Consider the following 56445-nt stretch of genomic DNA (forward strand, 5'->3'; position numbering starts at 1 on the left):
ACCTCCTCTGCTGAAAGCGTCTCAGCGGCTTCGCAATCGAGCGCCGATTTGGCCTCGTCTGCAAACGCCGACGTGCAGCAGTAGGGCGGTAAACGGATAGGTCCTTAGCCCAGGTAGCGACTGCGTTGCCTGGGCTTTTTTAACCACTAATTTCAAAGCGTCGGATATCAGGCGCTCTTGCTGCCAAAGAGCAGCAGTAGGGGGAGTTATGGCTATTGATATGCCACCGGAAATGCCTCCGGTCTTATTGACGCCAGTCATGGCAGAAAAGTTAATCAGTGCAGCGTCACCGCTATTCTTTCGGATACGTATCGGCAATCAGCCGGTTGTAGTGGCGGAGTTGCCGCATCTTTCACGTGAAGAGGTCGTGCGACTGGCAGAAGCTGCAAGCTCGCCGAGCCAGTTTATAGTCAATCTAGCCAAGGTTTATCGACTGAAGGGCAATCTTCTGGTGCAGGTGCTCTACACGAAACACCGCGGTGAGGTCCATGTTTACGCCGTACAAACAACGCTGGGCGGTATTAAAGGTCACGAGCAGGTAAGTAAACATTTTAAAAAACTGATTGGTGATCAAGACCTGACGCTATCGGAGTTTGACCAGGCGTGGGTCATGGCCGATCTCGCGGCGCGCCGGCGCGGCGTAAGCTACCGGGTCACCTATACCACCACCCCGGACGCTACTGAAACCATCCTGAATTTTGAGCGACACAATATTGAGCGGGACGCGCACCAGTTTACGGTGGACCTGGGCAATCAGGGCAATCGCTTTGCAGGTCGGGAATTTGCGGGGCTGGGTTGGCGCTACTGGTCTAAATGGAGCGATGAATTCACGCTGGATTATATTCAGGCCTTATCCGATAAAGCCTATGAAGAAGTGGACACAAGCTATCACGGTGTCGTGGCTGGCTGGAACAGGCCAATTGGTTCAGGCCTTTATGGACTTGAAGTGATCCGCACTGAATATGAAAGCAGCCTGATGCAAGAGATTTTTACGTCTGCGCTGCCCGGTGAGCTCTGTGTGCTTCTCCCGGACACGCCAGCGTGTGCCGTGGGTGACACTGAACAGGAGACAGCGGGGCTCGATGCTGATACGACGGTGCTGTCGCTTAGCGGTGAGCACGTATTGGCGAGCGGCCCGGATCGGCGTTGGATTCTCAGTGAGAAGCTCAGTGCAGTTTCCGACCGCGTAGAGGACGTTGTGAGAGGGGAGGCCATTGTCGAGGAGCGCTACAACAAAGCTGCTCTCAACCTGAAGTATATGTACGGCGGATCTGGAAGGGAAGGTCATGTGGCGCTGGGGCTAACAGGAGGCTTTGGCGATGAAGCTAGTGGCAGCTTTCAGCAAAACAATAGTCAGCTGTCGCCGGAGCAACAAGCGGTATCACCGCAAAAGCGAACTCCGAAATTCTTTCAGACCGCCGTATCTCTACGTTTTAAATTCAACTTGGCGCCCTGGATAGGTCTCGATTTAAAGACTGATGGGCAAATGTCTAACGATCAACAAGTGCCGCAGTTGGAGCATTTTGTGCTCGGAGGCATGGAGCGAATGAGTGCGTATCTCCCCGGTGTGTTGGTGGGCGATACGGGCTACCACGCGATTCTGTCTCTGGGTGGTAATGGCCGGCCGGACTCATTGTTTGATATCACTCCATCAGTCTTTATCGAGCATGGCAGCGTGCGGTACGAGGACGCGGGTGGCGACGCCGGGAAGCCCCGATCTATTTCAGATGCGGGTGTGAGAATCACCGCGCGTATTGGTAAGGCGTCTAATCTCGAACTGATCGCGGCAAGGCCAATCGGCGATGGAGATATTCCCGAGGTCGATCTTGAGGCGGCAGAAGTGAACTTTTATGCGCGTCTAAAGTTTCGTTTTTGACAAGCTGGTGCAGTGCCTGAGCGCAATGAGCAGTTGGAATGTTTTGCAGCTGTATGAACTTTCAGCGACGCACGTTGAGCGATCAGGTCGGTCATCTGAGCTATACCAAACAGGAGGGTCGCTGTAAGCGACATGGAAAATGCAGACTACTAGCGGATTAAGATTTAATGTTGAAGTTAAGCCCCCGTTGGAAAGCAGAAAAACGGATTGTTCTTCCTGTGCCCATGTGCAGAGTTGCCTGCCACGTTCGCTGGTTGGCAGCGACCTGTTGTCGGTATTTGAAGACGTTGTTGAATCCAGTCAGATTATTGAGCGGGGCCAGCCACTATTTGAAATGGGCGACACCTTTTCTCAGTTGCATATTATCAAGTCGGGGACATTCAAGGCTGTCTCGGTTGGCACGACGTCCGTTATTATGGGCTTTCACTTCCCCACGAATGTTGTCGGTATTGATTCGATTTCCACTGGATATCATACCCACAGCCTAATTGCTCTTGAGCGGGCAGTAGTCTGTAATCTCAACTATCTTAAATTGCTGGAACAATTTCGACGGTTTCCACAAGTCGAAGTAAGCTTCATTAACGCAATGAGCGCCCAGTTCGATGAGAGCATGTCGCTCTTTATGGTTATCCGGTGTGGCACCGTATTGCAGCGGGTGGCAACGTTTCTACTTTATGTTACCGAGCAGTACGGCCGCCTCAATCTGGCGTCAACCGATATTGTGCTGCCCATGGGCAGGACAGATATCAGCAATTTTATTGGCGTATCCGCCGAGTCTCTGAGCCGAAACCTCACCCACCTGTCTGGGGCTGGGATTCTGCGGGTCTTTAACCGACGGATTACCCTGATTGATCGCGAGGCGCTGGCCGGAATTGCGCTCGGCTATAGTTCGTGATGGCAATGTTGTGAGCAACTCGCTCATTAACTGAGCGCTAGGGTATGTAAGCGAAGGTATGTTGTCCACCAGGAGGGCAGCCTTCGATGCGATCCAACGTGCGGCCGTCAAGCAGCAAGCGTAAAGCTGCGAGTGTAACAATTTGCAAGACGATTGATTACAATCGCCGCTCATTTCCCGTAGCCTTGTTAGTATGAGTCAGACACCTAAAGATATTGAATCGAGCGCCGATTCAAAAGCCGCTGCAGGATCAGAAAAACCTCTTAAACGCCTGAAAACCGGCACCCTGGCGAGGCGTTGGCAGTTGTCGCGCGCGAGTATGCAGTACGGGCGCCGCGCGATGGGCAGCGCACTGCGCTCTCGCCTGGGCGGTAGTGATAAGCGTCAGCAGGAAGATCGGCAGGCGAACATAGACGCCTTTGTTCACGAGCTGGGCAAGCTCAAGGGCAGTATCGTCAAGATCGGTCAGATCATGGCGACCTACGGCGACTACCTGATGCCGCCGGAGGTAGTCACTGCTCTGCATCGACTGGAAGACAATACGCCGCCCATGCACTGGTCCGCCATTCACAAACAGTTGCAGAAGGAATTGGGCGACGAGCGGCTGGCCGAGCTTGAGATTGAACCTGCCGCCGTGGCCGCGGCATCGCTGGGCCAGGTGCATCGTGCGCGTATCGCCAGCACCGGTGAATCGGTTTGCCTGAAAATTCAGTACCCCGGTGTCGATAAAACCATCGATGCGGATTTCAACGATCTGATTCGCCTGTTCAAGGTGTCGCGTATTCTGGAATCCACCCGAAGTGTGGATGACTGGTTCAGCGATATCCGCAATTTGTTGCATCGCGAAGTGGATTACACAAACGAGAGGGCTGAGCTTGAGTTTGCCCGCGACCATTTGCAGGACGATGCGCGCTTTGTTGTGCCCCAGGTTTACCCGGCGTTTTGTACCCAGCGCGTGCTGTGCATGTCCTGGGAAGAGGGGGTGTCAATCAATCATCCGGAGGTTGCGGCCCTGCCACAGGCCACCCGCAATGAGTTGGGAGAGGGCATTCTCGATCTGTTTCTGACCGAACTGTATGACTGGCAACGGATGCAGACCGACCCGAATTTTGGTAATTACCGGGTGCGGGTGGCCGGTGATCGGGCGCGCCTGGTGCTGCTCGACTTTGGCGCCATTCGCCCTTTGCCTGATGAGTTTTCAGCCGATTTTCAACGCATGATTCGGGCCGCTTACTTCAGCGATAAAGCGGATTTTCTCGATGCCTCAATCAAGCTGGGCTTTATGAAGTCGCACTACCCCGAGGAGGTGTTAGAGAATTTTGCCGAGATCGGCATGGATATCCTTGAGCCCCTCAGGCCCAAGTCTGCCGATATTCCCGATAGCGCTTTGAGCGACGGTCGCTACGACTGGTATCAGAGTCAGCTGCCAAAGCGTATTGCCAAACGGGCGCTGGCCGCTTCTATCAGCAAATACTTTGCACTGCCGCCAAAAGAGTTTCTGTATGTGATGCGAAAACTCATGGGTGTGTACGCGCTGGTTTCTGCCCTGCGCGGACAGTTTTTTGCGGACCACCTCCTCGCCCCTCGACTGTCCGGTGACAGCCAGGCGGAGCGTTCATAAGCCAGGGCTCAAAGACGGTCGTAGTCGTGCTAGAGTGTGTTCAAATAACACATAAGCTAGCGCGAGGTAGGCAGTGGCAGTCAAGGAAATGCAGAACTGGTGGGATCAGCTGCAGGCTGAGGCAGACCGGCAGTCAGATCAAACGGAAATCAACGGCCAGCGCCTGATGAGTATTGCCGCAACGGCGGCGTTGGATCGGGTAGCGCGCACCGGCCTGGGGGCAATGGTCTGCTCCGCGCTGGCGCCGATGCTGCTGGGCCGGGGTAAACTGGAGCGAGAAGCAGAAAAGCTGCGTTTTTACGCCCGCTTTGCCGATGACGCCAATCTCGATGAAACCTTTATAGCGCCCCCTCCGGTGTCGGTGGTTGAGGAGGCGCCGTCTCCGCTTTCCCTGCACCGCCGCTTTGCGCCGAAAGGCGTCAACTGTCGTTACCTCAGTTTCAGCTCGCCGTTTACTCCGCTTAATCCCGCGCTGACTGATGACTATCTGGCCAATGAGCGCAATCGAACGGCGCGGGCCCTGCATTTCTATCACGACAAACCGCGCGCAACGCTGCTCTATATACACGGTCAGTCGCTCGACAACTACCGTATCAACAGCGCCTGGTTTTCACTGGCCGAGATCTACGACCAGGGCTACGACGTGTTGATGATGACGCTGCCGCACCACGGTCAGCGCGCGGAGTCCTCGCACCCGATCAGTGGAATTGGCTTTTACACCAATGGGCTGGCGGGCACCAACGAAGCCATGCTGCAGTCCATCTCAGACGCGCGGGTGTGGTTGAACTACCTGTTTGATCGAGGCGCGCCGCAAGTGGGTGTGTCTGGGGTTTCACTGGGTGGCTACCTGTCGGCCTTGCTTGCCTGTGTCGACGATCGCCTATCCTTTGCCATCCCCAACTCGCCGGTGGTGGCGCCGGTGGATATGGCGCTGCAATGGCAGCCGGTAGCGCCGGTTTCCAAGCTGATGTTTGCGATGAGTGATTTGACCATGGCGGAATTGCGTCATTGTATGGCCCTGCACAGTCCGCTCACCTATCAGCCGCGCATTGCCAACGACCGACTGTTTATCATCAGCGGCGCCGGTGACCGCTTTACCTCGCCGCGTTTTGTGCGACTACTCCACGAGCACTGGCAAGGCAGCCGGATTCACTGGTTTCCGGGGAATCATCTGCTGCATCTGGAGCAGGGGCATTACCTGCAGGATATGCACAATTTTATTGACCGCAGTTTCGGGATGGAACCATGAGTCAGGGCGGCGTATCTGCAATCGTAAACACTCTGCTGTCGCTGGAGACAGACGACACGCCGATGCATATCGGTATGCTTTTTCGGTTTGTACTGCCTGAGGGCAAAGACCGGCATTATGTGGCGGAGCTGGCGGCAGCTTTTCGTCAGCAGACTAACCTGATTGCCCCGTGGCATTGGCGCCTGAAAGGGCGCTCTGGCCTTAAACCTCAGTGGCAGGAATGTCAGCAGGTGGATCTCGACCATCACTTTCGCCAGCTGGGCTTGCCAGCGCCGGGCGGCGAGCGCGAATTGGGTGTGCTGGTGTCGCGCCTGCACAGTCAATTGCTCGATCCGCGCCGCCCGCCTTGGGAGTGCTATGTGATTGAAGGCCTGGAAGAGGGTCGGTTTGCCCTGTATTTCAAGGTGCACCGTGCATTGGTGGATGTGGCCGGTGGCGCCGAAGTGCTCTATGCCTTTCTGGCGACTAAGGCTTCAGATGACAAAATCACCGCGCCCTGGTGCTGTGCCATCGACAGCGATTTAAGCCCAAAAACCGGACAGGCCTGGCCCCGCACCCTGACAGCTGCCGGCAATCTCGGCCGGGCCGTCAGCCGCCTGGTCGGGGCAGGCCTGCGTCGCCAGAGCGAACTGGCGGTGCCCTATAAGGCCCCCCGTACCGCCTTGAACGGGCCAGTCAATCGCCAGCGTCGTTTTGCCACCCAGCACTATACGGCGAGTCGCTTAAAAGCTGTTGGTGAGGCGTTGGGTGAAGCCGATACCACGGTGATTCTGCTCTACCTCTGTGGCAGTGCCCTGCGTCGTTTTCTGAAGGAATACAACGCCCTGCCCGAAGAGCCCTTGATTGCGGCGGTGCCACAGAGCCGGATGCATCTCGCGGATTTCAGCCTGGCTTTTGTGGCTATTGGCAGTGACGAGGCCAATCCGCTGGCCCGTTTTGAGGCGGTGCAGCGCTCCTATGCAGCGGCGATGAAGCATTTGGAGGCGGTCGCGCCGGAGTTGCGAATGGCCTACAGTCTTGCCGCCAGCGCGCCCTTTATTGCCGGCCAAGTCAGCGGCGCCCAACCCTGGATGCCGGCCATGTTCAACTTGAGTTTCGTTAATTTGCCGGGCCCCGGTAGCGAGCGTTATCTGGGCGGTGCGAGGCTGGAGTCACTGCACAATCTGTCGCTGTTGATGCCCGGCTCGGCGCTGGCAATCAGTTGTGTGCCCTGCGGCAAGGGCGTGAATATCGGCCTCACCGGTGCCCGCGATACGCTGCCCCATCTGCAGCGCATTGCGGTGTATATGGGGCAGGCACTGGAATCGCTGGAATCTCAGTTGGAAAGCAGCAGTAAGGAGGCGTCGTGAACCCGCTGGCAAAACGTTTGCTCGATCAGGGGCTGGCCGCCAATCAGCGTCTGGCTCAGGCCGCCGGGAATGGTTTTGACTGGATGTTTCGGCGCAACAACCTGGTAAAGTCCGGGCATACCTGGTTTGAGCTGGTCTATGACGGCGACCCGATGGCGGTGCGTTACTACGAGCTGCCGGGCGAGGATGAAATCGAGCTCAACAACGGTGACAGCCTGCCCATCGAGCGAGAGCAGCACCGGCGCCCGCTGGTACTGGTGCCGCCGCTGGGCGTGACCACCGAAACCTTTGATCTTCTGCCTCAGCGCAGTCTGGTCAAATATATGGCCGCCCGTGGTTTCAAAACCTATCTCATTGATTGGGGCAAGCCGAAGAAGCAGCACGCGCATCTGGGTATGCAGGACTATGCGGACGTGATGATGAGTCAGGCTCTGGCCGAAGTGCGGCGCCATTCCGGCAGTGAAGAGGTCTCGCTGATGGGCTGGTGCATGGGTGGTCTGATCAGCCTGCTGTATATGGGCATCACCGAAGACCCAAAGGTCAAAAACCTGATCACCGTTGCCAGCCCCATTGATCTGCGCGGCGGCGGACTGGCTACCGGTGTGGCGCAGGCTTTAAATGTGCCCGCGCAACTGATTCGCCGCTACACCGATTTTCGCCTGCACCTGCTCGATCCCTCTGCCCTGTCGGCGCCGCCCTGGCTGACGACGCTGGCCTTCAAGCTGACCGACCCGCTCAGCAGTGTGACCACCTATTGGGATCTGGTCACCCGCCTGTGGGACCGTGAATTTGTCGAGTCCTATTCCACCACCTCCGACTATTTGAACAATATGCTGCTCTATCCGGGCGGGGTAGTGCAGGACATGGCGGTCAAAGTGGCGGTGGATAACAAATTGGCCAGCGGTGAAATTGATATCGGCGACAAGCTGGCGCGGCTCAATCGCATCCAGTGCTCCATGCTGGTATTTGCCGGCGAAACCGACTCGCTGGTGCCGCCGTCAATTGCCGAACGCATTATGGATATTGTCACCAGCAACGATAAAGCTTTTTACGTGGTGCCCGGTGGTCATATGGGGGTGATACTCGGCAGTCGCGCCCAGGAGGCGGTGTGGTCTGAGGCGGCTGATTGGCTGATTCAGCGCGATAAATCGCGGCCCCGGAAAAAAACCGCTGCCCAGCGTAGCGACAAGGGCAAAAAGGTCGCTCCGCCCAAAAAACAGCGGGCCCGCAAGGTCAAAAACATTCAGAAAAGCGAATAAGCATGTCTCAAACAGAAATTTCGACCGGATCAGTCAGTCTGGGCGGCCTGCAATTCAGCTACCGGGAGGCCGGCACGGGCCCCCTGGTGCTGTGCCTGCACGGCTTTCCCGACACCGCCCACAGTTTTGATGAGTTGCTGCCGGTGCTGGCACAGGCGGGTTACCGGGCCGTGGCGCCTTTTATGCGCGGTTACCACCCCAGCGGCGTGCCCGCAGACGGTGACTATGCGATAACCACTCTCGCCGGGGATGCCTTGGCCTTGATTGATGCCCTTGGTGAGAAAGACGCGGTATTGATCGGTCACGACTGGGGCGGCTTCGCTGCCTATACAGCGGCCAATCTGGCGCCGGAGAAGGTGCGCAAGCTGGTGGTGATTGCGGTGCCGCACATGGGGGCTACCCGGCAATCCTTCGCGCAGCTGCGTCGATCCTGGTACGTGTGGCTGTTCCAGTTGCCCTGGTTGCCCGAGCGTCTGGTCAAGCGGGGGGATTACGCCTTTATTGACCGCCTGTATCGAAGCTGGTCGCCGAACTGGGATGAGGCCGAGTTCAGGCTGGACCCGGTGAAAGCGGCGCTGGCGGCGCCGGGCGGACTTCGTGCGGCCCTCGGCTACTACAGACGGATGATTCGGGGTGCCAGCCGTGACGTATATGATGCTCTGTCAAAAACCACCTCTGTGCCCGCGCTTTGGTTTGTGGGCGAAGCCGATGGCAGCATTGGCCCGGAGGTTTTTGTCGATACGGCACAGGCCTGCAGCGGCTCCTTTGAGCTGGTGAGCTTGCCCGGTGTGGGGCATTTTGTGCACCGTGAGGCCCCGCAGGTTTTTCAGCAAAAGGTAATGGCCTTCCTGTCGGAAGCTGAACCTGCACAGTAAGTGCTGCATAAAAGCCGACATACATACAAAAAGGTAAACGCATGACTACGGAACAGAACTGGGATCACAGCGTCGACGTACTGGTTGTCGGCAGCGGCAATGGCGCGCTGACGGCCGCATTGAGCTGCTATGAAATGGGTACCCGCGATGTTCTGGTGATCGAAAAGTCAGATCTGGTCGGCGGTACCAGCGCCAGTTCCGGCGGTGGGGTGTGGATTCCCTGCAACCGATACGCCAAAGAAGCCGGTGCCCAGGATTCCTTCGAAGACGCCAAAAAATACCTGCTCAACACCACCCCCGAGGGTGATGTGCCCGAAGAGATGGTCGATGCCTACCTGAACAACGGCCCGAAAATGGTCGACTTCATGCACGAGCGCACCCATATGCGCTACGAGTCGCTGGAGCACTACCCAGATTATTACACCAATGTGGAAGGCTCTCGCACCGGTCACCGCAGTATGGAGCCGGCGCGCTTTGATTCCTCACTGCTGGGTGGGGATGTGAAAAAGCTGCGTCCCACCCACCATATGATGCGTCTGTTCAATCGCATCTATTTCACTCAGGTGGAAGCGGCCCTACTGACCGTGCAGGGGCCGGGCTGGATCAAGCTGACCATGAAGCTGCTTGCCAGCTATTTTCTGGATCTTCCCTGGCTTCTCAAGGGTCAGGGGCGCAGCCGTAAGATCTGTACCGGCGCGGCCGGTGTCGCCCGGCTGTGGTACTCGCTGAAAGAGCGCGATATTCCGCTGTGGACTGAAACGGCCATGGAGTCGCTGATCGACGAGGACGGCAAGGTCATCGGCGCCATCATCACTAAAAATGGCCAGAAGATGCGGGTACAGGCGCGCAAGGGTGTAGTGCTGGCCGCGGGTGGATTTGAAAAAAATCAGGCCATGCGCGAGCAGTATCTGCCGGCGCCCACCGATACCGACTGGAGCGGCGGGGTAGCGACCAATACTGGCGATGCGATCAACGAGGGTTTGCGTCTGGGCGCGGCGACCCGACTGATGGACGGGGCCTGGTGGTGTACCACCATTTCTGTGCCCGGTGAGCCAGCACCCCGGCTCAGCGTGATGGAAAAATCCTATCCCGGTTCCTGCATCGTCAATATGCGCGGCCAGCGCTTTGCCAATGAGTCCCAGAACTATATGGCTTTCCAGAAAGACCTGTACAAGGTGCATACCGAGGAAGCGCCCTGTTCGCCCATGTATCAGGTCTTCGATGCCCGCTTCCGCCGCGACTACATCGTAGGACCGCTGATGACCGCCTCGCTCAAGCCCGATTGGACCATTCCCAAAGAGTGGTTTGAGACCAAGCTGGTGGGCAAGGCCAACACAATTCGCGAGCTGGCCGAGCAGCTGGATATTGATCCGGATAATCTGGAGCAGACCGTGGCGAATATGAACCGCTATGCCAAAGACGGCAAGGACCCGGAATTCCAGCGCGGTGACTCGGCCTACGACCGCTACTACGGCGACCCCCGTTTTGAGCCCAACCCCTGCCTGGGCGCCATCGATGAGGCACCGTTTTACGCGATCCGCCTGGACGCCGGTGATTTCGGCACCCAGGGTGGTCTGGCGACGAACCCGGACGCTCAGGTGACCCGGGAAGACGGCAGCGTGATCGAAGGACTGTACGCGGTGGGCAACTGCTCGGCGGCGGTACTGCCCACCTATCCCGGTCCCGGCTCGACGCTTGGCCCGGCCATGACCTTTGCCTACCAGGCGGCCAAGCACATCACCGGCTACCGCGATTGACCCTTGGAGCTTTGCACTCTAAAGGTGCAACGCTCTCTGTCCTCTTGTTTTTCTGCCTCATGCCGATGCGCTCGGCTAAGTACTTGCGTTAGTTGGCTTTAATAATTATTAACTTTTGGTAGTTATCGCCAAAACAAGCCAACGGCGCGCGCCAAATCAGCTAAACTACTCATTTCCAATAGTCTGTAACGTTTCGGCCGTAGCCTTGAGGGGCCGGCAGTGAGTTGTACCGGTTACAGTCGATGTAAGGGATAACAGAACAGGACGGTACCACCCCCGATGAAACAGCTTGGCATTATTGATTCAGCCTTTGTAAACTTGGAACACCCGCTGACCCCCCAGCATATTGGCGGTCTCGGGATCTATGATCAGTCGACGTCGCCCGAGGGCAAAGTGCGCTTCAAGGGCGTGATTGCCAACTTTGAGCAGCGCCTGATGAAACAGCCCATCTTTCGTTCGCGGCTGGTGCGCACCCCCGGCAACCTGGACCGACCCTATTGGGTTCAGGACGCCAACTTTGATGTGGAATTCCATATCCGTCATATCGCCCTGCCCAAGCCGGGCGACTGGCGCCAGCTCTGCATTCTGGTCTCGCGCCTCCATGCCCGGCCGCTGGATATGACGCGCCCGCTGTGGGAGGCCTATATCATTGAAGGCCTAGACAATATTGTCGATGTGCCCAAGGGCGCCTTTGCCATCTACACCAAGATGCATCACTCGCTGGTAGACGGTGCCGGCGGCGCCTCTTTCATGTCTGCGATTCACGATCTGGAGCCCGACCCCAAGCCCGACACCAGCCGCACCACCATCATGGTGGATACGCCGCCGAGCGCGGGTTATCTGGCCGCCGCGACCACCGTGAATCAGGTGAAGAACTCCTTCAAGATGGCCAAGGGGGCCGTCGGTCTGGCAAAGGATCTGGGTAAATTTGCCCTCGGTGTGGCGCGCAAGGAGATCCCCCTGCCGTCAATCAATTCGCCAAAGACCCGCTTCAATAATCCGGTCGGCCCTTACCGGGCCTTTGATGCCGCCGAGTTCCCGCTGGAGGACATCAAGGCCATCAAGAACGCGGTGGGCTGCAAGATCAACGACGTGGTGCTGGCGATTGTGGCCGGTGGCATGCGCGGTTATCTGGAAAGTATGGGTGAGCTGCCGGAAGAGAGCCTGGCGGTATCGGTGCCGCTGAATATGCGCACCCGCCGTGGCGTGACTGAGGACAACAACCAGATTGGTTCGGTCTTCCTCGATGTGCACACCAATATCAAGGATCCGATTGAGCGCATCAAGGCGATCATGAAGAGTGCAGACGAAGCGAAAACCTACGGCGAAGCCTCGCCGCTGGTCGACGTACTGAAAGTGACCGGCATGTTCTCGCCGGCCCTGACCAAGCCGCTGATCAATATGTACATCGATAATCAGCTGTGCAAGCACGTGCCGGCCAATATTTCGGGCGTGGTGTCCAATGTGGCTGGGCCTCCCTTCCCGCTCTATTCCGCCGGTGCGAAGATGGTGCGCTATTACGGCATGGGTCTGTTGACGCCGGGCATGGGCATGTTCAACCTCGCCTTCAGTTCCAACGGTCTGTTGACCGTGTCGGTGCTGGCGGACCGGGATACCATGAATGATCCGTCGGTCTATGTGGATTTTCTCTACGAGACCTTCGAAGAGATGAAGGAGGCAGCCACGAAACTGGCGGCGGGCGAAAAAGCCAAGCCCGACAACGTGAAGCCTCTGGTGCAAGCCAAGCCGGCCCCGAAGAAGCGTGCTGCCGCCAGCGGCAAGAAAAAAGTTGCCAGCGCCAAGGTGACCAAGCCGGCTCCGAAGGCGCCGCCGCGTAAGGCTAAGGCCGTAAAAAGTTCGGCCAGCAAGCGCAAGCAGGCCAGCCCCTCAGAGCTGGACACGGCTCGCTCGGTGGCCAGTGAGGTGAAATCGTCCAGCGAAAAACCGGCAGCTAAGGCAAAAACCAAGCCGGCGCCCAAAGCCCCGGTGCAAAAGGCCAAATCAAACGGCCAGTCAGTCAGCTCGATCTTCGCCACCGATGAAGAGACCCGCAAGGATAACGCGCTGCACTGAGTTGCCCGCCGACCATTGCTGAAAACTGAAAAGCCCGGTTGTGGAAACGCAGCCGGGCTTTTTTGTGGCTGTAAAAAGCGGGCTCAGCTAATCCGTATATACCCCATCAACCCCGTCTTCATATGCTCGATCACATGGCAGTGATACATCCAGCTACCGGGGTTGTCGGCGACAAAGGCGATTCTGGCGCGCTCGTTTTTCTCCAGCAAAATCGTGTCTGTGAAAAACGGCGTGATGGTTTTCCGGTCCGAGCTGAGCACTTTGAAGATCAGGCCGTGCAAATGAATCGGGTGGCCGTGGGGAGTGGCGTTGTGCAACTCGAATATATAGCTCTTGCCCAGTGACAGTTGGGCCAGCGGTTCCGGCAGGTTGGCGCTGTGCATGCCGGCCCAGGCGCGCCGGTTGATGGTCCAGAATTCATGATGGGCGTGACCGTCCTTGGAGACGGGCGTCATTGCTCCTGCCCATTCAAAGACAAAACGGTGGGTTTCGGCTTGTGAGAGATCGGGTTCAGATACCGGGTTAGCCGGCAGTGTCGGAATCGGGGGTGGGCTGCCACTGCGCAGTGGCGCGGTGGTGCGCAGGCTGCAGACCTTTTGCAGAAAGCGGCCTTTCCTATCGTAGATGGGAATTTCCACGCCGGCCTCAGTGGGAGTGTGCAAGCCCAGGTCGAGGCGCATGCCGACGCCGAGGTCGTGGACGTCCAGTGCCTGCAGCGGCACAGGCATGGCATCAATGGCTATGACGCTGGCGGGGGTGTCGCCCAGGCTGATGGCGAACTGACGGCTGTTATCCATATTCAACAGGCGAAGACGCACCGTGGCATTGGCGGGCACCGCAATCTCGGGTAGCTGCAAGCCATTGACGGTGGCGACATTGCCCAGCGTGCCGGCGCGGGCGGCGTGGCGCGGTTCGGACAACGGCATAAAGCTGCCGTCGCTGTTCAATCGCCAGTCTTTGAAGCCCACAATCACATCGGCATCGAAGGCGGGCTTGTTCCTTTCTTCGACAATCAGGGCGCCGACCATCCCCCGGCCCAGTTGTTCGATGCTGTGCATGTGAGGGTGGTACCAGAAGGTACCGGCGTCGGGACAGGTGAATTCATAGTCAAAGGTTGCGCCGGGTTTGACTGGTGGCTGGGTGAGGTAGGGTACCCCGTCCATGGCATTGTCGAGTCGGATGCCGTGCCAGTGAATCGTGGTTTCCTGGGGCAGTTTGTTGATGAAGTGAATGCGCAGTCGTTCGCCCTGGCGGGTGCGGATTACCGGCGCCGGAAACTGGCCGTTAAAGGTCAACAGCGGACTGGTGGTATCCGGCAGTACCGGCAGCGACTGTTCTTCAGCGGTGAGAATATAGTCGTACTGCGGTTGCCGCGACAGACTCAGGCTGAGCTGGGGGCTGGCGGTCAGCACGGCAGCCTGCAGGGAGTGTTGCAGAAATCGACGTCGTTTCATGAACTCACTTTCAGATGGTTGTCCCAGCGCAGCTCGGCGACCCGGCCGGTCAGGCTGAGGCCCTGTTGATTAAACTGTACCAGCTGACCGCGGCCGTTGCTGGTGATGAAGGTGCCGGCTTTTGCGTCAAAGGCGGCGCCGGCGACGTCACTGAGCTGTTCCAGTTGTTGAAACTCGCCGTTGCGCCAGAGGCTGATGCAGCCGCCGCGGGGTGAGGTGGCGATCACCGCGTCACCGGCGCAGGCCACGCTGGCAATGTAGTTGTGATGCTGGCGCCAGACCGGGTCGGTCGCGGTCAGGGCCTGCAGGCGGTCTTCACCGCGATGACGAAACAGCAGGGGCAAGGCCAGCGTCGGGTCGCCTTCAAACTGGGCCCCGACCACCACCTCGCCATCGCGGCTGACATCAAGATGGCGCAGGCTCAACTGATGGTGGGGCGGCTGCCACTGCCCGAGGAGTGTTCCATCACGGCTGTCGATGTAGCTGAGGTTGGGCTGCATGGTCTCAAGGTTGAGCTTGTCGCGGTTGGAGCCGGGCAGGGTGAGGATACCGCCGTTGGCGACCACCACCGTTGTGTCGTCGGGCAGCGTGGCGAGCTGGTGTGGGCCAATCCCGCCGCTGTCGAGTTCGCCGACCCTGCGGTAGCCGTCGCGGCAATCGTAAACCCCGATAAGGCCCCTGCCGCCGCTGGCGTAATCATTTTCGGTGGTCAACAGCAGGGCGTTGTTATTGACCAAGGTGCCGTGGCCGTAGAAATGCCTCCCTGCCGGGCTGGCTATGCGCGCCTGAAGTGCGCCGGTGTCTGCGTCGAGCACTGTCAGCCAGTTGCCGGGGCGGCGCGCAAAATACAGGGCGCTGCGGGTCAGCGGATTGAGCAGCACATCGTGACCGCGACCGGGGCAGGGCACCTTGAATTGCAATGCGCCGTCGGCCCAGCAGCAGAGAAAGTGTTGGTTCGCGCGGTCGCTGGCGGCGGAATAAATCCGGCGCGCAGTGCCGGGCCAGACTGCGGCTGTCGCGCCGAGGGCAAGCCCCGCCAGTGTTGCCCCCAGCAGCTGTCGGCGGGAAAGCTCAATCGCCGTCATTGGCATTGAACCCCAGCGTAATGCCCAGCGTTGTGGGGATTTCTCGTTTAAAGGCTGCCAGTAATTCCCCGAGTGTCTGATGCAGGGTGTTGATGGCGGTTTGGTTGACAGCCTCATTGTGATTTTCCGACAGGCTGCCTTCGATACTGGCCGTCGCGCTGATGGCCCGGTCAAACAGAGCGGTCACCTGCTGGCTGAGCTCCTCCTTGCCGCGACGACTCAACAGCTCTTCCAGGCCAGCGCCGTCGCCGGCGCTGTAGAGCAGTTGCAGGCTGTGCAGGTTAATGAGAATGGCCTCGCGGGATTGTTTGCTGCGCCACCATTCCAGGAGAAAGGGGTTGGCTTGCCCGGCGCTCGAAAGCCCCAGTGGGCGCTCAAGCTTGTCGCGCTTGATGCGCTCCAAACCGTAAACAAGGGTTTCAATCAGGGCGCCAATCGCGGCATTTCTATCCGGGTAAGCCAGGTTGTCGGGGCCGGGGCTTTGCCACGTTCCGAGATAGTTGCCTCCCTTCGGATGCCAGCGCTGGTAGAGATCGTCAGCCACTTGGTGAAGGTTGGTGGCGGCGGCACGGAGGTGATCGCAATAGGGTTGGCCTTCATCGCGCAAGAGCTTCTCCGCCGGCTTGTCGTAGAGTAGATACTCCATCGCCGACAGGCCCTGAATAACCACGCTGGCCTCCTGCAAGGCGGGCAGAGTGATGGCGTCGTCACCTTTCACAAACTGTTCGGTCTTGCGGGCTATCAGGTTTTTCCGGTCCGGCCAGAACTGCACTTTCCAGGCCCGGTTGCCTTCGGTGACAGGCCCGAACTGGATACTCTGGATGCCTTCCCAGCCGTTCATGGCCCCAACCCAACGATTGCGCAGGGCGGCCAGATCGGTGCTGCTCCGCGTTCGCTGCGAGCAAAAGGCGCTGCTGCTCTGGGCGAGAGTCAGGGATTCGGCGAGAAACTTTTCATGCAGGGGCAGCAGCGCCTGGCTGCCAGTGGCCTGCAATAATTGTTGTTCCGGTGTCTTGCCGCAGGCGCTGAGGAAAATGCAGACCGCGAGCAAGAATGTGAATCGGGTTGGTAGTCGCGTCATGGTTGAGTCGCTTGTCGATTGAGTCACTGGGTGGCTGACGTAAACATGTGTGTGGCTAGAGGGCGTGCAGGAATTCTACCAGCGCAGCGCGCTCGCTGCCGGAGTATCGCTGTACCCTGGAGACACTGCTTGAGGCTTCGCCGCCGTGCCAGAAAATGGCCTCCAGTAAAGTACGAGCCCGGCCGTCGTGCAGGTAGGGGCCGTCGCCCAGGGCCCACAACGGCGCTGTACGCCACTCACCGGCCATGGCGCCGTTTGAATCGGCCAGCGCGGGCCCCAGATCGTGCAACAGAAAATCACTGAAGGGGTAGATGGTCTGCTCAGCAAGCACTGGGGAGTTGTGTTTGCCGGTCTGCCACTGGGCTTGGTGGCAGGCGGCGCAGCCCGCCTTCTGAAACAGGCGCCAGCCCTCTGCGTGAGTTTCGCTCAGTCTGGCTCGGGGCACGCTGAGGTGGGACAGATAATCCACCACCGCCTCTAGACCTGAGTCGCTGAGCTCCGGTGTGCCGCCACTGACAGCCTTGCAGCGCAGGGGGTTTTGTTCGCAGCCGGGTGAAACCGGGAAAAGGGAAGTGCTGATGCCAAGGTCTTCAACAAAGGCCTTGGCGACCTGACCTTTCAAGGATTCCTGTTCGGCCTTCCAGCCAAAACGTCCCGCTACCTGACCGCTGATACCATCGCCATCGCGATCATCCGGGTCGGCGCCGGCGGCGATAGCGCGTTGCGGTATGGCATCAATCAAACCCAGTCCGATCAGCCGCGGTGCGAGCCGCGGAGACAGTCTCTGGTGAGCCTGATAGCGGGGCCTTCGCAGTCGAATGATGTCGCCATCGTTTAGCGACACCGTTTGTTCACTGTACTGCAGGCTCACCTGGCCTTCGGCGCGAAAGCCCGGCAGGGCGCGGGTTTGCAGTTGTGCACCGAAAACCGGGTCGGGCTCAGTCAGGCGAAACAGCAGGCCACTGCTTTCTGTGCTGCTGTGTTCAAAAGGCATTCCGCGCCCGGCGCGGGGGTGGCAGGCGCTGCAACTGTGGGCATTGAACAGGGGGCCGAGGCCATCGCGATCGTGGGTGGTACTGGGGGCGCTTACCCAGGGTTTATTGAGAAACGAAGCGCCGAGGCTGTGTGTTAGGCGCTCGCGGGGGCTAAGAGCCGGGGAAAGCCGGTTGGCCGGTGCGTCTGAGGAAAGCGCGCCGCCGAGACTGTTGGGGGGCAGGGGCGCTATTGCGGAGATCGGCGCATTCTCCGGGGATTGGCAGGCACCCTGCAGAAGGAGAAGGGCGAGCAGTGCAGGCCTAAAAGGGCTGCGCACCGCTGCTGTCCAGATCAAGTGTGCGGGCCAGATCTTCCAGCGCAGTGGTCTGCGCCACCAGTGCATCGATCGCGTCCATCACCAGTGCGCGCCCTTCCTGGTTGCCCTCGGCAATCATCTGGTCGAACTTCATTGCTGGAGTGCGCTGTTCGGCGGCCTCGACCAGCCTATGCGTTTTTTCAACGCTGACCTTCATGGCCTGGTGCAGGCGTTCACTGGCTTCGGGAGCTTTTGTTCGGGCATAGGTTGCCAGTGATCGGCCGCCCACCCGATCGCCGTTAATGCGTTGGTACTGGCCCATAAACAGGTTCTGCATACCCAAAGCGTTGTAGTAGTGAGACCAGTGGGTATTGTCGCTGAAGCAGTCGTGCTCGTCTTCGGTGGAGCTGGCTTCCAGCGGCACCTTCATGCGCTCACCGGCCAGTTCACCCAATGACAGTGAGCCAATGCTGAACACGATGCTGCCTGCGACCTCCTGCTCCGACATGGCGTTGTAGCGGCTGTGCAGGTCGCCGCCTTCCTGCCAGCGGGCCACCATTTCTTCCAGATCGTGTACTAACAGTTGGGTGACTGCCTTCAGATACTGACGGCGGCGTTCGCAGTGGCCGTTGCTGCAGCCTTCCCCGGTCACATAGTCGGTGTAGGGTCGCTCACCGGCACCGGCGTCAGTGCCATTCAGATCCTGACCCCATAACAGAAACTCGATGGCGTGGTAGCCCGAGGCCACGTTGGCTTCGCTGCCGGCAAATTCGTGAAAAGACTGGATTAATTCGGGTGTGATCTCGCGGGCATCGATGGTCTGGCCTGCGAGTTTGATGGTGGGGTTGGCAATGATGTTGAGTTGGGCGCCGAGGTTGCCCATTTCATGAAAATAGTCCTCGCTGACGTAATCGATCAGCCCTTCGTCCAGCGGCCAGGCGTTGAGAGCGCCTTCCCAGTCATCGATTTCGGGATTGGCAAAACGGAAGGTTTCGCTTTGCTGGTAAGGGATTCGCGCAGTACGCCATGCATCCCGGGCGGCCTGCAGGGTGGCGGGCGAGGGTTTTTCGAGGAGTTCGTCAATTCGCGACTGCAGTGTTCTGGCGCTGATCAGGGAGTCTTCGTACACCGCCGATGCCAGCGTGATATAGGTGTTGTTCAGGGTGTCACCGCGCACCAGCCCGGCACTGAAGGCAAGCAGTACGGCAATAATCCGGAAAAGCACTGGCATGGTAAGGCAAACTCCGCTTTGGCTGGAACGCGGCATTGTAGGCTTAATGAGAATTATTCGCAATTATGGGTTCTTGCCCATCAACCGCTGCCAGTAGTGCTCGCGCGCACTTTTATCGACCTGTCGCAGGCGAACAAATTGCACGCCGGTGTTACCAGTCGGTTCAAAGCGGATGCCCCAAAGGGGGCGTGCGCTGGCCGGATCGATGGCGTAGCGAAAATCGCCAATAAATTCGTCGCCATTTTCTGCTGCGGGCGGGTAGCGGAACAGCCAGTCGTCAGAGAAATGGGCAAAGCGCTTGAGATCACTCAGCAGCTGGTCGTCTGCCGCGTTGGCTTCAGGCTTAAAGACGGGAACCCGCTCACCCACGGTGATACTGGGCTGTTGACCTGGAACAATTCGTATCGCCAGAGTCTGGAAATGCGAGCCGGTATCGATCAAGCCGCGCCAGAGCACAATGTTGGCGAAGGAGGGTTTAGCAACCAGGCGCTCCACCTGAATGCCACGCGAGTGGACCCAGTGCCGGGTCGCGTCGAGCGCGCGGGTGTGCTGAAAGCCCGAGGCAGCGAGGTACAGCGTTGCCCACAGCGCGCCGCCCCACAACCAGGCGCGTTGTCGAGTGAAAATCGCTATTCCCAGCAGCAACAGTAGGGGCAGGGTAAAAAGTGGATCAATCACACTGATCCAGTTCAGCGCAACGCGCAGGTCGCTGAAGGGCAGAAACAGGGAGGTGCCGTAAGAGGTAAAGGCATCCAGCAGCCCGTGCGACAGATAGCCGAGAAAACAGCACAGGTAGAGCCCGGCAAAACCCAGTCTTCGCTTCATCAGCGGCCACAGGGCCAGTGCAACCACCAGACCGCCCACCGGGGCAAAGGCAATTGAGTGGGTGAAATGGCGGTGGTAGTCGAGGGCCAGCAGAGGGTCGTTGGAAGAGCGAATCAATACATCCAGATCGGGGGCCATGCCACCGAGCCAGCCGGCAATAAGGGTTTGCTTCAGAGGGGTACGGCGGCTGCCAGCCTGTGCCCACAGGCTGCCAAAAACACCTTGAGAAACGGGGTCCATAGTGTGTCCAGTTGATGAAAATTACCACATTCAGGACATGTCATGTCGTGGCCTGAGTGTTTCAGCGTCGCCAGAATACCTTCAAATTCAGCAAGACACGAGACAGTTATGGCAGCTCCCATTCTCAGCGAACGCGATCTGAACTTCATGATCTATGAACTGTTTGATGCCGAGGGCATGACGGCTCGCGAGCGCTACAGCGATCACAGTCGCGAAACCTTTGATGCCTCAATCAACACCGCGCGCCAGATTGCCGAAAAATACTTTGTGCCCATTCGCCAGAAGGTCGACACCGACCAGCCCACCTTTGACGGCAAAAAGGTGAAGATGATTCCTGAAATCAAGACCGCCGTTGATGCGGCTACGGAAGCCGGCTTTGTCTCAGCTGCTGCCGACTTCGAAGTGGGCGGTATGCAATTGCCGTTAATCGTCTCGGCCGCGGCCCATGCTTATTTGTCAGCCGCTGGCAGCACCACCATGGGCTACTTGGGGTTGACCAATGCCAACTGCAACCTGATTGAAGCGCATGGTTCGCAGGAGCAGATCGACACCTGGGTCCGTCCCATGCGCGAAGGCCGCTTTGCCGGCACCATGGCCATGACCGAACCCGGCGCTGGTTCGGGTCTGGCGGACCTGACCACCTCGGCGGTGAAGGCAGACGATGGTAGCTACCGTCTTACCGGCAGCAAGATTTTTATCTCCGGCGGCGACCATGAACTGAACGAAAATATTGTTCATCTGGTGTTGGCCCGGGTGAAAGGTGCGCCTAAAGGGGTGAAGGGGATTTCCCTGTTCATTGTGCCGAAGTTTCTGGTCAACGACGACGGCTCGCTGGGCGAGCCCAACGACGTGGCACTGGCCGGCCTGTTTCACAAGATGGGCGGTCGCGGCCAGACCTCTACCGCCCTGAGTTTTGGTGAAAAAGGTGGCGCGGTAGCGTATCTGGTGGGTGAGGAAAATCGCGGCCTGTCGTATATGTTCCATATGATGAACGAAGCGCGCATCATGGTAGGCACCGGTGCTGCGGCCACCGCATTGACCGGATACCAGTACTCGCTGCACTACGCCCGCGAGCGACCTCAGGGCCGCCTGCCTTCCAGCAAGGATCCGCATTCGCCACCGGTCAATATTATTGAACACCCGGATGTTCGCCGTATGCTGCTTGCGCAAAAGGCGTATTCAGAAGGGGCCTTTGCCCTGTGCTTACTCGGTGCACAATTGTCGGATGACGAAAAAACCGCGCCGACCGAAGAAGAGCGCAAGGCAGCTCATCAGCTGCTGGATTTTCTTACGCCCATGATCAAGACCTGGCCCTCTGAATACGGTCCAGAGGCGAATGATCTGGCGATACAGGTGCTCGGCGGGCACGGCTATATCAATGAACACCCGGTAGAAATGTTCTACCGTGACAATCGGCTTAACCCGATTCACGAAGGCACCACGGGCATCCAGTCGCTGGATTTGCTGGCCCGCAAAGTGCCGATGAATAATCTGGCGGGGTACAAGGCCTGTATCTCGGAAATTGAGAAAACTATCGCGGAAGCCGCAGCGGGTGAATTGAGCGCTGAAGCGCAACAATTAAGCGATGCGCTGGCGACACTGCAGCGCACTACCGAAAGCCTGCTCGGCGCCATGATGGAAAAGCCTATTGATCTGGCGCTGGCCAATTCGGTGAAATATCTGGATATGTTCGGCCACGTAGTCATTGCCTGGTTGTGGTTAAAGCAGGGTCTGGTGGCGCAGGCAAAACTCGACGCTGAACCTGCGTTTTACCGGGGCAAGTTACAGGCCATGCGCTATTTCTTCCGATATGAACTGCCTTTGATTGAAGTCTGGTCAAAAGTGTTGATAGATCTCGACAGCACCTGTTTCGATATGAAGGATGAGTGGTTCTAAATTTCTGCACGTAGACAAGGAGAAGACACATGCAAGTCGTCAAGAAAGAAGATCTGCAAAGCTGGATAGGCAAGGAAACCGAACCCTCCGATTGGCTGGAGGTTTCCCAAGAGCGCATTAACCAGTTTGCAGACTGTACCCTGGACCATCAGTTTATTCATATCGATCCGGATAAAGCCAAGGAAACACCCTTCGGTGGCACCATTGCCCACGGTTTTCTCAGCCTGTCACTGCTGTCGCATTTTTCCGAGCAGTACAGCTTTGTGATTGACGGCTTTCAGATGGGGATCAATTACGGCTTCGACAAAATCCGATTTCTGGCTCCGGTAAAAGCGGGCAAGCGGGTTCGTGCAAAAGCCAAGGTGCTGGAAATAGATGAGACCAAGCCCGGACAATTTCGAATGAAGTCTGAGGTGACAGTAGAAATCGAAGGTGAAAGCAAACCGGCGCTGATCGCCGAGTGGCTCACCGTACAAATGGTTGCATAAGGGAGAACAAAATAATGTCTGTACGTTTTGATGGCAAAGTAGCAATTGTAACCGGCGCTGGTAATGGCTTGGGTAAATCCCACGCGCTGGAACTGGCCGCTCGCGGTGCAAAAGTCGTGGTTAACGATCTGGGTGGTGCGCGCGACGGTAGCGGTGCTTCATCGGACGCTGCCAAGGCCGTGGTTGCCGAAATCGAGTCCAAAGGTGGTGAAGCGATTGCCCACGGCGCCAATGTCGCGGTGATGAGCGAAGTGGAAGACATGGTCAAGCAGGCCATGGACAAGTGGGGCCGCATCGACATTCTGATCAACAACGCCGGCATCCTGCGTGATAAATCCTTTTCCAAAATGGATCTGGCAGACTTTCAGCTGGTGATGGACGTCCATGTAATGGGCTCCGTGAACTGCACTAAGGCAGTGTGGGAAATCATGAAGCAGCAGGAATACGGCCGTATTGTCATGACCACCTCCTCCAGCGGTCTGTACGGTAACTTCGGGCAAACCAATTACGGCGCTGCCAAAATGGCCGTGGTTGGCTTTATGAATACGCTGGGTCTGGAAGGCGCCAAATACAATGTGCGTACCAACGCACTAGCACCGACTGCGGCCACGCGCATGACCGAAGACCTGCTGCCGCAGGAAGTCCTCGACATGCTCGTGCCGGAAGCGGTCACCGCCGGCGCCTTGACCCTGTGTCACGATGACGCACCCAATCGCATGATCCTGGCTGCTGGCGGTGGTGGCTATGCCAGCGCCCGCGTATTTGAAACCGACGGTGTTTACCTCGCGCCTGCCGACCAGACGCCGGAAGGCGTGCTGGCGAACTGGGAGGCGATCAATGACACCAGCCGCCAGGCAACTATCGAAGCGGGCATGAAGCAGAGTGAGAAATTCCTGCTCAAGGCCCAGGCTTATCTGGAATCGCAGAAGTAATACCGAAATCCCCTCTCCCAAAGGGAGAGGGGGTTTAAAACACAGCACATTACAGGAAGGGAAAATCATGAAAGACGCCGTTATCGTCTCCGCCGCCCGTACCCCTATTGGCAAAGCCTACCGGGGTGCCTTCAATAATCTGGAAGCGCCGTCGCTCTCGTCCTATGCAGTACAGGCTGCTGTGGAGCGCGCAGGCGTTGACCCTAACGAGCTCGACGACTGTATTTTCGGTGCTGCGCTGCAGCAAGGCTCCCAGGGTCAGAACCTGGCGCGTCATGTGGCTATGGCCTCGGGCTTGCCGGTCAGCGTATCGGGCATGACCATTGACCGTCAGTGTTCCTCTGGTCTGATGACCATTGCCACGGGCGCCAAGCAGATTGTCATGGACGGTGCGCCCATGCTGATTGCCGGCGGCTGTGAATCTATTTCGCTGGTGCAGAACGAGCACATGAATATTCACCGTATGGTGGACCCGAAATCCATCGGCAACGCGCCGCACATCTACATGGCGATGCTGGATACGGCCGAAGTGGTAGCCAATCGCTATAACGTTTCCCGTGAGGCGCAGGATGAGTACGCACTGCAATCGCAGCAGCGCACCGCCGCCGCCCAGGAAGCGGGCAAGTTTGACGATGAAATCGTTCCGGTTACGGCTACCAAGCTGGTGATGAACAAGGAAACCGGCGAGACCAGCGAAGAACAGGTCACTCTGAGTAAAGACGAAGGCAATCGTCCGTCTACGACACTGGAAAGCCTGCAGGGCCTGAACCCGGTGCGCGAAGGTGGATCGATCACTGCGGGCAATGCCAGTCAGCTGTCGGATGGCGCGGCAGCGGTTGTGATGATGGATAGCAAGCTGGCCGAGCAGCGCAACGTAGAGCCACTGGGTATTTACCGGGGCATGGCGGTCGCCGGTTGTGAGCCCGACGAAATGGGTATCGGTCCGATCTACGCCATTCCCAAGCTGTTGCAGCGCACTGGTCTGAAAATGGACGACATCGGCCTGTGGGAATTGAACGAAGCTTTTGCGGTGCAGGTAATTTACTGTCGAGACAAACTGGGCATCCCCAATGAAAACCTGAACGTTAACGGCGGCGCGATTTCCATTGGTCACCCCTACGGCATGAGCGGTGCGCGCATGGTCATGCACGCCCTGATCGAAGGCAAGCGTCGCGGCGTGAAGTATGTGGTGGTTACCATGTGTGTCGGTGGTGGCATGGGTGCAGCGGGTCTGTTTGAAGTTGTATAAAGCCCGCTATTGGCAAAATAACACAAGGAAAGGCTATGAGTCGGAAGTCAGAAGAACGCCTGATCGACGCCGGTGGTGTCGAACTGAATGTGCAGGAATTTGGTGACGACTCATCGCCGCCGCTCGTGTTGATTATGGGGTTGGGGATGCAGATGATTTCTTGGCCGGAAATTTTCTGTAAGCGCCTGGCATCTCAAGGCTATCGTGTGATTCGTTTTGATAATCGCGATTCCGGCCTGTCTCAGAAGTTTAATCATCTGCGCGCCCCCGGCCCCCTTAAATTGCTCGCTGCCAGCAAGCTGCGCCTGCCGGTGAAGGTGCCCTATAGCCTGCAGGATATGGCGGGTGATGTGGTTAAGCTGCTCGATGCTCTGGAGATCGACGCGGCGCACCTGGTTGGCGCGTCGATGGGGGGTATGATCGCCCAACTGACCGCCGCGCTTTATCCGGAGCGGGTAATGAGTCTGACTTCCATTATGTCCTCCAGTGGCAATCCCACACTGCCGCAACCGAGCCGCGCCGTATTGATGACCCTGATGCGGCCGGCAGCCGATTCCGAAGAAAGCTACCTCCAGGGTGCATTGCAGACCTGGAAGCTGATCGGCAGCCCCGCCTACCCGCCCGACGAAAAAGAATTGAGTGAGCGCCTGCGACTAACCTATCGCCGCAACTATTGCCCCGGCGGCACAGCGCGGCAACTGGCGGCCATTTCCGCCTGCGGTAGTCGTGTGAATGAACTCAAAACCATCATCGCTCCCACGCTGGTGATTCACGGTAAGGCTGATCCGCTGGTTCCGGTAGAAGCCGGAATCGATACTGCCCATCATATTCCCGGTGCAAAACTGGAGCTGATCGAGGGCATGGGGCACGATTTGCCGCAGACTTTGTGGTCGCAATTTGTAGAGTTGATTAGCGAGCATAGCCGCAACGCCGTTGCTAACTAAAGCTGCAATGGCTTACTGACTCAGTAAGCGAACATAACTGGAGCTACCGGGGTTAGGCTGCAGCAGGACGACGCGATTGGTTTCTGACGATTGCACGATGCATTTGTCAGCATCCCCCTGGGTTGCTTCAACGTACGCTGCTGATTACCCGCTCCGGCTCGTCCCAGGCCTCTTCGGAGCGGGGGCGATAGAAACGGTCGTACCACTTGCGCAGTTTATTGATGGGCCCGTCGCCGTCGCAGAGTATGGGATCGCTGCGGTATTTCTTGGTCTCCCACACCTCAACATCGGAACCGAAGGCGGCGATGGCTGACAGCGGATAGCTGTCGACAAAATCCTGCGGCAGGGGTTCATCGGTCAGGCTGGCGACGATCACTCCGGAGGTTAACTCGACTTCGTCGTCATTCAATGGCGTGTGATAGTTCAGCCACCAGCTGGCATAGGACATTTCCGGGCTTTTTGAGGTGGTGTAGTAATACATCACGCTCGGGCCGTGGTAGGTCGCCACCCCCCAACCCTCGGCATCGAGGCCGCGCTCGCGCCGGGCGGCGTTGATATCAAAATCGATACCCCGTGGCTGAATCATATCGAGTTCAATGTCGGGCTGGATGCGCGACTCCTGACTGACCGAGTAAGGTGTAAAGACATTGTCGAACTGCAATGGATAGCCACCGTGTACCGAAGGAAAGTGGCCGGCATCGACAATGTTTTCGATAATCTCGCGGCCGTGGGAGCGAATCACTGTGCGGTTAAAGCGCCAATCGCCCCAGCCCGGCTGGTTCCACTCGGGAATGTCCGGCAATTGCCAGTTCGGCGCGCCCCCTTCGCTGTCGTACCACAGAGCGATAAAGCCGTTTTTCTCCACTACTGGCCAACTATTCAGCGCGTTTTTGGCGCGCTCCGGAATTTTATTGGCGTAGGGAATCGCGGTGCAGGAACCGCTGCAGTCAAATTGCCAGCCGTGAAAGGGGCAGCGTATGGTATTGCCTATCACGCGGCTGCCGGTGCCAGCCAGGTGAGCGCCGAGATGGGGACAGTAGGCATCGAGTATCACCGCTTCGCCGCTGTCACCGCGAAACAGCACCAGATCTTCGTTGAAATAGTGCAGCGCTTTTACGTCACCTTTGGCCAGTTCCTGGGACAGGGCGACGATATGCCAGCCGCGCGCAAAGCGGCCTTTTTCTTCGAAGGCGTAGCGAGGTTCAGACATCGCGGTTCTCCTTGGTTGCTGCGTCCTGCTGAGCCGCATGGCGTGCGGCGATATAGGCAAAGGTCATGGCCGGGCCGATGGTCGAGCCTGCGCCGGGGTAACTGTTGCCCATCACGGCGCCGGAGCAGTTGCCACTGGCGTACAGTCCGGGAATAGCGTCGCCCCGGGTGTTGAGCACGCGGCCGGTGTCATCGGTTTTCAGGCCGCCCTTGGTACCCAGATCACCCGGGTATACTTTGAGAGCGTAGAAGGGCGCTTCAACTATGGGCGCCAGGCTGGGGTTGGGTTTTACCGACTGATCACCGTAGTAGCGGTCGATAGCACTCTGACCGCGCTGATAATCCGGATCTTCGCCTTTGCGGGCAAAGCTGTTGTGCCGCTCGATGGCCGCCCGAAAACTGTCTGCCGGAACCTGCATCTGACTGGCCAGCTCTTCAAGCGTGTCGGCCTTGCAGAGAAAGCCGCTCTCGAACCAATCGCTGGGCAGACGCGCGTCGCCCTGTACCTTGCCCGGTGGCACCGGCCCCATCATGTAGTTGTGGCGAGCGCGGGCGTCGAACACCATATGGCTGGGCACGGAATCGATGCCATTGGCGTGGTTCTGCCACAGGGTTTTGATCAGGTCTTCATAGGGGGCGGCTTCGTTGCAAAAGCGTTTGCCGCTGCTGTCGATAAACACCGAACCGGGCATGGCCTTGCCGGAAATCAGTGCCAGCACCGAACCGTCCGGAAACTTGACGGAGGGCGTCCACCAGGCGCAGTCCATAAAGGCCAGATCTGCGCCCACCTCCTGCCCAAGGGCAATTGCATCGCCGACATTGCCGGGCGCATCGCTGCTGAAGGTTTCGCCTGTCGGCAGTTGGCCGAAGCGCTGCCTGAGGGCGACGTTCTGGCCCATGCCGCCGCTGGCCATCAGTACGCCGCGGCGGGCCTTTAACCGCTTTGTCCGACCCTGCGGGTCAATAACCTCCAAGCCAGTAATTCGATCGCCCTCGCACACAAGCTGTTTTGCCGAGGTATTCAGCCAGAAAGGCACCTTGTGGCGCAGCAGGGCGCGGCGCAGGCGCACCACCAGCGCCCGGCCAAGGGTTTGGCGGTTGTCGATCGGTCCGCGCAGACGGGCGGGAATATCGAGGTAGTAGCGCAGGATATTGCGCAGCATGTAGAGCTTGCCCTTCAGCGTCAGGTCCATCACCGCGCGGCTTTCCTTGACGGTAATGGCGAAGCGCATAACACCGTCGCGCAGAAAGTCGGGAAAGCGCTGCTCCTCGGCGTGCCGGCCAATACTGCGGCGGCTGATGGGGGCTGGCTCCATAGAGCGACCGCCGGGTTTGGCGCCGGCTACGTCTGGGTAGTAATCCGAATACTGAAGTGCGGCGTCAAAGCGGAGGTCGGCGTGCTTTTCCATAAAGGCCAGCATGGCTTTGCCCTCGCGAATATAGGCGCGGAGTTTGGCGTCCGGCACGTCTGCGCCTACTACCTGTTGCAGATACTGCAGAGCGTCGGCTTCGCTGTCGTCGATGCCGCCGCGCTTCATCGAGGGGTTGTCGGGAATCCAGATCACGCCGCCGGACAGGGCGGTGGTGCCGCCGAACTGATCGGTCTTTTCAATGATCAGCGTTTTCAGGCCGGAGGCTGCGGAAACGACAGCACCGCTCATGCCGGCAGCGCCGCTGCCCACCACGATAAAATCGTATTCGTCGTCCCAGGTAAGAGGTGTTTCGGCCATGACTGCAGTTTCCGCTCTTGCTTGCGTTGAGCATAGCAAGTGGCGAACAGCCGCAAATTACCACTCTGTCATTTGGCGGTTTTTATTCGGTTTCAGCAGAGGGGATGGGTTCGGGGCGCCCGAAAAAGTAACCCTGAAAATAGTCGATACCGATTTCGCGGCAGGCCTCGGCAACCTCGGCTGTTTCGATACCCTCGGCCAGCGTGGGAATGCCCATGTCCTTAACCAGATTATTGAGGGAGGCCAGTAATCGGTATTTAGGCGTATCGGGCGCAATGCCGGCCACCAGGCCGATATCAAACTTGAGCATATCCGGGGGAACTTCAACCAGCTCCTGCAGGCGAGCCTGACCACTGCCGAAATCATCGTAAGCGAGTCGGATATTCATCTCGCGCAGAGCGACTTTCAAGTCCGCCATCATTTTCAGGTCGGTGACGGCGCCTTCGTGAACCTCAAATACCAGATTCAGACTGGGATGCTTTTTGCGCAGGCGATCGAGCCCTCGCAGCAGGTGGTCGGGTTTCAGGCTTTCTTTCGGGTGGGAGTTGAAAAATAGAGGCGCTGTTATGCCAGCGGCTTCGGCCTGCTCGAAACTGCGCTCGCGCAAGAGCTCGCTCAGCTCCACTTCCATATCCATAGCGCCGGCCAAGTTAAACATCTCATAGGGGCTGGCGCCGATAGTCGGGTGGGTACCGCGACCCAGCAGTTCATAGCCGTAAAACCCGCCGCTACTTTTGATGATGGTCTGACGAAACCCGCATACCAGTCGTTTGCTGAGAAGCTCACCGAATTCACGCGCCTGCGTTGGAAAATTCGTGGGTAGCGTACTGTTGCTGACCATGGTCTGGTCGCCAAAGAAATCAGTTTGTGTCCTTTCGCTGGTTCTGACCAGGAATTCCTGCTGGGCAAAATGCAGCACATCACCGTTGCTGATAATGGTTGGGGCAGTGATGCGTTCACGGTTGACGAAGGTACCGTTGGTGCTGCCGAGATCGGTAACAATGAAATCGCCGTTGCTAATTGTGATTTCGGCATGCGCCCGGGACGCCTGGGAATCGGAGAGAACCACGTCGCAATTGGGAAGGCGGCCAACCTTTGCAGGGAGGTCCTTCAGGTCGAATCGACGCGGAGTCCGGTTCGCACCTTCAAAGCATTCAAGACAAAGAGTCATGGTCACAGCGCGCCAGTGTCTGAGCGGATAGTGCTTGTCCAGCGTTACTATTCAGAGGTGCAGAGCCTGTCATGGCAAAATCCCTTGCTGTTCCTGGCTAACAATAGCAAAACCCGCAGTGCTTGGCAGCGCCTTTATTGTCCGGTGGGTAGTCAGCAGATTTTATGCAACCTGTGGTTTGCTGATCGGTTGTTGGGTAGACCACCAGATGCAAAACAGCAGGAACACCTGAACCACCAGCCGTATCGACAGGAAGGCTTCGGATACATCGGGAAAGTCCTGTGGGTTTAACCACATATGCACATTCACCGGCGTAACGACCAGTGTCAGAACAAACAGGCCAATACCTGCCCAGCGACGCAGCGGCGGATAGAGAAGGGCAAAGGCGCCGACCAGCTCGAACACACCGCTGATATAGACTGCGGGGTAATGCCAGGGCAGGTAGTCGGGCATGATGCCGGCAAAAAAGTCGGCGGCAAAAAAGTGGCCGAGACCACCGGCGAAAAACCAGAAAAAGACAAACAGCAGGGCAGCGGCCCGGAGTTTGGAGTCAGGCAGAATGGACATGTTAGAGCTTCCTGAAAGATTGCCGCCACCATACCCTCTGCCGGTCTTGGAAGCGACTGGTTGGTCTGCAGCTACCGGGTCGCTCTGCGCGGATGCCTTGAGCCAGTTATCGAGCAGGGCCACATTGCGCTGGTTTTTGCGTAGCGCCACGTCAGCAATGTCGCCGACAATGGGAATACTGCCCACCACAAAATCCAGCGCAATATTGCCGAGCAATCTTGCTTGCAGATGCTTGGGTGCCTTGAGTTTGTGACCCTGCCAGACAATGCTCAACGAGAGCAGGGCGCTGAGCAGATCGCCTGCGACGGGCAGCAGCCCGAGCAGAGAATCGACGCCGATGCGCCAGCGGGTAAAAGGGATGCCCCAGGCGCCGTCCAGCAATACCGCCAGCTGCCGCGCGCCGCGCAGCGGGTCATGGGGCTCGGTCGTCATTTCTTGGCGATGATGTAGACCGCGTGAATGATGCCCGGCAGGTAGCCCAGCAGGGTCAGCAGAATATTCAGCCAGAAGTGCTTGCCAATGCCTACCTGCAGAAAAACGCCAAGCGGTGGCAGAAGCACGGCGAACAGAATACGAATCAGATCCATGGAGTTTCCTCTGTTGAATTTATGCGGGTCAATGATGGTCAATTAGGCCGCATTTGCCCAGCAAAAAAACGTGAACTCTGCGCAAATCAGCGATAAACCGCGCAGGCTTTCACAAGATAGTCAGCCAGCGCCGACACGGCGGGCATCACACCACGCCTCGAGGGCATCAGCAAAGAGACCTCCGCGTCACCTGCCGTCCACTCGGGCAGCAGACGCACCAGCTCGCCCCGCTCCAGTTCGGGGCGGCACAGGTAGGCCGGCAAGGCGACGATGCCCAGCCCCTGAATGGCAGCTATTTTCAATGTTTCGATGTCATCGCTGCACAGCCTGGGCTGGAAGGGCACCACCGCATCAACGCCTTGGGTACTGCGCAGCTGCCACTGGCCACTGGCCGGCTTCCAGCCCAGTTTCAGGCCACTGTGGTGCATCAAGGCTTGCGGTGTTTCCGGGCAACCAAACTGGTCTACATAGCGTTGACCGGCAAACAGGTGCCAGGGCGCGGGCATCAGGTGGCGCTGAACCAGGTTGGAGTCGGGCAGTGGACCGGTGTGGGCTCGCACGGCCAGATCAATACCCGATTCCACCAGGTCCACGTGTTGGTTGGTGACTTGCTCGATCAAGGTCACTTTCGGGTGTTTGGAGAGAAATTCCAGAAAAAAATCCTGCAGTACCCACTGGGCCATGGCAACCGAGCAGGTGATCCGCACTGGCCCGGCGAGGGTGGTGCTCTGGCGGTTGACGGTGGCCTCGGCAGCTTCCATTTCGTCCACCATGCTGCGCGCGTGCTGAAAAAAGGTCTGCCCGACATCGGTAATGGCAAAGCGGCGTGAGGTGCGTTGCAGCAGCCGCACGCCGAGGCGTTCTTCCAGCTGCTGGATATGGCGACTCAGCCGGGATTTGGGGATATCCAGGGCCCGTGCCGCCGGGGCGAAACCCCGGTGTTCCACCACGTAGACAAAATAGAAATAGTCATTGAGATCAATCATGCCCCTATCTTTATCGTTCTATATGTAGAACGCAACTTGCTATTTCTGGTTATTTTCGGTGCCACTGTTCCACTGATATGGTTGTTCCATCGAAAACAGGAGGGAATCCCATGACTGGACAAGCACAGACTGTAGATCGTCAATCCCCGGCGCTAGAACTGTCAGAAGTCATCAAGGGTGTTGGCATGTCGAGCGGCGCGGGTTTTACCGCACGCGGGTTTCGCGAACGGCAATTCGATGGGCTGATGGACCCGCTGATTATGGTGGATCACTTTGTCATGACCGAGCCGACCTTCGGCCCCCACCCCCACGCGGGCCTGTCGGCGGTATCGCTGTTGTTTGAAGACAGTGAGGGGCGGTTTCACAACCGTGACTCGCTGGGCAACAACCTGGATCTTCTGCCGGGTGATCTCTACTGGTTAAAGGCAGCGCGTGGCGTGGTGCACGATGAAAAAACGCGCCCCGGCGCGCGCACCCACGGCTTGCAGTTCTTCGTAAATCTGCCTGCCCGTCACAAAAACGACGAGCCCGCCGCTCTGCATGTACCGGCTGCCAGGATGCCGGTGCTGGAAGGGGAAGGTTATCGTCTGCGCGTTGTGCTGGGTGAATTCGATGGTGTGCTGGGCGCCCGTCCGCCGGCCCTGCCATTGAATCTGGTCGAGGGCAGACTGTCTGCCGGTACCGCCATAGACCACGGCCTGCAGCCGGGCCTGAGCGCCTGGCTCTATGCGGCCGCCGGGGGGCTGACCCTGAGCGTGGGCGGTTTGAGCCGTACCCTGGCGGAGGGTGAGTCACTGGCGTTGCGCAATACCTCGCCGCAAGCGCTGAGTTTTTCGATCCAAGCCGATCTTGATGCGCATGTCGTGCTGATCGAAGCCGAACCCTTGCGCGAGTGCTTCGTTCAGAAAGGCCCGTTTGTCATGAGCACGCTGGAAGATCTGGCGCGGGTCAATCGGGACTACGCCAAAGGCCTGATGGGCGAGCTGCAGTAAAACAATTCACTACCCTGACACATTGATTGCAACAGGAGAAACACCATGAAAATACTCGCGATCCCTGCCAGTAACAGTCGCAAATCCATCAATCGCCAGCTGCTTAACTACGCGGCCAGGCTGCTGCCCGATGACACCGTTGAACTGCTGGATATCAATGACTATCCGCTGCCAATTTACAGCGAAGATATTGAGGCCGAGGTGGGCGTGCCGCAGCCGGCCCGGGATTTTCTCGACAAAATCGCCGAAGCGGATGCGCTATTGATTTCCTACGCCGAGCACAATGGCGGCTATGCCGTAGCCTACAAAAACCTGTTTGACTGGGCGTCGCGCGCTGATCGCAATGTCTATCAGCACAAGCCCATTGTCATGTTGGCAGCATCACCTGGCCCAGGTGGTGCGAGCAGTGTGCTTGGCAGTGCAGTCAATTCCGCCCACTTTTTCAGTGGCGAGGTACTGGCCTCACTTTCGGTGCCGAGTTTTTACGAGCATTTCGATGCGGAAGGCGGTAGGCTTATCGATAGCGAACTCGATGCCAGCCTGCGCGAAGCACTGGAGCATCTGAGCCCCGTAGAGGTGGTGTAAGTCCGCGTGAATGATTGGCGCAATCTGTTCTGGTGTGAAAGTCTCTGACACGCAGTGCTGCGTGTCAGAGACTTTGATCAGTGGCTTTTGCGAGTGATCTTGTCGAGATAGCCCATGGCAAAAGCCGAGACCACAAAGGTGAGATGGATAATGACATACCACTTCAGGTAGGTGGGTGAAGTGTTCTCGGTATTTACAAACACTTTCAGTAAGTGAATGGATGAAATCGCCACAATGGATGCCGCAACTTTGTTTTTAAGCGAGCCGGAATCCACTTTGCCCAGCCAGCTCAGTTTTTCCTTGTCTTCGCTGATGTCCAGCTGCGACACAAAATTTTCATAGCCACTGAACATCACCATGACCAGTAAGCCGCCTACCAGTGCCATATCCACCAGTGACAGCACCAGCAATACCAGATCTGCTTCTTTCATTTCGAAAATCAGCGGCAGGTAGTGAAATATTTCCTGGAAGAATTTCAGGCCCAGCATAAACAGCGCCAGACTCAGGCCAATGTAGATGGGTGCCAGAATCCAGCGCGTCCCGTACATCAGGTTTTCGACAAAGCGTTCCAAAACAAATCTCCGAAAAGTCGTTCGAGTGAGGGCGGATTATACAGGGTAATCAGAGCATTCTGGACGGTTGAATCCTGCGAACAGAGTCTGCTTAAGCTACGGCAGGTAAGTAGGGCAGCACCCCGAGATACACGGCCAGAAAATGGCAGGCGCTGCCGCCAATCACAAACAGGTGCCAGATGGCGTGATTGAACGGGATGCGCTTGTTCAGGTAGAACACCACACCCAATGTGTAAACCACACCGCCTGCAATCAATAAGTTGAGTGCCTCGGTTGGCAGGGAAGCGGTCAGCGGTCCGGCCACAATCAATGCCAGCCAGCCCATCACCAGGTATATAATCACGCGCAGGGCTTTGAGGCGATGCCCCCAAACCAGTTTCAGAATGATGCCGGTAACCGCCAGCGCCCAGATCACAGCAAACAGCAGCCAGCCGGAACTGCTGCGCAGATTGACCAGCAGAAAGGGGGTGTAGCTGCCGGCAATCAGCAGGTATATCGCGCAGTGATCCAGCATCTTGAACACCTGCTTGAGGGCTGGGCGGCGAAAGCTGTGGTAGAGAGTTGAGCTGAGGTAGAGCAGCGTCAGGCTGCCACCGAAAATGCTGAAACTGACCAGCTTCCAGATATCGCCTTCGGGAATGGCCATCCTCAGCAGAACAATGGTACCCGCCAGGCTCAGAATGGCTCCGAGTCCATGACTGAGGCTATTCGCCAGGTCTTCGGCGGGGCTGTAGTGGTCTACGAGCAGTGCTGTCTGTGCGCTGGTGTTGTTCATGCCGCCATAGTGGCACAGCTCAGGCCGCCTTGAGAAGACAGTCTCATCAGGCGGGCATTTTGGCCCGGCACTTGTATTCGGCAGTGCGGGAATCGATTTCGATCCAGTCTCCGGTGTCACAGAAATCCGGCACTTTGATTTCAGTGCCGTTGGCCAGGCGCGCAATCTTCATGACTTTGCCGCTGGTGTCGCCGCGGGCCGCATCTTCGGTGTAATCGATTTGGCGAACAATAGTGGTCGGCAGGTCGACGGAGATTACCTTGCCATCAAAGAATACCGCGTTGCACAGGTCGGTCATGCCGTCGACGAGGAAAGGCAGAACCGTTTCCAGATCGTCTGCGTCCAGTTCATACTGGTTGTAGTCGGCGTCGACAAAGACGTAGCGGTCGTCGGCCTTGTAGGAAAAGGTGACATCGATTTTGTCCAGGGTGACCACATCGACCTTGTCGTCAAACTTGTAGACCGTCTCGGTGGATGAGCCGGTAAGCAGGTTCTTCAGTTTCATTTTCATGATCGCACTGTTGCGACCCGATTTGGTGTAATCCGCTTTCTGGACCAGCCAGGGGCTGCCGTCAATAAGGACAACGTTGTGGGGCTTAACATCCTGAGCAGTTTTCATGATGCCTCCGGCGGCACACAATCACGAGAGATTTCGCGGCGCGAATAGTAGCTGTTTTTCGGCAAAGGTCACTAGCTGCTGAGAAATATTTTTCTGTGCCGCCAGATGCTCGCACCAGCGCCGTGCCCCGGCCTGAATGGCCGGCCAGTCAGCGAGCATCTGTTGCCAGCTGCGGGTCGGGTTTGTGCCGTGATTCCAATCCTGCCAGAAGGCCCTGACAGCGTTGGCCGCACTCTCGCTAAAGGATTGATTGTATAGCCTTAAAAAAGCCTCCAGTTTCACGCGATGGGCTTCGTCATCCTGGGGGTAAATGTGCCAGAGCATGGGCGCGGCCGCCCACTGGGCGCGCACAAAGGAGTCTTCGCCTCTGACAATATTGAAGTCGCAGCTCCACAGCAGATGGTCGTACTCGTCGGGAGTGGTAAACGGCAGAATGTACAGGTGCAGTTGCCCTCGGTGAAATTGCTGGCCGGCCACCAGCCGAGCCAGGCCAAGCCAGTCGGCGATGTCACCCTGCACTCGGCCTTCCGGCACAAACAGGTGTACGGGGTGGGATTGCTGACTCAAAGCCGATAGCCAGCTGCCAATATGCGGGTTTTCGTAGCTGAACAGGGAAAGTGTGAGGTCTCCCGTTTCGGGGTTCGCGCCTAAGGATTTCAGAAACCGTGTGTTGCCGGCGTTTTTCCGGAACTGGTCTCTTGAAGAAAGCAGGTTCTGTTCGCGGGAGAGACCACCGGTTTTCTCGGTAAAGCCGGGAAAGAAAAAGTACTTTTTGAGATTGCCTATGCTTTGGGCGACTGGCGAGGGCAGGCCGTGGCAATCCTCGACCCACGCTTCCGCGCTCAGGTATTCCAGGTTCAGCCACAGTGTAGGGCGCGCACTGTCGGCCAGGGCCGAGAGATAGGCGGCGGGCAGCGCGCAAGCGAAGGCTTCAATCACCACGTCGGTCACTGGCTGATCGCGCCAGTGCTCGGGCCAGCGACGAACCGTTACCCCGTCGATACATTGAAGGCTTTTCTCTTCAGAAAGTTCGGGTACCAGTGCAGCCATCACGCTCAGGTCATCGACCCACAGCTGCACATCTTGGCCGTGCTCGTTCACCAGTTGGCGGGCCAGCCGCCAGCACACACCGATATCGCCAAAGTTATCGACGATGCGGCAAAAGATGTCCCAGCGAAGTGGAGCGGTTTTCATCGGGGCGGCCCAGGACGGCTGCAGGGGCGGCTATGATAGCGGGGTGTCTGCCCGTTTCGGTAGCACTATTTCCCGCTGGTCGACCGTTCAGCCGCGACGATTCTCTTCAGTATCAAAACCAACCTGTCGCTGAATATCCTTGAAAGCTATGCCGATACCCGCGAGCTGTTCGCCAATGATCTGGCACAAGGAAGCAGTATCCGCCGCTTTAAGTTCTGCGTTTGTGGCATAGACACAGGTCACGGACAGAGACTGGGGAAAGCGCTTGTAGTCCACCTCATGGGTCAGCCATTGAAAGCCATCGTTTCGCTGCAGCGCAATTTCGCAGGCTTCGGTCAGTGCCTCGCGGATTGCCTTGTCGCGCTTTTTGTCGGTCTTTGTCATGTTTCTCTATGGGCCTGTCGTGTGGTCCCTCTTCGATACGAACGGTTGGGGTGGCAAAGAGGATTGCTGTTTTGGTTGATTAAACAGTCGTAGTGATTTCAGTGTCTTGCCGAAAGAATACCGTGTTCGATGTCAGGGTGACAGCGGGCAGGTTTCTGTGAAGCGTGTAAACTGTGCTGACTACGATGAGGGGCAGCTATATGGATTTTGAGCAGGACGAAAACTTCTGGTCTGTGGTCATTGAAAAGCAGGACTACAGCGGTGTGTCTATTGCGGGAAAGGAGTTTGATGGCTGCACCTTCAGAGACTGCAATTTTACAGAGGCCACGTTTTCCCGTTGTACCTTTTCTGACTGCCTGTTTGAGGACTGCAATCTCAGTCTGGTGGATCTCGATTACAGTCGCTTCTCCGATGTGGAGTTTATTGGCTGCAAACTGGTGGGCGTAAACTGGACCCGGGCGAACTGGCCACAGTTGCTGTTTTCCTCACCCCTTAGTTTCGTGGAATCCATCCTCAATGAGAGTTCGTTTTTCGGCCTGACGCTGCAGGAGCTGGTGCTCGACGGCTGCAAGGCGGTAAATGTGGATTTCCGGGAAGGGGATTTCACCAGCGCCCGCTTCGGTGGCAGTGACTTTTCCGGGGCCCTGTTTTTCAAGACCAATCTGACCTCGGTGGATTTTGTCGAGGCCACGGATTACGCCATTGACCTGTTCAGCAATGAAATTCGCCACGCCAGGTTTGAACGTTTAGAGGCCGTGCGGTTGTTGGACTGTCTGGATGTGGAGCTGGTGGATTAAGCTGTGCAGAGTGATCGGTGCGCAAGAATCGGGTCGATTGACTTGTGCTGCGGGATTAGAGTGGCTGCAGGTTTTAAAAGAATCGGAAAGGCCAGATGGCAGCTTCAGTCAAGGTGACAGCAGAGAGTGGAGAGCAGGGCGCGGCCTATGACCGGGTTGCGGCGGCGATTGAGTATTTGCAGCAACACTTTACCGGGCAGCCCTCGTTGGAGGAGTTGGCGCAGACGGCCAATCTTAGCCCTTTTCATTTTCAGCGCTTGTTCAGTGAGTGGGCCGGCGTCAGCCCGAAAAAATTTCTTCAGTACCTGAGTCTGGATTATGCCAGGCACTTGCTGGCCGATCAGGCGCTTTCTGTAATGGATGCGGCCCATGCGAGTGGCCTGTCCGGCAGTGGCCGCCTGCACGATCTGTTTGTGTCCATCGAGGGGATGACGCCGGGGGAGTTTCGTCAGGGCGGCGAGCAGCTTGTCATCGACTATTGCTTCGCCGACAGTCCCTTTGGCCGAGTGCTTGCGGCGGCAACGACCAAGGGTCTCTGCCATCTTGCCTTTGAGGAGGATGGGGCTGCGGCACTGAGCGCGCTTAAGGCCCGCTTTCCCAATGCGCGCTATCGGCAAGGTGTAACGCCCACATTGCAACAGGTCCTGATGTTTTTTGATCGGGACTGGCAACCGTCATCGCCACTTCGTTTGCATCTGAAAGGCACGCCCTTTCAACTGAAAGTGTGGGAAGGCCTGCTGCGTATTCCAGAGGGGCGGCTCACCAGCTATGGGGCGCTGGCCAAAAGTATCGATCAGCCATCGGCTTCCCGGGCCGTGGGCACGGCCATCGGCAGTAATCCGGTGGCGGTGCTGATTCCCTGTCATCGGGTTATTCGCGCCAGCGGTCAGTTTGGCGGCTATCGCTGGGGTGCAGCGCGAAAAGCGGCGCTGATTGGCTGGGAAGCGGCGCAGATCGAGCGCGAGTAGCCTTCAGCTGATTTTGCGCAGCCGGAAGTTGCGGCCCTTCAGTTTCCCCTTCGACAGTTTGTTAAAGGCCGGATTCACCTGATTGCGGGCAACCGCCAGATAGCTGCGGTTGTCGAAAATCTGAATTTTCCCAACGGCCTTGCCATCAATGCCGCCATCGCCGGTCAGGGCGCCGAGAATATCACCGGGGCGCAGCTTCTGTTTTTTACCGCCGTCAATCTGCAGGGTTACCATTGGGGGAATAGGCGGCTCTTTTTGCAGTGTGTGTTGGCCCGGCAGTCTCTGAGCGTCGGCGAGCGGGTCGACACTGATGTTCAGGCCGGCAACCTTGTGCGCCTCGCGCTGACTGAACAGCGTAAGTGCTAGACCGCTGTTGCCGGCGCGCCCGGTGCGGCCGACGCGGTGGGTGTGAACCTCGGGATCGTGGGCGACCTGATAGTTGATAACCGCCGCCACATTGTCGATATCCAGCCCGCGCGCCGCGACATCCGTTGCTACCAGCACCGTGGCGCTCTTGTTGGAAAATCGAACCAGCATTTCATCGCGGTCGCGCTGTTCCAGATCGCCGTGCAAAGCCAGTACGCTGAAACCCCATTTTTCGAGCTGTTCGGCGACCGCCTTCACTTCCTGGCGGGTATTGCAGAACACCACGGCGGATTCCGGCTGGAATTCCAGCAACAGCAGGCGCAATGCCGCGCGCCTGTCGTCGTTGCTATCTACCCTGTAAAAGTTCTCCGGGATGCTGTGATCGTCGTGGCTGGCATCCACGGTAATCATGACGGGATTGGTCAATACACGCTGTGCCATGGCCTGAATGGATTCGGGGTAGGTGGCGCTGAACAGCAGGTTCTGCCGCGCTTTGGGTAGCTGGGCAATGATCTTGTCGAGGGTTTCTTCAAACCCCATATCCAGCATGCGGTCGGCTTCATCGAGGACAAAACAACTGATATCCGCGGTTTTCAGCGAGCCCTTGCGCAGGTGTTCCTCAACCCGACCCGGTGTGCCGACAATGATATGGGCGCCGTGCTCCAGCGAGCCCAGTTGCGGGCCAAAGGGCGTGCCACCGCATAAAGTCAGTACCTTGATATTGTGGATGCCGCGGGCAAGGCGACGAATTTCCACCGCAACTTGATCGGCCAGCTCGCGGGTGGGGCACAGCACCAGAGACTGAACGCGAAAGCGCTTAACCTCCAATCGGTTGAGCAGCCCCAGCCCGAAAGCGGCCGTTTTCCCCGAGCCGGTCTTGGCCTGGGCGATCACATCCTTGCCCGCCAGCACCAGCGGCAGGCTCTGGGCCTGAATCGGGGTCATGGTGGTGTAGTCCAGCGAGGACAGGTTTTCGACCAGCTCGGGGCGCAGTGTCAGTGATGCAAAAGCGGTGTTAGACATGTTTAGATGAGCTCCACTGGGCAAAGGGCGGGGGCTGGCAGGCAATGTGACACGGGGAATTCCTTGCTGAGCGTAAGCCGGGAGCGAAGTGACTCCGGCAAATGGTGTGTTAAGAGGCCGGGGTGCATTGCGGCGTCCCGGGGGCGCTATCTTATCAGCGTCGGCCCCGAATAGCAGAGAATTTGGCGCAGCAGCGAGTTCTTGCCAGTTTTCGGGTGGTGGGGGAAGATGGCTGCAAAACCACGCAGCATGGCGGTATTGGAAAATGCCGTAGCCAATAACAAACGATAAAAGGTAATACCATGAGCTGGAGCCAGATCAGTGCCTTTGCCGATATTCTTGGCGCAACTGCCGTTATTCTCTCGTTAATCTACCTGGCCTATCAGGTTAAGGATGCCCGCCGTTCCTTTGTGGCCGGAGCGCAGCAACAGCTGGGCGGTGACTTTTCCAGTTTTATGGAAAGTATCTGGTCTGACGAGGAGGTGTTTGACCTGTGGTATAAAGCGCTCAGCACGCCTGAGTCGTTGAGTGAAACCGAGCGAACCCGCTTTGGCATGATTATGTTCTCGATGTTTGCGCACTTTTCTAACGTCTTTGAATTGGCGCGAGTCGATAGCAGTTTTCTGGAGCGCTATGCGCCGGTGATGGACAGAATGCTATCGATGCCGCATATCCAGGGCTGGTGGCAGCGAAACGCCCATGGCTTTTCAGAGCGCTCTGAGTTCCGGCGCTACATTGATGAGCAGGTGGCTGAACAATTGGGTAAGCCCAGGCATGAAGCGAGTAGGCCGGCGTAAAGTCAGGACACTTCTAGATATTACAGCTTTGAATCAACTATTTAGTTAGCGCGTCTCTTACTACCGGTTCCAGCCGGGTCAGCCCCCAGCGTTTGCCCTCAGCTATGGCGGCATCGACATTGCCGCTTTCCAGCCCATGCTGAAGTGCGATCAGTGCGCCGACCCGATTGCCGCTGGCACAGTGGACCAGCGCGGGGTCTGCCCCTATCGATTGCAGTGTCTGCTTCAGCTTTTGCGCGTTGGCCGGCGTAATATCACCGGCGTCCGCCACAGGAATGCTGTGGTATTGCATGCCAAGCGATGAGACATAGGCGGCTTCATCCCAGTCCTGCTCCGGCTGGGGCCTAAGATTAACAATATGTTTTACGCCGAGTTCTGCCAGGGCGGCAAACTCATCGCGGCTGGGCTGGCCACTGCTAAAGATGTTTTCTGCCGGATTGGCGATATTTTTAGTGCCACTGGCCAGCGCCGCTTCGCTATTGACCGTGCCGCCGTTTCCGCAGGCTGTTGTGCTCAGACACAGAATGGCAATAGCGATCAATGTCGAGAATTTTTTGATCATAGTGCGCTCTCCCCGGATTAACGTATATTGCTGCGATGAATGTCGGCGGTTCGTTCCACTAGAAATTATGCCGTATATCCAAGCCTACCATGCGCGGTTCGCCCCAGCTCTCATTAAAGGTGCCGGAGGAGTCGGCGACGGCAACCACACCGATACGGTAGCGTTTATCGGTCAGGTTTTTCGCCCACAGCGATACTGATGTGTCACCTGCGGGGTTTAGCCAGGTGACTCTGGCATCGTAAAGGGTATAAGCGGGCTGCCCGGCCAGTTCGGTGGATCGCTCAAAGGCGTCGTGAGAGCCGGGGTCGAAACCGTAGAAAATATCGCTTTTATAGCTGGCATCCGCGCGGGCTGTTATCAGCCCCCAATCTGGCGACCATTGGTACTGAATGCCCAGGGCTGCCGAGCGTTCTGGCGATACCGGAAATGTTTCGTGGGTTCTGTCCACAAAAACCTCCTGGCCGATCAGTGCGGAGGCCAGATCCAGCTCGGTAAACTCCAGATACTCATAATCATTTACGCTGAAGCTGGCATTGATTTGCAGGGCCGGGCTGGGTAACCAGAGGGCCTCAAGTTCCAGCCCTTGAATCCGCGATTGTCCTGCATTACCGAAAACCACCACGACATTTTGCTCGGAGTCTGCACCGACAGCGATAAGCTGCTGGTCTTCATAATCCATCATGTAAATCGCGCCGTTAAGCCGCAAGCTGCGTTCAAAAGCGTCAATCTTAAAGCCTACCTCGTGATTGGTTACCACCTCAGGCTCAACCCGTTGTAGGCCATCCACGCCACGGGGTTCAAAAAAACCTGACTTAAAGCCACGGCTCCAGGTCGCGTAGAGTAGAGCACTGCTGAGAGGTGTGTCTTGGAGCCAGTCCTCCGACAAGCGATAGGACAGCGACAGCATCGGCGTACTTTGACGAAATGACTCTTCGCGCTCGTCCGTGCGTCCGCTGTCGGGGTCTATGGGGTAGTCATGCAATGCGTCACCGTCGGCATCCGGGAACAGTGAAGCTGCAATGCTTACCGGGTCATCCAGCCAACGCAAGGGGCCGAGATAGGGATAGAAGCCGCTGGCACCGGCACCAAAGGCGCCGGCACTTTGTGGGGCGCCAAAGACATTGCTGGCCAGAAGGCGATTGCCTATTTCGTCCATGTCGGCTTGCAGAGTGCTCAGCTGGGAGTGGCGTTTTTCATTGGTAAAGCGATAGCCGAGGGTGATTTCCAGCTGCTCTGTAAGGTCGTAAGAGGTCTGGGCAAAGAGCGCGGTGGTGGTGTTCTCGAGATCGAAGTCCGATATCACCAGAGGCGAACCAATAAATCCAACCAGCGGTATCGTGCCGGTCGGCGGGGGGCGGCTGGGGGGTGTACCCGTTGCCAGGTCGCCCAGTGTCGTGGAGTCGAGGCCGCGGAAGACATTCGACACGGTAAAGTTTTCGGTATTGGTTTCACGCATCGCAAACAGGCCTACGGTATAGCGCAACGACTGCGAAGCGTTAGAGCCGTTGAACTGAAACTCGATACTGTAAGAACGGCGGTCGCTGTCCTCGGTATTGATATAGCTGCTCCAAAGGGCCGGACCACCGTCGGGGTCGCTGGCCTGGATTGGTCCTTCTTTTTCGCTGCGCAGTCCAACCACGGCCTTTAACTGTAGCAGCTCGCTTAGCTCCCACGTGGCGGTGGTGCCGAGCAAATAGGTATCCAGGTCCTTCTCCAGGCGAGGGTTGGGGCCCTGGTCGGCTTTCAGGTCACCCAGTCGTGCGCGGGAGTTGGCGTTACAGTTTTCTTCGAAGGCTGTCAGCTGTGATGGGTCGGTGTCGCCGGGGTGTGCTACCCAAAGGCCTTCGTAATACAGCGAGTCCTTGGTGGGAATGCGACAGTTTATACCCGCCAGGTTCTCCCGCACTTTTCCGACAAAGGTTTGAGTGTCGAGGCTGAAAGTGTCCGAGGGCTCCCAGCGGGTTTGAAACAGAAACGACTGGCGGTCGTTGTTGGGGTTTCCACGCCCGCCCTGACCGATATTCTCAAAATAGCCGTCGTCTTTGGTCACGTGAATGGCGGTGCGAGTGAAAAAGGTATCAGTGATGGGAATATTGATGCCGGCTTTGAGGCGATGCAGATTGTAGCTGCCGGCGCCTAACTCCAAATAGGCCTCGTCACTGTCATCGGGTTTTCGCAGGCTCACGACCATGGCGCCGCCGGTCGTGTTCTTTCCAAACAGAGTTCCCTGAGGGCCGCGCAGCACCTGGATGCTGGCAATATCTACCGTATCGAGAAGCTGGCCGTCTGAGCGAGGTAGAAAAAGGTCGTCGAGATAGACGCCTACGGTGGGGTCCACCCGAGCGAAGCCCGTGCGCTCACCAATGCCACGGATATATATTTGATTGGCCTGCCCTTTGCGAATTTCCAGGCTTGGTACGGTTTTCGTTAGCTCTGCGGTATTGGCTATTCCGCGCTCACGGAGATCTTCGCCGCTGATGGCGCTGACCGCGATAGGAATATTCTGCATGCTTTCGCTGCGTTTTCGTGCGGTAACAAGCACTTCCTCCAATACGCCGGACGCAGCTAGGGTGTTGGCTGCAGGGACGGCAAATGCCATGGCCAATGTCAGAAATTGCAAGCGTTTAGTCACAGTGAGAGAACCTCTTTCAGCGATGCTTTCTTATGGTTATGTCGCTATCGTAGAGTGGCACGACATTGCGTGGGTGACAATTGCGTAACCTATGCACATGGCCTGTCCGCGCAGGCAGACGGTTAGCGACGCTTCCGGGGTGTTATGCTTGGGGTGGTAGAGGCCCGATTATTCGGTGCGGGGGACGTATGCATTCAGAGCATGTAACGCCACATACTAACGGTAGTGTGCTGTCCTTGCGCGACAGCCGGCTGTTTCGTGTGGAGATGCATATTCTGCAAAACGATGACACCAGCTATAGTCTGGTGGCCCTATCGGGGGAAGAGGCGGCACGGTCCGGTCTGCGCACAAAAACTCAGGGGCCCTATCAGGTGCGTGAGCTCGCGGTGGCAGCGCGAGCAGCTATTGCCCAGGCCTTGATCCGCAGCGGCTACCAGATTCTGAATGACGAGATGCCGCCCCAGTGGCGCCTCATCGCCCAAAGAGAGATAAGACAGATTCGCGAGCTGCGTCGACACAATACCCCCGACTGCAGCTTTGATCCCAAAGACGTGTATTGACTCCATCCCGGAGAAAACCCCGCCATTAACAAGCTGTAACGCGGACTTTGTTGTTGGTTTCCCGCTTCCTCTATAAAATTCTTACACACGTGTTACCTTTTTTGCTGGGCTTGCGTAGAGGTGGTGCCATTCCCGTATTCGCTTAAAGCCTGCCGCCACTATTGTCTTTTAACCAGGGTTTGCTGCATGCCGTCTGAACACACATTACGCATCGCGATTATCGGTGCCGGGCCCGCAGGTATTGCCGCGGGTAAAGAACTGTTGGATAAGGGCTTTTCCAACTTCACTATCTTTGACGCGCTGGACGCGCCGGGAGGCACCTGGCGCCTGCACAATTACCCGGGGCTGGCCTGCGACGTCTGGGCTCATTCCTATACCTTCTCCTATGCCCCCAACCCGGACTGGTCGGAAAGCTTTGTCGGCCATGCCGAGATTCAAGCCTATCTGGCTCGCTGTGCCAGCGACTTTGGTCTTGACCCGCACATCAAACTCAATACCCGCATCAACAGTGCCCACTATCAGCCCGACGGGCGATGGGTTCTAACCACAGCGAGTGGCGAAAGCGATACCTTTGATGCGGTTATCAATGCAATGGGCAATCAGCATACCCCGCTCTACCCCAATGTGCCGGGTCTCGACGTATTTAAAGGCGATAGCTGGCACGGCACCCGCTGGAATCATGATGTTGACCTGACCGGCAAGCGTGTCGTGGTGGTGGGCTCTGCCGCCAGCGCGGTACAGATCGTGCCAAATGTCGCCAAGGTGGCCGGGCACCTGACGGTACTGCAGCGATCGGCCAACTGGATAATGCCCCGCCGCAACAAGCCTTATTCCGCCTTGCAGCGCAAACTGTTCAAGCGCTTTCCCTTCCTGTTAACGCTGATTCGCAAATGGCAGGGGCTGTTGATGGGGCAGGTGGAGTATGCCGTTACCATTGGGCACAAACGGCAGGAACAGTTTGAGAACATGGTTAAAAACTTCATCCGCAAAGCGGTTGATGATCCCGCCCTGCAGGAAGTGCTGGTTCCGGATACGCCCTACGGCTGCAAGCGCGGCCTGGTGTCGGATGATTTTTACCCGGCACTCAATCGCGACAATGTCGACCTGGTCGCTGAAGGTCTTAAGGAAGTGACCGCTAAGGGTATTATGACGGCGAGTGACAAAGCGATAGACGCCGACGTCATTGTTTACTGTACCGGCTATCGGATACAGGACTTTGATCGCATTGAAGTGGTGGGCGTCGATGGCAAGGTGATGGGCGATGTGATGGCTCAGGATCCGCGCTCGCACAAAGGTATTGCGGTGCCGGACTTTCCCAATTACTTCTTCGCGGTTGGCCCGAATGGATTGGTTCTGAACGTTTCATATTTTTTGACCGTTGAGCAGAATGTGGAAACGATTGTTCGCCTATTGGCTGAGTTGCAGCGCAGCGGTAAAAAGACCCTGAACGTAAAACGCGAGGCCTTTGAACAGTATAACCAGTGGATGGCAGAGCGCTTTGCACGTTTTTCCTGGGGTGCCAGTACCTGCAACAGTTACTACCGCGACGCCTCCGGGCACGCACCTTTTCTGTTCCCCGGTAATTTCAAGGAATACCAGCAACTGCAGAAGCAAAGCACGTTGTCAGATTACGAGTTGGCTTGAGGATAATAAATATGCAGGATTTTAATGGTAAAACCGCCGTCGTCACGGGCGCGGCCAATGGTATCGGTCTGGAACTGGCGAAGATTTTCGCAGAGCAGGGGATGAATGTTGTACTGGCAGACATCGAACAGCAGCGGCTGGATTCGGCTGTTAGAGAAGTCGCAGCGCTGGGCGTGGAGGCAATAGGTGTTGTTACCGATGTTGGGCTAAGCGCGTCGGTAGAGTCGCTGTGCAAGACCGCCGTCGAGCGTTTTGGCGGTGTGCAGGTTTTGTGCAACAACGCAGGGGTTTATACGGGCGGTTTGCTCTGGGAGCAGACAGAAGACGATTTTGAATGGCTGATGCGGGTAAATCAGTGGGGTATTGTTCACGGTATCCGCCACTTCGTGCCGCAGATGATTGCCCAGGGTGACGAGTGTCATATCGTCAATACTTCCTCTATGGCCTCAATGTGCACACTGCCCTTTGCCGGTATTTATCATATGACCAAACACGCAGCCTTGGCTGTCAGTGAATGTCTGTTTCATGAATTGGCGATGATGGCGCCGCAGATCCATGTGTCCTGTTTGTGTCCGGAACTGTTCAATACCGGCATTGCACAGTCGGGGCGTAATCGCCCGGCCGAGCTGGCGGCAGAAAACGATAACGAGATGCACAGAATGTCGATGGATGCCATTACCAGCGCGACCGCTAGCTCGCAACACCCGCGCGTGCTCGCTGAACGGGTTCTTCAGGCAATCAAGGATGACGTGTTTTATATTCTGCCGCCTGAGGACAATCCCTGGAATGCGACCGCAAATACTCGTTTGGACGATATTCGCCTGCGTCGCAATCCGACGTTCGCACCACCGGCCATCTAGAGGAGAAACACGCAATGGGAAAAAAGATTACCGGCGGCTGCCATTGCGGTCAGTTTCGCTATGAAACCACGTCCGAGTTGATCGCGCCGCACTATTGCCACTGCGCTGACTGCCGCAAACTCTACGGTGCAGTGGGCGCGGGTTTTGTGGTCATTGAGGAGCAGACGTCAATGACCGGCGATGTTTCCGTGTATGAAAGCGAGGGTGACTCGGGTAATCGAAAGCAGCATTTATTTTGCGGTGTTTGTGGCACGCCGATTGGCGAGCGGGTAGACGCCTATCCCGGAACCCTTGTGTTCACCCCGGGCACGCTGGACGAACCGACAGCCTTTGTCCCCGAGGCGCATTTCTGGGTCAGTCGCAAAGCGCCCTGGACGCGGCTGGACGATGGGCTAGCACAGCTGGAAACGCAGCCCGAAGGTTGAGGTGGAGCAGGCAAGGCTTGTGGTGCGCCAATTCATATGCGAATATCCACATATATGGAAAAGTGAATATATGTCGCCGCTTACCTTTTTTAAATGCCTGTCAGACGACACTCGCCTGAAATCCCTGTTGCTCATTGAGGCGGTGGGAGAGGCCTGTGTGTGCGACCTGATGGACGCCTTGACGCTGGATCAGCCCAAGATATCCCGCCATCTGGCGGAGCTGCGTAAATGCGGCATTGTTCAGGATGAGCGCCGGGGCAAGTGGGTTTACTACCGGCTGCACCCCGAGTTACCGGCTTGGGCGCGGGAGGTGCTCGCCAGTGCCGCTGAGCACAACCCGGACTACTTCCAAAGTGCGCTTTCCCGTATTAAAGGCCTGCTCTCGGCGCGCTGTTGTTAAAGCCAAAAACGGAAGACCCTGTGAAAATACTTTATATCTGCACTCATAACCGCTGCCGCAGCATTCTGTCTGAGGCAATCACCCATCAGCGCGCGGACGGCCTTCTGGATGCGCGCAGCGCGGGCAGTCAGCCGGCGGGCGAAGTGCACCCCTTGTCACTGCGCTACCTTGCGCAGCGCGGTTACCGTACCGAAGGCTTGCAGAGCCAATCCTGGGATGCCTTCGAAGATTTCGCGCCGGACCTCGTGGTGACCGTTTGCGATTCAGCCGCGGGCGAAGCCTGCCCTCTCTATTTTGGAAAGAGCGTAAAGGTGCACTGGGGCCTGTCAGACCCATCAAAAATTGAAGGCAGTGAAGCCGAGCTCGAACAGGCTTTTATGGCCTGTATTGACGAGATTGAGCGCCGTGTGGATCAGCTGATTGAACTGGCCAAGGGCCGACCTTCACCCGAATCGCTGCGCGCGGCGCTGGCCGCGCTGGGAGCACACTGAATCATGACCGACATCACCCTACCCAATATCGATCCCGCGCAGGTTCAGACGCCTGCGGTTAAACACTTTGCTCAAGTTTATTCAGACCATAAACCGCGCATATTGCTGCTCTACGGCTCGCTGCGTGAGCGCTCCTTCAGTCGCCTCGTCGTTGAAGAATGCGCTCGCTTGCTGACCCGTTTTGGCGCCGAGGCGCGCATTTTTAACCCGGCCGGCCTGCCGCAGCCCGATTCCGGCGAAGATGACCACCCCAAGGTGCAGGAACTGCGTGAACTGATGATGTGGTCGGAGGGGCAGGTCTGGTGTTCGCCGGAACGGCACGGCGCCATGACCGGTATTTTCAAAAGCCAGATCGACTGGGTTCCCCTGAATCTCGGTGGGGTTCGTCCGACGCAGGGGAAAACCCTGGCGGTGATGCAGGTATCCGGCGGCTCCCAATCATTCAATGCCGTCAATCAGTTGCGGGTATTGGGGCGCTGGATGCGTATGGTGACCATTCCTAACCAGTCATCGGTGGCGAAAGCTTTTCTCGAGTTTGATGACAATAACCGTATGAAGCCTTCCCCTTACTACAGCCGTATTGTTGATGTGATGGAAGAGCTGATGAAGTTCACGCTGCTGTTGCGCGATAACAAGGATTATTTTGTTGACCGCTATTCGGAGCGCGTGGAAAGTGCCGAACAGGTCAGCCAGCGCGTCAATCAGCGGTCACTGTAAGCGCTTACACGGGAAGCCGATCCCCTTAGCGCCTGGCGATCCCCCAAAGTATTTACCCAAATGCGGGCGGTCGAGGCGCTTGCTGCGTTATAGTGTGCGTAAGCAGCGCGCAAAGGAGCGCAACAATGAAAAAGCTGGAAAATGAAAAGGAACTGGTGCGCAAGGCCATAACCGTCGGCACGCGCTATGCAGAGAAGCGCGGCGCGGTGCAGTTTGAAGCGACCGATTCCGCCAATGAAAAGATGGAGTACGTTTACCGGCTCCTTGTACGCGATAAACTGCTCCAGCCGCTGCCGGAAAGCCAAGTGTCGCAGCAGGCCATCCGCCATCGCCTGGCCCTGTGGGCCGCCTCGCTGGAAAAGAAGTAGAGTATTAGGCCAGCATGAAAATCCCCAAACGATTATTGCCACTGCTGGAAGACGGCCTGGTAGACGAAGTACAGCGCCAACTGCTCAGCGGTAAAGAGGCGACGGTCTATGTGGTGCGCTGCGGTGCCGAGCTGCGCTGCGCGAAAGTCTACAAAGATGTTGCCCAGCGCAGTTTCAAGCAGGCGGTTGAGTACCGGGAAGGGCGCAAGGGCCGCAACAGTCGCCGCTCCCGCGCCATGGAAAAAGGCTCCCGGTTCGGCCGCCAGCAGCAGGAAGCGAGTTGGCACAATGCCGAAGTCGATGCCCTGTACAAACTGGCAGCGGCGGATGTGCGGGTGCCCCAGCCCTACGGCTGTATTGACGGCGTGCTGTTGATGGAGCTGGTAACCGCCGAAGACGGCGATGTTGCACCGCGCCTGAATGATATTGAACTGGCGCCGGAAATAGCGCGGGAAGGCCACGGTTTGATGATGCGCTATGCCGTGAGAATGCTGTGTGCCGGTCTGGTCCACGGCGACCTGTCGGAGTTCAATGTGCTGATGGATGGCGCCGGCCCGGTTATTATCGATCTGCCGCAGGCGGTGGATGCTGCTGCGAACAATCACGCAAAGTCGATGTTTTTACGCGATGTAAACAACATGACCCGTTACTACGGCCAGTTTGCGCCGGAGCTGCTATCCACCGATTACGCCAATGAGATCTGGGCTCTGTACGAGGCCGGCGAATTGAACCCTGACAGTGTTTTGACCGGGCAGTTTGAGCAAACGCTGGAAGAGGCAGATGTCGGCTCGGTGTTGCACGAGATCTCGGCGGCCTTTGAAGAAGAGCAGGAGCGTCTGCAGCGTATCAGTGACGCTGACGACGACTGACCCAAAGTGTTCGGTCGTATCGCGGTGCGTGTGCAAGCAAGCCGGTCAGTTGGAACTGAGCGGCGGCCGCTTTTCGTCCTCTGGCCAGCGCTGTGGCTGATAGATAAACCGCTCCATTGAATACCCCATGGCCGCTATACGCTGTTCCATATCCTGACGAACGTCCTCCGCCAGCTCCGGTGTGCGGGCAAGCAGCCAAACATAGTCTCTGGATTGGCGGGCAATGATGGTTACGGAATAGTCCGGGGCCAGATAGGCGATGCGGTAGTCAGCTTTAAAGGGCCAGATAAACTGCATTTTCCACTGGCTATTGTTGCTTCCTTCCACCACCCACGCGGTGGGGGTGAAGGTTTTCAGTGGGGCCTCAAAACTGCCATCGCGGAAGCGATAAGTCGTATTGATGCGCCCGTCCTCGGCAAGCTCATAGCTCTCTATGCCATTGTGAGCGTCTTTCTCCGGAGCCAGGGGGATAAAACCGATAACGTACCAGTCGCCCATGAATCGTTGAAGGTCAACGTGTTCGGGGCGCGGCAGCGGCGGGTAATCCTGCGTGCTGGAGCAGGCAGTCAGCAGGGTAATCAGGATGGTAGCCAGAAGTGTTCGCATAATCGTCGCCTTGCCTGAATGGGCTTACTGTTACGCTGGAATCGCGCTCGTGGAGCACTGATGTCCTGACTGAAGGGCGATGTCGAAAATTCGCAACGCCTTATTTCTGCCGGTGGTTTTTGATCAGCTCATAGGCCGCCTGTATTTCCTGAGCCTGCTGTTTTCCCATTTCGACCATATGATCGGGCAATCCCTGCCCCATCAGTTTGTCGGGGTGGTATTGGCTCATCAGCTTGCGATAGGCGCGCTTAAGCTCCTGATCGCTGCAATCCTTGCCTACACCCAGTGCCTTGTAGGCGTCATCGAGATCGTTCTGGGTGGTGTGCCCTGGCGCAAAATGGGTCTGGTTGAGGGTTCTGTCGAGAATCTGCTGAAACTGCGCCTCACTGAAACCTAGCTGGCGGGCAATATTGCTCAGCAAGTCCTGTTCCTGGCGGTCGAAGTCGCCATCGGCCAGTGCGATAACGATCAAAAATACTACCAGCACTTCCGGCAGGTTTGCGGTGTGGCCGCAAGTGCGGCGGAACTCCTGAATAATGTCGCTGGCGTCATAGCCCGGCGCAGCGCCCTCTTTGAACCAGCCGATGGCCTGCCGGCGCTGGTCAGCGGACATCTTCAGCTGGGTCATAAAGGCTTCGGTGTGGTCGATTTCGGCCTGAGAGATATGGCCGTCCGCCTTGGCCAGCTTGCCCTTCAGCGTAAAAATCGTTTGCAGAAATACCTGTTGGCGATGGCCGCGGGTCAGGGGGTTGGCGCCACCGAGACCGAGTGCGCGCACCCTGTCATAGGCCCCGCCGATAAAGAAACCGAGCAGGGCGCCAAAAAAGCCGAAAATCCCAAAACCGATCAGTGCGCCTAAAACTTTGAACATTAAGATCCTTAATTAATCTGTGCAGCATTGGGGCGTAGTGTACTGAATTTTGCGGTGAAGTTTTGGGTGAGCTCGGGCGAGCTGGGTTCTCACCCGCCAAAAGCAACTATTATCAGTTGCATTTATTTGTTGGGTTTTCTATGCTGGCGTGACTGTCGAAGGGATGCGATATGTCCAAACGAGCAAAGCTTATTGCCCGGCTCGAAAATATGCGAGGCGATTTCACCTGGATGGAGCTGGAGCAGCTGCTTTATCAGTTGGGTTATACAAAGCAGGAAGGTAGCGGCTCGCGGGTAAAGTTCTGCAATGGTGAGCCGGCTGCAAAAATAATTTTACACAAGCCGCATCCCGGGAACGAGTTGAAGCGTTATGCGCGTAGAGAAGTGTTGGAAAAGCTTAGGGCTGGAGGTCTGATTTGATGACCAACGTGATGAAATACAAGGGTTATATCGGCTCCATTGAGGCTAGCCCTGAAGATGGCGTTCTTTTTGGAAAGCTGCTCTATATCCAGCCACTGATTACCTATGAGGGTGAGACAGTACCTGAACTCAAAAAAGCGTTCGAAGAGTCGGTAGAATGCTATCTTGCAGATTGCATGGAGGAGGGTATCGCTCCTGAAAAGCCGTGCAAAGGCTCATTCAATGTACGTGTTGGCCACGATATGCATCTTGCTGCTGTCGAAGCGGCAGGTCGAGAGGATAAAAGCCTGAACGATCTGGTTCGCAGTGCGCTTGAAGCTTATCTCGCGAAAAGCAGAACGAGTACCTCAGCCAGGTAAATCTGGTGGGGTTTGCCCAAGCCCGAGGTTTGCTCAAGTAAAGTTACCTACAAGAGAACACTATGTCTTACGAATTAAGCGGAAAAATCAAACTCATCCAGGAAACCCAGACCTTCAGCAGCGGTTTTACCAAGCGTGAAATGGTGGTTACGGTTGAAGAGGGAAACTACCCGCAGGATATCAACCTGGAGTTTCTAAAAGACAAAATCAGTCTGCTGGATAATCTCAGTGTGGGGCAGCAGGTTACCGTAAGTTTTGATATTCGCGGGCGAGAGTACAACGGCCGTTACTTCAACAATCTGGTGGGCTGGAGAATTCAGAGTGATAGCGCTGCGGTGGATGACGGTTATCATCAATCAGCGCCGCCGGCGGATCAGTTTGACAGCTCGCCTTTTGATTCAATGGATGACGACATTCCCTTCTAGTTGGGCTGTTCTTGCAGCGCAGCAGCCTGATCTTGATGCGCAGATTGGCTAGTCTTCATTAAATGCATCGCGGTGAAATTCAGCGGCCTCTTCCACTTCCTGCAGCCCTCGTTCCTTCAGCTGTTCGGGCGGCTCGGCCCCGGCCAGCACTTGCAGTACCGTGTGCACGCCGCGTGACAGCGATTTCAGGTCGTAGCCGCCCTCAAGAACCAGCGCCAGTCGGCCGTCGCAGTGCTCGGCCGCGATCTCCTGCACGATGCTGGTCAGCATCGCAAAACCATCGTAGGTGAGGTTCAGTGCCATATCGTTCCGGTGAGGGTCGAAGCCGGCGGATATCAGCACCAGGTCGGGTTGAAAGTGGGCCGCTGCGGGAACCAGTATTTCCCGAAAGGCTTTTTCGAAAATAACGTCGCCCGTGTCCTCGGGAATCGGCACATTGATGGTATAGCCTTCGCCCAGTCCGCCTCCCACTTCATACAAACTGCCGGTACCGGGGTAAAAGGGCGCCGCACAGTGAATATCAAAGAACAGGACATCGGGATCGGCCCAGAAGATATCCTGCGTGCCATTGCCGTGGTGGGCGTCCCAGTCGATGATCAGAATCCGTTCGCAGCCCAGTTTTGCCTGGGCATGAGCAGCCGCCACCGCGACATTATTAAACAGGCAGAAGCCGCGCGCCCTCACCGGGTCGGCGTGGTGGCCCGGCGGGCGCACCAGTGCGAAGGCGCTTTGCGATTCTCCTTTGACTACGCACTCAACCGCGGCGATGGCATTGCCGGCGGCTGAGGTGGCTGCCTTGATGGAGTTGGGTGATACTGCGGTCGTGTCACTGTCCAGCCACGCGGGTTTGCCTTCGAGAGAGAACATATGATCGAGGTAGGTGGTGGTATGGACCCGGCCGAGCTGATCGTAGCTGGCGTGGGCTCCTGCTTTAAAGGTCAGGCCGGGGATGGGTTCGGCATCCAGCAGTTCTTTGATGGCGGTCAACCGCCCCGGGTGTTCCGGATAGCTCCATTTGAAATCCAGTTCTTTCAGAATATTCCTGACCCGTTTTTCAACACGGCTGGGAAGAAAGGGGAGATTCACGTCTGGATCGTGGCCCAGCATGACCTCGTCGTAGAATACTGTGACGCTGCGATCGCCTATCACTGAGAACCTCCCTTTTAACGGTTATGCTGTGCGGCCCGCGTTCAACTTTGCTTTAACCAGACTGGTAAATGCTGCGGCGCGCACACCGGTCACCTCAAAGCCCAGTCGCTTCCAGGTGGCGTCGGCTTCTTTGTTGCTTATGGCGTACTCAAGAATCAGTTCGGGAACATCGCGCTGCTCTGCAAAAGCAATCAACTGCTTGAGCATGGCGCTGAAAATGCCGAGTTTACGAAAGTCTGGCTCAACCCAGATATCATCGATGATGCCGGACTTAAAGACGTGGTCTCCCGCCTGCTCCCATATGCCCTGACTGCGCCAGATGTAGAGGTAGGCCATACCCACCAGGCCGGCATCGGGAAGCTCGGCCACTACCAGCAGTTTGTCCTTGTCGAGTAGGGCGGCGGAGAGGATTTCCAGCAAACGTTTGCGTTCTTTTTTTTTCAGCTTTTGCGCAGGAGGGCCGGCTACATGCAGGGCCAGTTTGACCTGAAAATCCACCAGCGCCGGCAGGTCATCTTCGCCGGCCTTGCGTATGATCAGATCCTGACGCTTGTAGCTTTCTGCTGCCATGGAACACCGCCTGAACTGGATAGGGGCCGGACGACTTGCCCTGCTTCCCACCTTGCCAGCTACGGCCCATTCTTGCGCAGAATAACAGCGGCGGCCAGTGATTTCTGGTCGCCGGTCGGTCAACGGCGCGGTATAAGTAAACTGCCGGTTCGAATCCGTTGCGGATGATTGCCTACCGGCACGCTGGCTACCTGATCGCCGGTCTCGAAGTCGATAACGACTACCCGATCCTGCTCGCTGCTGGATACGTAGCAATGTTTGCCGTTCTCACTCTCGGTCGACCAGTAGGGCTTGGAACCGAGCGGCTCCTCCGACAAGGTGACAATCTTGTATTCAAAGGTTTCGCGATCGACGATGGCGGCATAGCCCGACATGGTGGCCGCAGCGCACAGCTTGGTGCCTTCGTGGTTCAGGGCCAGGCCGTGATGAGCCGAGTTAAGCTGGTATTTGCGCAGGGGCAGAGCCTGAATCTGCGGCGGTACCGGTAGCTCCAGGTGTCGCGTAATGCGGTGTTCTTTCAGGTCGTATTCAAAGAAGCCGTGAAAGAAGGAAATCTGCAGATAGGCATAGCTTTCATCGGGCATGACCGCCATGGGGCGCACGGCAGAGTCCACCCAATCCATACCGTATTCTTCCAGTTTTTCCCGCATATCAACGGTCTTGAGCACTTCATAGGTGTTGGCGTCGGCTATGACAAAGCGGCGCTCGCCTTTCAGCCAATCCAGCCAGTCGGCGGTGGTCGGCACAAATACCCGCCCAATGGAGGCGTGATAAATCCGCTGGCCGTCCTTGGAGTAATTGCTTTCATGGGGCTGATCACCGGGGTAGAAATTGTCGACAATCTCGCCGGTCGCAGTATCAATGGCGTGCACCACACCGCCAGTGGAGGCAGAAATCAGGAATATCTTGCCGTCTGGTGACAGGGCGGCGTGATCAGAGCGCACGCCTTTAACCGGGGTGCGCCAGGCAATTTCACCGGTCAGTACATCCAGCGCAATCGCATCGGCAAAGCTGGGGCGGGATACAAACAAGTAACGACCATCTTTGGAGGGGAACAGGTCGTCCACCAACTGGTCGTTGCCTTCGCCTATCACATGGCGAATAAAGCGGGCGGCGCCCCGGCGGTAGAAACTGTCATTAATCTCGGCAAAACGCTCTTCAATATCCGGTACCAGGTTGAAGCGGGCCAGTATCTCAAAGGTCTCCGGGTCAAAGACTTCGGCGGTGCCGTCCCAATTGCTGCCCACCACCACCGCGTTGCGTAATTCCGTATCCGCGAGTTTGACGCTGGGATTGCCCGCCAGTGCCGGGGCAACCGGCTCCAGCGGCCGGGTGATGAGATAGAGGATGGCGGCGATGCCGGCCAGCAGAATCAGCAGTAATACCTTGATAGCTCGCATAGTCGTTCTCTTTGTCATTCGGGGTGCGCTCAGTCGGCGACAGCAGATGTGATCATAGCAAACTTGCTGATCCAGGATTGTCAGCTAGGCGACAGTTGCTCAATCTACGTGGTGGCAAAGCCGGGG

At 57.2% G+C, this 56445-nt stretch carries 56 protein-coding genes; 31 read left to right on the plus strand and 25 right to left on the minus strand.

Annotated features, from left to right (window positions below; all coding sequences use genetic code 11):
- Positions 1-208 precede the first annotated feature (208 nt).
- The 9 genes from ABY734_RS13440 to ABY734_RS13480 all read left to right on the plus strand — a co-directional run bounded on the left by ABY734_RS13440 (position 209) and on the right by ABY734_RS13480 (position 12954).
- Positions 209-1876, plus strand: coding sequence for a hypothetical protein (locus tag ABY734_RS13440; RefSeq protein WP_372779807.1), 1668 nt, complete (start codon positions 209-211; stop codon positions 1874-1876).
- Positions 1877-2063: 187 nt separating this feature from the next.
- Positions 2064-2771: a helix-turn-helix domain-containing protein gene (locus ABY734_RS13445; protein WP_372779808.1), complete on the plus strand. Its 708-nt coding sequence runs from the start codon at positions 2064-2066 to the stop codon at positions 2769-2771.
- Between the two features lie 193 nt (positions 2772-2964).
- The gene (locus ABY734_RS13450; protein WP_372779809.1) at positions 2965-4392 is read left to right on the plus strand and encodes an ABC1 kinase family protein; all 1428 of its coding nucleotides are present in this window, start codon (positions 2965-2967) and stop codon (positions 4390-4392) included.
- Positions 4393-4465: 73 nt separating this feature from the next.
- Positions 4466-5641, plus strand: a complete 1176-nt coding sequence (locus ABY734_RS13455; RefSeq protein ID WP_372779810.1) for an alpha/beta hydrolase family protein — start codon at positions 4466-4468, stop codon at positions 5639-5641.
- Entirely contained in the window at positions 5638-6990 is a 1353-nt protein-coding gene (locus ABY734_RS13460; protein ID WP_372779811.1) for a wax ester/triacylglycerol synthase domain-containing protein, read from the plus strand. Before ABY734_RS13455 ends, ABY734_RS13460 begins: the two co-directional genes overlap by 4 nt.
- Positions 6987-8249 (plus strand): alpha/beta fold hydrolase, encoded by a 1263-nt coding sequence (locus ABY734_RS13465; protein WP_372779812.1) that lies wholly within the window; start codon positions 6987-6989, stop codon positions 8247-8249. The genes ABY734_RS13460 and ABY734_RS13465 overlap by 4 nt, the downstream gene beginning before the upstream one ends.
- Before the next feature lie 2 nt (positions 8250-8251).
- Positions 8252-9124, plus strand: coding sequence for an alpha/beta fold hydrolase (locus ABY734_RS13470; protein WP_372779813.1), 873 nt, complete (start codon positions 8252-8254; stop codon positions 9122-9124).
- A 41-nt stretch (positions 9125-9165) separates the two neighbouring features.
- The gene (locus ABY734_RS13475) at positions 9166-10881 is read left to right on the plus strand and encodes an FAD-binding protein (protein WP_372779814.1); all 1716 of its coding nucleotides are present in this window, start codon (positions 9166-9168) and stop codon (positions 10879-10881) included.
- 279 nt (positions 10882-11160) lie between these two features.
- Entirely contained in the window at positions 11161-12954 is a 1794-nt protein-coding gene (locus ABY734_RS13480; RefSeq protein WP_372779815.1) for a wax ester/triacylglycerol synthase family O-acyltransferase, read from the plus strand.
- A gap of 83 nt (positions 12955-13037) precedes the next feature.
- On the opposite strand, the gene ABY734_RS13485 is transcribed toward ABY734_RS13480, so the two are convergent.
- The 6 genes from ABY734_RS13485 to ABY734_RS13510 form a co-directional block, all read right to left on the minus strand.
- The gene (locus ABY734_RS13485) at positions 13038-14408 is read right to left on the minus strand and encodes a multicopper oxidase family protein (protein WP_372779817.1); all 1371 of its coding nucleotides are present in this window, start codon (positions 14406-14408) and stop codon (positions 13038-13040) included.
- Positions 14405-15499, minus strand: a complete 1095-nt coding sequence (locus tag ABY734_RS13490; protein WP_372779818.1) for a DUF1513 domain-containing protein — start codon at positions 15497-15499, stop codon at positions 14405-14407. The genes ABY734_RS13485 and ABY734_RS13490 overlap by 4 nt, the downstream gene beginning before the upstream one ends.
- Positions 15480-16574, minus strand: a complete 1095-nt coding sequence (locus ABY734_RS13495) for an imelysin family protein (protein WP_372779819.1) — start codon at positions 16572-16574, stop codon at positions 15480-15482. The genes ABY734_RS13490 and ABY734_RS13495 overlap by 20 nt, the downstream gene beginning before the upstream one ends.
- Before the next feature lie 55 nt (positions 16575-16629).
- Positions 16630-17886, minus strand: coding sequence for a di-heme oxidoredictase family protein (locus tag ABY734_RS13500; protein WP_372779820.1), 1257 nt, complete (start codon positions 17884-17886; stop codon positions 16630-16632).
- On the minus strand, positions 17870-19096 hold the full coding sequence (locus tag ABY734_RS13505; RefSeq protein WP_372779821.1) for an imelysin family protein: 1227 nt from the start codon (positions 19094-19096) through the stop codon (positions 17870-17872). The genes ABY734_RS13500 and ABY734_RS13505 overlap by 17 nt, the downstream gene beginning before the upstream one ends.
- Positions 19097-19159: 63 nt before the next feature.
- On the minus strand, positions 19160-20161 hold the full coding sequence (locus ABY734_RS13510) for a metal-dependent hydrolase (RefSeq protein WP_372779822.1): 1002 nt from the start codon (positions 20159-20161) through the stop codon (positions 19160-19162).
- A gap of 108 nt (positions 20162-20269) precedes the next feature.
- Here ABY734_RS13510 and ABY734_RS13515 point away from each other — a divergent pair, with 108 nt between their 5' ends.
- From ABY734_RS13515 to ABY734_RS13535, 5 genes are all read left to right on the plus strand, one after another.
- Positions 20270-22057, plus strand: a complete 1788-nt coding sequence (locus ABY734_RS13515; protein ID WP_372779823.1) for an acyl-CoA dehydrogenase — start codon at positions 20270-20272, stop codon at positions 22055-22057.
- 29 nt (positions 22058-22086) lie between these two features.
- Positions 22087-22545, plus strand: a complete 459-nt coding sequence (locus tag ABY734_RS13520) for a MaoC family dehydratase (protein WP_372779824.1) — start codon at positions 22087-22089, stop codon at positions 22543-22545.
- A 14-nt stretch (positions 22546-22559) separates the two neighbouring features.
- Complete coding sequence (locus ABY734_RS13525; RefSeq protein WP_372779825.1) at positions 22560-23477, plus strand: SDR family NAD(P)-dependent oxidoreductase; 918 nt, start codon at positions 22560-22562, stop codon at positions 23475-23477.
- 67 nt (positions 23478-23544) lie between these two features.
- Positions 23545-24726: an acetyl-CoA C-acyltransferase gene (locus ABY734_RS13530; RefSeq protein ID WP_372779826.1), complete on the plus strand. Its 1182-nt coding sequence runs from the start codon at positions 23545-23547 to the stop codon at positions 24724-24726.
- A gap of 35 nt (positions 24727-24761) precedes the next feature.
- Positions 24762-25670, plus strand: coding sequence for an alpha/beta fold hydrolase (locus ABY734_RS13535; RefSeq protein ID WP_372779827.1), 909 nt, complete (start codon positions 24762-24764; stop codon positions 25668-25670).
- 127 nt (positions 25671-25797) lie between these two features.
- Here the strand turns inward: ABY734_RS13535 and ABY734_RS13540 are convergent, their stop codons facing one another.
- The 6 genes from ABY734_RS13540 to ABY734_RS13565 all read right to left on the minus strand — a co-directional run bounded on the left by ABY734_RS13540 (position 25798) and on the right by ABY734_RS13565 (position 31920).
- Complete coding sequence (locus ABY734_RS13540; RefSeq protein ID WP_372779828.1) at positions 25798-26880, minus strand: Rieske 2Fe-2S domain-containing protein; 1083 nt, start codon at positions 26878-26880, stop codon at positions 25798-25800.
- Positions 26873-28609 carry an FAD-dependent oxidoreductase gene (locus tag ABY734_RS13545; RefSeq protein WP_372779829.1) on the minus strand — a complete coding sequence of 579 codons (1737 nt, stop codon included), beginning with the start codon at positions 28607-28609 and terminating at the stop codon, positions 26873-26875. The genes ABY734_RS13540 and ABY734_RS13545 overlap by 8 nt, the downstream gene beginning before the upstream one ends.
- A gap of 82 nt (positions 28610-28691) precedes the next feature.
- The gene (locus ABY734_RS13550; RefSeq protein WP_372779830.1) at positions 28692-29780 is read right to left on the minus strand and encodes an EAL domain-containing protein; all 1089 of its coding nucleotides are present in this window, start codon (positions 29778-29780) and stop codon (positions 28692-28694) included.
- A gap of 162 nt (positions 29781-29942) precedes the next feature.
- Entirely contained in the window at positions 29943-30779 is an 837-nt protein-coding gene (locus ABY734_RS13555; protein WP_372779831.1) for a DUF4112 domain-containing protein, read from the minus strand.
- Positions 30776-30934 (minus strand): YqaE/Pmp3 family membrane protein, encoded by a 159-nt coding sequence (locus ABY734_RS13560; protein WP_372779832.1) that lies wholly within the window; start codon positions 30932-30934, stop codon positions 30776-30778. Before ABY734_RS13560 ends, ABY734_RS13555 begins: the two co-directional genes overlap by 4 nt.
- Positions 30935-31020: 86 nt before the next feature.
- Positions 31021-31920, minus strand: a complete 900-nt coding sequence (locus ABY734_RS13565; protein WP_372779833.1) for a LysR substrate-binding domain-containing protein — start codon at positions 31918-31920, stop codon at positions 31021-31023.
- A gap of 110 nt (positions 31921-32030) precedes the next feature.
- Here ABY734_RS13565 and ABY734_RS13570 point away from each other — a divergent pair, with 110 nt between their 5' ends.
- On the plus strand, positions 32031-32912 hold the full coding sequence (locus ABY734_RS13570) for a pirin family protein (RefSeq protein ID WP_372779834.1): 882 nt from the start codon (positions 32031-32033) through the stop codon (positions 32910-32912).
- Positions 32913-32957: 45 nt separating this feature from the next.
- Positions 32958-33497 (plus strand): NADPH-dependent FMN reductase, encoded by a 540-nt coding sequence (locus ABY734_RS13575; protein WP_372779835.1) that lies wholly within the window; start codon positions 32958-32960, stop codon positions 33495-33497.
- A 77-nt stretch (positions 33498-33574) separates the two neighbouring features.
- Here ABY734_RS13575 and ABY734_RS13580 read toward each other — a convergent pair whose 3' ends face one another.
- From ABY734_RS13580 to ABY734_RS13600, 5 genes are all read right to left on the minus strand, one after another.
- Positions 33575-34069, minus strand: a complete 495-nt coding sequence (locus tag ABY734_RS13580) for a TIGR00645 family protein (protein WP_372779836.1) — start codon at positions 34067-34069, stop codon at positions 33575-33577.
- Between the two features lie 91 nt (positions 34070-34160).
- Positions 34161-34844, minus strand: coding sequence for a hemolysin III family protein (locus tag ABY734_RS13585; protein ID WP_372779837.1), 684 nt, complete (start codon positions 34842-34844; stop codon positions 34161-34163).
- 46 nt (positions 34845-34890) lie between these two features.
- Complete coding sequence (locus ABY734_RS13590; RefSeq protein ID WP_372779838.1) at positions 34891-35463, minus strand: elongation factor P; 573 nt, start codon at positions 35461-35463, stop codon at positions 34891-34893.
- A 21-nt stretch (positions 35464-35484) separates the two neighbouring features.
- Positions 35485-36657 carry an elongation factor P maturation arginine rhamnosyltransferase EarP gene (gene earP, locus ABY734_RS13595; RefSeq protein ID WP_372779839.1) on the minus strand — a complete coding sequence of 391 codons (1173 nt, stop codon included), beginning with the start codon at positions 36655-36657 and terminating at the stop codon, positions 35485-35487.
- Positions 36658-36744: 87 nt separating this feature from the next.
- Positions 36745-37041: a hypothetical protein gene (locus ABY734_RS13600; RefSeq protein ID WP_372779840.1), complete on the minus strand. Its 297-nt coding sequence runs from the start codon at positions 37039-37041 to the stop codon at positions 36745-36747.
- 200 nt (positions 37042-37241) lie between these two features.
- Here ABY734_RS13600 and ABY734_RS13605 point away from each other — a divergent pair, with 200 nt between their 5' ends.
- Together ABY734_RS13605 and ABY734_RS13610 are read left to right on the plus strand one after the other, a co-directional pair.
- On the plus strand, positions 37242-37838 hold the full coding sequence (locus tag ABY734_RS13605; RefSeq protein ID WP_372779841.1) for a pentapeptide repeat-containing protein: 597 nt from the start codon (positions 37242-37244) through the stop codon (positions 37836-37838).
- Positions 37839-37933: 95 nt separating this feature from the next.
- Positions 37934-38806, plus strand: a complete 873-nt coding sequence (locus tag ABY734_RS13610; protein WP_372779842.1) for a bifunctional transcriptional activator/DNA repair enzyme AdaA — start codon at positions 37934-37936, stop codon at positions 38804-38806.
- A gap of 3 nt (positions 38807-38809) precedes the next feature.
- On the opposite strand, the gene dbpA is transcribed toward ABY734_RS13610, so the two are convergent.
- Complete coding sequence (gene dbpA, locus ABY734_RS13615; RefSeq protein ID WP_372779843.1) at positions 38810-40195, minus strand: ATP-dependent RNA helicase DbpA; 1386 nt, start codon at positions 40193-40195, stop codon at positions 38810-38812.
- A 302-nt stretch (positions 40196-40497) separates the two neighbouring features.
- On the opposite strand from dbpA, the gene ABY734_RS13620 reads away from it, so the two are divergent.
- On the plus strand, positions 40498-40992 hold the full coding sequence (locus ABY734_RS13620) for a hypothetical protein (RefSeq protein WP_372779844.1): 495 nt from the start codon (positions 40498-40500) through the stop codon (positions 40990-40992).
- A 37-nt stretch (positions 40993-41029) separates the two neighbouring features.
- On the opposite strand, the gene ABY734_RS13625 is transcribed toward ABY734_RS13620, so the two are convergent.
- Positions 41030-41554: a beta-lactamase hydrolase domain-containing protein gene (locus tag ABY734_RS13625; protein ID WP_372779845.1), complete on the minus strand. Its 525-nt coding sequence runs from the start codon at positions 41552-41554 to the stop codon at positions 41030-41032.
- 58 nt (positions 41555-41612) lie between these two features.
- A complete protein-coding gene (locus ABY734_RS13630) occupies positions 41613-44186 on the minus strand; it encodes a TonB-dependent receptor (RefSeq protein ID WP_372779846.1) in 2574 nt (857 codons plus the stop codon).
- Between the two features lie 188 nt (positions 44187-44374).
- Here ABY734_RS13630 and ABY734_RS13635 point away from each other — a divergent pair, with 188 nt between their 5' ends.
- The 9 genes from ABY734_RS13635 to ABY734_RS13675 all read left to right on the plus strand — a co-directional run bounded on the left by ABY734_RS13635 (position 44375) and on the right by ABY734_RS13675 (position 50520).
- On the plus strand, positions 44375-44746 hold the full coding sequence (locus ABY734_RS13635) for a hypothetical protein (RefSeq protein ID WP_372779847.1): 372 nt from the start codon (positions 44375-44377) through the stop codon (positions 44744-44746).
- Positions 44747-44932: 186 nt separating this feature from the next.
- Complete coding sequence (locus tag ABY734_RS13640; protein ID WP_372779848.1) at positions 44933-46390, plus strand: flavin-containing monooxygenase; 1458 nt, start codon at positions 44933-44935, stop codon at positions 46388-46390.
- Positions 46391-46401: 11 nt separating this feature from the next.
- Positions 46402-47250 (plus strand): SDR family NAD(P)-dependent oxidoreductase, encoded by an 849-nt coding sequence (locus tag ABY734_RS13645; RefSeq protein ID WP_372779849.1) that lies wholly within the window; start codon positions 46402-46404, stop codon positions 47248-47250.
- A gap of 14 nt (positions 47251-47264) precedes the next feature.
- A complete protein-coding gene (locus tag ABY734_RS13650) occupies positions 47265-47675 on the plus strand; it encodes a GFA family protein (RefSeq protein WP_372779850.1) in 411 nt (136 codons plus the stop codon).
- 70 nt (positions 47676-47745) lie between these two features.
- Positions 47746-48075: a metalloregulator ArsR/SmtB family transcription factor gene (locus ABY734_RS13655; protein WP_372779851.1), complete on the plus strand. Its 330-nt coding sequence runs from the start codon at positions 47746-47748 to the stop codon at positions 48073-48075.
- 20 nt (positions 48076-48095) lie between these two features.
- Entirely contained in the window at positions 48096-48566 is a 471-nt protein-coding gene (locus ABY734_RS13660) for an arsenate reductase ArsC (protein ID WP_372779852.1), read from the plus strand.
- Positions 48567-48569: 3 nt separating this feature from the next.
- A complete protein-coding gene (gene arsH, locus ABY734_RS13665) occupies positions 48570-49283 on the plus strand; it encodes an arsenical resistance protein ArsH (RefSeq protein WP_372779853.1) in 714 nt (237 codons plus the stop codon).
- A gap of 125 nt (positions 49284-49408) precedes the next feature.
- Positions 49409-49651 (plus strand): DUF5062 family protein, encoded by a 243-nt coding sequence (locus tag ABY734_RS13670; RefSeq protein WP_372779854.1) that lies wholly within the window; start codon positions 49409-49411, stop codon positions 49649-49651.
- Between the two features lie 14 nt (positions 49652-49665).
- The gene (locus ABY734_RS13675; protein WP_372779855.1) at positions 49666-50520 is read left to right on the plus strand and encodes a PA4780 family RIO1-like protein kinase; all 855 of its coding nucleotides are present in this window, start codon (positions 49666-49668) and stop codon (positions 50518-50520) included.
- Positions 50521-50565: 45 nt separating this feature from the next.
- On the opposite strand, the gene ABY734_RS13680 is transcribed toward ABY734_RS13675, so the two are convergent.
- Both ABY734_RS13680 and djlA read right to left on the minus strand, forming a co-directional pair.
- Positions 50566-51126: a lipocalin family protein gene (locus tag ABY734_RS13680; RefSeq protein WP_372779856.1), complete on the minus strand. Its 561-nt coding sequence runs from the start codon at positions 51124-51126 to the stop codon at positions 50566-50568.
- A gap of 100 nt (positions 51127-51226) precedes the next feature.
- Entirely contained in the window at positions 51227-51997 is a 771-nt protein-coding gene (gene djlA, locus ABY734_RS13685) for a co-chaperone DjlA (protein ID WP_372779857.1), read from the minus strand.
- A gap of 170 nt (positions 51998-52167) precedes the next feature.
- On the opposite strand from djlA, the gene ABY734_RS13690 reads away from it, so the two are divergent.
- The 3 genes from ABY734_RS13690 to ABY734_RS13700 all read left to right on the plus strand — a co-directional run bounded on the left by ABY734_RS13690 (position 52168) and on the right by ABY734_RS13700 (position 53200).
- A complete protein-coding gene (locus ABY734_RS13690; RefSeq protein WP_372779858.1) occupies positions 52168-52416 on the plus strand; it encodes a type II toxin-antitoxin system HicA family toxin in 249 nt (82 codons plus the stop codon).
- Positions 52416-52775, plus strand: coding sequence for a type II toxin-antitoxin system HicB family antitoxin (locus ABY734_RS13695; RefSeq protein WP_372779859.1), 360 nt, complete (start codon positions 52416-52418; stop codon positions 52773-52775). Before ABY734_RS13690 ends, ABY734_RS13695 begins: the two co-directional genes overlap by 1 nt.
- A gap of 62 nt (positions 52776-52837) precedes the next feature.
- Complete coding sequence (locus ABY734_RS13700; protein ID WP_372779860.1) at positions 52838-53200, plus strand: DUF3127 domain-containing protein; 363 nt, start codon at positions 52838-52840, stop codon at positions 53198-53200.
- Positions 53201-53248: 48 nt separating this feature from the next.
- Here ABY734_RS13700 and ABY734_RS13705 read toward each other — a convergent pair whose 3' ends face one another.
- From ABY734_RS13705 to ABY734_RS13715, 3 genes are all read right to left on the minus strand, one after another.
- Entirely contained in the window at positions 53249-54349 is a 1101-nt protein-coding gene (locus ABY734_RS13705; protein ID WP_372779861.1) for a histone deacetylase, read from the minus strand.
- A 21-nt stretch (positions 54350-54370) separates the two neighbouring features.
- Positions 54371-54919, minus strand: coding sequence for an N-acetyltransferase family protein (locus tag ABY734_RS13710; RefSeq protein ID WP_372779862.1), 549 nt, complete (start codon positions 54917-54919; stop codon positions 54371-54373).
- Positions 54920-55038: 119 nt separating this feature from the next.
- Complete coding sequence (locus ABY734_RS13715; protein WP_372779863.1) at positions 55039-56319, minus strand: YncE family protein; 1281 nt, start codon at positions 56317-56319, stop codon at positions 55039-55041.
- Positions 56320-56445 lie beyond the last annotated feature (126 nt).

This window comes from Litorivivens sp. (genome assembly GCF_041624475.1).
GTDB lineage: Bacteria > Pseudomonadota > Gammaproteobacteria > Pseudomonadales > Spongiibacteraceae > Litorivivens.

What these genes read in the sequence shown, in the direction of transcription:
- ABY734_RS13575 (WP_372779835.1), top strand. Translation starts at nt 32,958, where the DNA reads ATGAAAATACTCGCGATCCCTGCCAGTAACAGTCGCAAATCCATCAAT.
- ABY734_RS13710 (WP_372779862.1), bottom strand. Translation starts at nt 54,919, where the DNA reads ATGGCAGCAGAAAGCTACAAGCGTCAGGATCTGATCATACGCAAGGCC.
- ABY734_RS13560 (WP_372779832.1), bottom strand. Translation starts at nt 30,934, where the DNA reads ATGGATCTGATTCGTATTCTGTTCGCCGTGCTTCTGCCACCGCTTGGC.
- ABY734_RS13645 (WP_372779849.1), top strand. Translation starts at nt 46,402, where the DNA reads ATGCAGGATTTTAATGGTAAAACCGCCGTCGTCACGGGCGCGGCCAAT.
- ABY734_RS13555 (WP_372779831.1), bottom strand. Translation starts at nt 30,779, where the DNA reads ATGACGACCGAGCCCCATGACCCGCTGCGCGGCGCGCGGCAGCTGGCG.
- ABY734_RS13505 (WP_372779821.1), bottom strand. Translation starts at nt 19,096, where the DNA reads ATGCCAGTGCTTTTCCGGATTATTGCCGTACTGCTTGCCTTCAGTGCC.
- ABY734_RS13525 (WP_372779825.1), top strand. Translation starts at nt 22,560, where the DNA reads ATGTCTGTACGTTTTGATGGCAAAGTAGCAATTGTAACCGGCGCTGGT.
- ABY734_RS13470 (WP_372779813.1), top strand. Translation starts at nt 8,252, where the DNA reads ATGTCTCAAACAGAAATTTCGACCGGATCAGTCAGTCTGGGCGGCCTG.
- ABY734_RS13520 (WP_372779824.1), top strand. Translation starts at nt 22,087, where the DNA reads ATGCAAGTCGTCAAGAAAGAAGATCTGCAAAGCTGGATAGGCAAGGAA.
- ABY734_RS13440 (WP_372779807.1), top strand. Translation starts at nt 209, where the DNA reads ATGGCTATTGATATGCCACCGGAAATGCCTCCGGTCTTATTGACGCCA.
- ABY734_RS13605 (WP_372779841.1), top strand. Translation starts at nt 37,242, where the DNA reads ATGGATTTTGAGCAGGACGAAAACTTCTGGTCTGTGGTCATTGAAAAG.
- ABY734_RS13610 (WP_372779842.1), top strand. Translation starts at nt 37,934, where the DNA reads ATGGCAGCTTCAGTCAAGGTGACAGCAGAGAGTGGAGAGCAGGGCGCG.
- ABY734_RS13700 (WP_372779860.1), top strand. Translation starts at nt 52,838, where the DNA reads ATGTCTTACGAATTAAGCGGAAAAATCAAACTCATCCAGGAAACCCAG.
- ABY734_RS13490 (WP_372779818.1), bottom strand. Translation starts at nt 15,499, where the DNA reads ATGCCAATGACGGCGATTGAGCTTTCCCGCCGACAGCTGCTGGGGGCA.
- djlA (WP_372779857.1), bottom strand. Translation starts at nt 51,997, where the DNA reads ATGTTCAAAGTTTTAGGCGCACTGATCGGTTTTGGGATTTTCGGCTTT.
- earP (WP_372779839.1), bottom strand. Translation starts at nt 36,657, where the DNA reads ATGAAAACCGCTCCACTTCGCTGGGACATCTTTTGCCGCATCGTCGAT.
- ABY734_RS13485 (WP_372779817.1), bottom strand. Translation starts at nt 14,408, where the DNA reads ATGAAACGACGTCGATTTCTGCAACACTCCCTGCAGGCTGCCGTGCTG.
- ABY734_RS13460 (WP_372779811.1), top strand. Translation starts at nt 5,638, where the DNA reads ATGAGTCAGGGCGGCGTATCTGCAATCGTAAACACTCTGCTGTCGCTG.
- ABY734_RS13585 (WP_372779837.1), bottom strand. Translation starts at nt 34,844, where the DNA reads ATGAACAACACCAGCGCACAGACAGCACTGCTCGTAGACCACTACAGC.
- ABY734_RS13550 (WP_372779830.1), bottom strand. Translation starts at nt 29,780, where the DNA reads ATGACTCTTTGTCTTGAATGCTTTGAAGGTGCGAACCGGACTCCGCGT.
- ABY734_RS13635 (WP_372779847.1), top strand. Translation starts at nt 44,375, where the DNA reads ATGCATTCAGAGCATGTAACGCCACATACTAACGGTAGTGTGCTGTCC.
- ABY734_RS13495 (WP_372779819.1), bottom strand. Translation starts at nt 16,574, where the DNA reads ATGACGCGACTACCAACCCGATTCACATTCTTGCTCGCGGTCTGCATT.
- ABY734_RS13515 (WP_372779823.1), top strand. Translation starts at nt 20,270, where the DNA reads ATGGCAGCTCCCATTCTCAGCGAACGCGATCTGAACTTCATGATCTAT.
- ABY734_RS13570 (WP_372779834.1), top strand. Translation starts at nt 32,031, where the DNA reads ATGACTGGACAAGCACAGACTGTAGATCGTCAATCCCCGGCGCTAGAA.
- ABY734_RS13640 (WP_372779848.1), top strand. Translation starts at nt 44,933, where the DNA reads ATGCCGTCTGAACACACATTACGCATCGCGATTATCGGTGCCGGGCCC.
- ABY734_RS13625 (WP_372779845.1), bottom strand. Translation starts at nt 41,554, where the DNA reads ATGATCAAAAAATTCTCGACATTGATCGCTATTGCCATTCTGTGTCTG.
- arsH (WP_372779853.1), top strand. Translation starts at nt 48,570, where the DNA reads ATGACCGACATCACCCTACCCAATATCGATCCCGCGCAGGTTCAGACG.
- ABY734_RS13450 (WP_372779809.1), top strand. Translation starts at nt 2,965, where the DNA reads ATGAGTCAGACACCTAAAGATATTGAATCGAGCGCCGATTCAAAAGCC.
- ABY734_RS13480 (WP_372779815.1), top strand. Translation starts at nt 11,161, where the DNA reads ATGAAACAGCTTGGCATTATTGATTCAGCCTTTGTAAACTTGGAACAC.
- ABY734_RS13680 (WP_372779856.1), bottom strand. Translation starts at nt 51,126, where the DNA reads ATGCGAACACTTCTGGCTACCATCCTGATTACCCTGCTGACTGCCTGC.
- ABY734_RS13715 (WP_372779863.1), bottom strand. Translation starts at nt 56,319, where the DNA reads ATGCGAGCTATCAAGGTATTACTGCTGATTCTGCTGGCCGGCATCGCC.
- ABY734_RS13590 (WP_372779838.1), bottom strand. Translation starts at nt 35,463, where the DNA reads ATGAAAACTGCTCAGGATGTTAAGCCCCACAACGTTGTCCTTATTGAC.
- ABY734_RS13695 (WP_372779859.1), top strand. Translation starts at nt 52,416, where the DNA reads ATGACCAACGTGATGAAATACAAGGGTTATATCGGCTCCATTGAGGCT.
- ABY734_RS13675 (WP_372779855.1), top strand. Translation starts at nt 49,666, where the DNA reads ATGAAAATCCCCAAACGATTATTGCCACTGCTGGAAGACGGCCTGGTA.
- ABY734_RS13655 (WP_372779851.1), top strand. Translation starts at nt 47,746, where the DNA reads ATGTCGCCGCTTACCTTTTTTAAATGCCTGTCAGACGACACTCGCCTG.
- ABY734_RS13545 (WP_372779829.1), bottom strand. Translation starts at nt 28,609, where the DNA reads ATGGCCGAAACACCTCTTACCTGGGACGACGAATACGATTTTATCGTG.
- ABY734_RS13540 (WP_372779828.1), bottom strand. Translation starts at nt 26,880, where the DNA reads ATGTCTGAACCTCGCTACGCCTTCGAAGAAAAAGGCCGCTTTGCGCGC.
- ABY734_RS13510 (WP_372779822.1), bottom strand. Translation starts at nt 20,161, where the DNA reads ATGGACCCCGTTTCTCAAGGTGTTTTTGGCAGCCTGTGGGCACAGGCT.
- ABY734_RS13650 (WP_372779850.1), top strand. Translation starts at nt 47,265, where the DNA reads ATGGGAAAAAAGATTACCGGCGGCTGCCATTGCGGTCAGTTTCGCTAT.
- ABY734_RS13670 (WP_372779854.1), top strand. Translation starts at nt 49,409, where the DNA reads ATGAAAAAGCTGGAAAATGAAAAGGAACTGGTGCGCAAGGCCATAACC.
- ABY734_RS13600 (WP_372779840.1), bottom strand. Translation starts at nt 37,041, where the DNA reads ATGACAAAGACCGACAAAAAGCGCGACAAGGCAATCCGCGAGGCACTG.
- ABY734_RS13565 (WP_372779833.1), bottom strand. Translation starts at nt 31,920, where the DNA reads ATGATTGATCTCAATGACTATTTCTATTTTGTCTACGTGGTGGAACAC.
- ABY734_RS13530 (WP_372779826.1), top strand. Translation starts at nt 23,545, where the DNA reads ATGAAAGACGCCGTTATCGTCTCCGCCGCCCGTACCCCTATTGGCAAA.
- ABY734_RS13535 (WP_372779827.1), top strand. Translation starts at nt 24,762, where the DNA reads ATGAGTCGGAAGTCAGAAGAACGCCTGATCGACGCCGGTGGTGTCGAA.
- dbpA (WP_372779843.1), bottom strand. Translation starts at nt 40,195, where the DNA reads ATGTCTAACACCGCTTTTGCATCACTGACACTGCGCCCCGAGCTGGTC.
- ABY734_RS13475 (WP_372779814.1), top strand. Translation starts at nt 9,166, where the DNA reads ATGACTACGGAACAGAACTGGGATCACAGCGTCGACGTACTGGTTGTC.
- ABY734_RS13620 (WP_372779844.1), top strand. Translation starts at nt 40,498, where the DNA reads ATGAGCTGGAGCCAGATCAGTGCCTTTGCCGATATTCTTGGCGCAACT.
- ABY734_RS13690 (WP_372779858.1), top strand. Translation starts at nt 52,168, where the DNA reads ATGTCCAAACGAGCAAAGCTTATTGCCCGGCTCGAAAATATGCGAGGC.